Here is a 56,920-nt window from a genome sequence, read left to right as displayed (position 1 = left end):
CGTAGGGCAGAAGGTTGCGGCGGTTCTTGGAAATGGCGGCGTAGGCCGGATCCTTGGTGTCCTTGGTGGTGACGACGTAGGTGAGAAAGTCCATCGCCTGGTCGTAGGAAATCTCGTAGCCCTGCATCATGTGCAGGGGGTAATTGTTCAGTTCCATGTGCAGCTTGGCGAGCGAGCGCCAGGTGCCGCCGACGGCATAGAAGGTGCGCCCCTGACCGCGCTTGAGCAGGCCCGCCGTCTTCAGATAACGGCGGGCGATGACACGCGCCTGCGCCACCGAACCGCCCGAGCTTTCCGACAGGCGAATACCGCCGAGCGGCAGGGTCATCCCGGTGCCGATCGCGTCCCCTGAAACATCGACCAGTTCCAGCGAGCCGCCGCCGAGATCGCCGACGATGCCATCCGGATCGTGGAAGCCGCTGATGATGCCGAGCGCGGAGAAATAGGCTTCCTCGGTGCCGGAGAGCACGCGCACCTTGTGTTCGAGGATTTCTTCCGCGCGCTCGATGAAGGCCGGGCCGTTTTCCGCCTCGCGGGCGGCGGCGGTGGCAAGCGCATACATTCGCGTCGCCCGCGCCTGCTGCGACAACGCCTTGAAGCGGTGCAGCGCGGCCAGCGCCCGCTCGACGCTGGCATCGTCCATGCGGCCGGTCTTCGCCAGCCCCTTGCCAAGGCCGCACATCACCTTTTCGTTGAAGAGAATGGCCGGCGCGCGACTCATCCCCTCGTAGATCACGAGGCGGACGGAGTTGGACCCGATATCCACCACAGACACCGGGGCGATCCCTGGCAGGCGCCCCTGCGCTTCAGATTCAACCATGCAAATCCAGTTTTACCGTTTGCGCTGGCTCTTCCAGCCGGCGATCGCCTTCGGCGCGCTGGACTTCAGAGCCTCCCCCCGGCCCGACAGGCTGGGGTTCGTCATGAAATATTGCTGCGCATTGAACGGTTCGGTTCCCTGCGGCACCTGCATGCGCCGCGACGTCCCGTCCGACAGGATCTCGTAGCTCTGCTGGTTGTCGATCAGATTGCCAAGCATGATCTGCGATAGAACCTGTTCGTGCACAGTGTGGTTGGTCAGGGGAACCAGCGTCTCGACACGCCGATCCAGGTTGCGCGGCATCAAATCCGCCGAGCCTATATAGACGAGCGCCTTGTCGGAGGGAAGCCCACGGCCGTTGCCGAAGCAGAAGATGCGGGAATGTTCGAGGAAGCGGCCGACGATGGACTTGACGCGGATATTATCCGACAGGCCCGGGACCTGGGGACGCAGGCAGCAGATGCCGCGCACCACGAGATCGACCTCCACGCCCGCCTGGCTGGCGCGGTAGAGCGCATCGATGATCTCCGGGTCCACCAGCGAGTTCATCTTCATCCAGATCGCGGCGGGCAGGCCGTTCTCGGCGTGCACGATCTCCTCCTCGATGTGCTGGAGGATGCGCGGGCGCAGCGTATGCGGGGAGACGGCGATCTCCATGTCGCGCTCGGGCTCGCCGTAGCCGGTGATGAAGTTGAAGATATTCGCCATGTTGTGGGCGATCGACGGGCTGCAGGTGAAGAAGGACAGGTCGGTGTAGATCTTCGCCGTGACCGGATGGTAGTTGCCGGTGCCGAGGTGGCAGTAGCTGCGCAGCCGGCCCTCCTCGCGACGGACGACGAGCGACATCTTGGCGTGCGTCTTGAGCTCGATGAAGCCGAAGACCACCTGGACGCCGGCGCGCTCGAGGTCGCGGGCCCAGCGGATGTTGGCCTCCTCGTCGAAGCGGGCCTTGAGCTCGACCAGGGCCGTCACTGACTTGCCGGCCTCGGCGGCGTCAATCAGCGCGCGCACGATCGGGCTGTCGTTGGAGGTGCGGTACAGCGTCTGCTTTATCGCCACGACCTCAGGATCGCGCGCAGCCTGGAGCAGGAACTGGACCACCACGTCGAAGGATTCGTAAGGATGGTGGACCACCATGTCCTTCTCGCGGATGGCGGCGAAGCAGTCGCCGGCATGCTCGCGGACGCGTTCGGGAAATCGGGCATTGTAGGGCTCGAACCGAAGATCGGCGCGCGGGGCCTTGGTGATTTCCGACAGCGTGTTGAGCGCCAGAAGGCCCGGCAGCACCGCCACGCGGTTTTCCGGCACGCCGAGCTCGTTGACGACGAACTGGCGCAGCGACGCCGGCATCTCCGAATCGGTCTCGATGCGGATCACCGAGCCGCGGCGGCGGCGCTTCAGCGCCGTCTCGAAGAAGCGCACGAGATCTTCCGCTTCTTCCTCGACCTCGATGTCGCTGTCGCGGATGATGCGGAAGGTGCCCGAGCCCTGCACTTCATAGCCCGGGAACAGCCGGTCGATGAACAGGCTGACGGCGTCCTCCAGGGTGATGTAGCGGATCGTCGCGCCGTCGTCGGGCAGGCGGATGAAGCGATCGAGCGCCGGCGGCAAGCGCAGGAGCGCCGTCATCGGCTCGCGCTCCTTCTTGCTGACGAGCTGCAGCCCCATCGAGAAGCCGAGATTGGGGATGAACGGGAACGGGTGGGCCGGATCGATCGACAGCGGCGTCAGGACGGGAAAGATCGACTGCTCGAACTCCTGGGCGAGCCAGTTGCGGTCGTCGCCCTTCAGCGCCGAGGGGCGGACGATGACGATGTCTTCCTTGGCGAGATACTGCTGCAGGACGGCGAGCGAGGCCTGCTGCTCCATCTGCAGGTTGTCGATTTCCTTGAGGATGTCGTCCAGCTGCTCGGCGGACGTCTTGCCGTCCGGGCTGCGGATGGCGATGCCCTGGCGGACCTGGCCCTCCAGCCCGGCGACGCGGACCATGAAGAACTCATCGAGGTTGGCTGCCGAGATCGACAGGAAGCGCACGCGCTCGAGCAGCGGGTGCGCCGTGTTCAGCGTTTCCTCGAGCACGCGCCGATTGAACTGGAGCCAGGAGAACTCGCGATTGACGAAGCGCTCGGGGCTCTGCATCAGCTCCCGGGTGGCGTCGGAAAGATCGTCCGCCTTCCGCTCCGCGTTTTCTGCTTCAGACGTAACAGCATCCATTTCGACCACCGCCCTGTTGTTTTTGTTCGAGGCTCGTAAAGCAGTTTGACGACGCTTCTGTGACAGTCAATCCCCGGGACCGGGCGCATCGGCGCCGGTCATCTCGCCCAGGACCTCCTGCGCCAGCGCGCGGGTGATGCGGCTGCCGCGCGCGAGCGCCAGCCGGTCGAGCCGTTCCACCGCCTTCTGGGCAGCGTCGAGCGAGCGCTCCATCCGGGCGACCATGTAGGCGACGAGGCGGTCGTCGACGAAGAGCTGGCGGTCGGCGAAGAGCTTGACGATCACCTGCGAGAGCAGTTCGTCGTCGGGCTCGCCGATCTCGACGACGGTCGCCGCCTTCAGTCGTGAGCGCAGATCGGGCAGCGTCACCGGCCAGGACATCGGCCAGAGCCTGGACGTCATTAGGAGCGCATGGCCGTTCTGGCGGACATTGTTGATGATGTGGAAGAGCGTGCGGTCGTCGAAGCCGACGCGGTCGACGTCCTCGAACAGCACCGGGCCGGCCTCGGCGGCCTGCTCCGCACCCAGGCCTTCGAGCGCGTGGATCTGCGAAGCCCCCGAGCGTTCCCGCCAGATGGCGGCAAGGTGCGTCTTGCCCGAGCCGATGGGGCCGGCGAGGATCACCACCGGAGAAGGCCAGTTCGGCCAGGAATCGACCACCGATATCGCCGCGCTCAGCGGATCCGATACCAGAAGGTCGTCCCGCCCGGACGAGGGGACGTGCTGGAACTCCAGCGGCAGCTGTTCTGCGGGCTTCGACGGTTTCATGCGGCTACTCGTTACGGCTTGCGCCCGGTTGCCGCTTCCTTCTTGCGGACGGCTGGCTTGCGGACGACGGGCGGACTGCCCTGACCGTGATAGAGGTCGCTGTCAAGGTACCGCCGCAGGCCGAAGCGGACAAGCACGCCGATCGCGGCCGAGGCGGGGACGGCGACGAGCAGGCCGACGAAGCCGAACAGCGCACCGAAGGCGAACAGCGCGAACATCAGCCAGACCGGGTGCAGCCCCACCTGCGAGCCGACAAGCTTCGGCTGCAGGATGTTGCCCTCGATGAACTGGCCGGAGAAGAAGATCGCGAGCACCGCTCCGATCCACAGGTAATCGGGCCAGAACTGCACGATGGCGACGCCGACGGACAGCACCAGGCCGACCATGGACCCGACATAGGGGATGAAGCTGATGAGGCCGGCAAAGAGGCCGATCAGCAGGCCGAAATTCAGCCCCACCCCGGTCAGCCCGATGCCGTAGTAGAGGCCGAGGATGATGCAGATCGAGCCCTGGCCGCGGACGAAGCCGGCGATCGCCGTGTCCATCTCGGTCGCAAGCTCGCGCACGGTCGTGACGTGCTCGCGGGGGATCCAGCTGTCGACCTTGGCGATCATCCGGTCCCAGTCGAGAAGCAGGTAGAAGGCGACCACCGGGGTGACGACCAGCAGCGAGGCGATGTCCACCAGCGCCAGGCCGGAATTCCAGATCTGCTTGAACACCGTGCCGAGGAAGCCGGCGCCTTCGGCGAGCACGCTGCCGAAGCCCTCCTTGATCGTGCCCATCTGGCTCGAGACCCAGGGCGGCAGGATTTCGGGGTTGAAGCTCGTGACCAGCGACTGCAGCTGGGAGATATAGTCCGGCAGCTTGGAGAGAAGGTCGGACGCCTGCGTCGCCAGCAGCGGGATGACGATCATCAGCGACAGGGCGAAGATGATGACGAAGGCGATCAGGATGACGACGGTGGCCATGGTGCGGCTGAGGCCGAGGCGCTCCAGCCGGTCGGCGACGGGATCGAGGAAATAGGCGAGCGCCATGCCGGCCACGAAGGGCAGGAGGATGGAACTGAACACCATCAGGAAGACCACGACGGCGGCGAGCGCCAGCAGCCAGAAGATCACCTGCCGCTTCAGCCCGGCGCCGCTGACATGGCCCTTGCCGACGGCTCCGTCAGGCTCGGCAGGCCCGGCCTCGACGGGTGCGACCTTGCTCTTCTGCCGCGCGCTTTCGTAAGCCTTCACCATATCTTCCCTTGCCTGAAATCCGTTGCCGTACTGAGATAGGCCGTTGCGCAGAGCATGGTCAAGGTTGCGGGAGCCGGGAGCGGAGACAGGCCGGCCTCGCGCAGGGCCCGCAGCGTCCGGCAAAAGCATGAAAAAGACCGGCCGTGCGGGGCATTGCGCTTGCACTTGTCGCCTCGACGTGCCAATCGGGCGCCATTGCCAGAAAGCGGAGAGCGGACGATGAGCCAGTCTGACAGAAACGGCCTGACCTACAGCGATGCGGGCGTCGACATCGACGCGGGCAACCTGCTGGTCGAGAAGATCAAGCCGGCCGTCCGCTCCACCCGCCGTCCCGGCGCCGATGGCGAGATCGGCGGCTTCGGCGGCCTGTTCGACCTCAAGGCCGCAGGCTTCACCGATCCGGTGCTGGTCGCCGCCAATGACGGCGTCGGCACCAAGCTGAAGATCGCGATCGACGCCGACAGGCACGACACGGTCGGCATCGACCTCGTCGCCATGTGCGTCAACGACCTCGTCGTGCAGGGCGCGGAGCCCCTGTTCTTCCTCGACTACTTCGCCACCGGCAAACTCGACCCCGACCAGGGGGCTGCGATCGTCGGCGGCATCGCCGAGGGCTGCCGCCAGGCCGGCTGCGCGCTGATCGGCGGCGAGACGGCCGAGATGCCCGGCATGTATGCCGGCGGCGACTACGATCTCGCCGGCTTCGCCGTGGGTGCCGCCGAACGCGGCAAGCTGCTGCCGGCCGGTGACATTGCCGAAGGCGACGTGATCCTCGGGCTCGCCTCCTCCGGCGTCCACTCCAACGGTTATTCGCTGGTGCGCAAGATCGTGACGCTGTCCGGCCTCGGCTGGGACGCCCCTGCCCCGTTCGCGTCCGGCGAGAGCCTGGCGGAAGCGCTGATGACGCCGACGAAGATCTACGTGAAGCCGCTTTTGAAGGCGATCCGCGAGACCGGCGCGATCAAGGCGCTCGCCCATATCACCGGCGGCGGCTTTCCCGAAAACATTCCGCGCGTGCTGCCCAAGCACCTCGCAGCCGAGATCGACCTCGGCGCAGTGAAGGCGCCGGCCGTCTTCTCCTGGCTGTCGAAGACCGGCGGCGTGGCCGCGACCGAGATGCTGCGCACCTTCAACTGCGGCGTCGGCATGATCGCCGTGGTTGCCGCCGAAGACGTCGAACGCGTCGGCGCCGTGCTTGCCGCCGAGGGCGAGAGCGTCTTCACACTCGGCCGCATGGTCGCGCGGACGGAAGGCGAGGCCGGCACAAGCTACAAGGGCACCCTCGCCCTATGAGCGCAGGCCTTTCCCGCAAGCGCGTCGCAGCCTTCATCTCCGGCAGCGGCTCGAACATGGTGAGGCTCGCGGAAGCCTGCGCCGATCCGGCCTTCCCGGCCGAGATCGTCGCCGTCTTCTCCGACAAGGCCGACGCCGGCGGGCTCGCCAAGGCCGAAGCCCTCGGCATCCCCACCTTCGTCCTTGCGCGCAGGGATTTCGCCTCGAAAGAGGCGCACGAAGACGCGATCCTCGCCGAACTCGACCGGCAAAAGCCCGACATCGTCTGCCTCGCCGGCTACATGCGGCTGCTCTCCGGCCGCTTCATCTCGCGCCACGAGGGCAGGATCCTCAACATCCACCCCTCGCTGCTGCCGCTCTTCCCGGGTCTCGACACCCACCGCCGCGCCATCGAAGCCGGCATGAAGCTCGCCGGCTGCACCGTCCACTTCGTCACCGAAGGCATGGACGAGGGCCCGCAGATCGTTCAGGCGGCGGTGCCGGTGCTCGCAGGCGATACCCCGGCCGATCTGGCCGCGCGGGTGCTCACCGTCGAGCACAAGGCCTATCCGCTGGCGCTGAGGCTGTTCGCGGAGGGCAAGGTGCGGATGGAGGATGGCCGGGCTGTGGTGGCGGGTGCGGCGGCTTGGGAAGCTACGGGCTCGCTGATTTCGCCGGGCATTTGAGAGGCGGAAGCCCGAGGGGGCACCGACCGGCCGCAGGCTGGCGACGAGAAGCGGTGTCTCGACGACGCGTCTGGCCTACGAGGGTACCCTTGCTCCAGGGATGTTGGGGATCAGGCTCGTCGCCGTCCGTGACGCCGCCTCCGCAGCGCCTCCCTCCACCTCACCCGCCGGAAAATCACTACTTCAAGTTTTGCTATTGAAAAGGCGGCAATCCGATGCACATGATAGCGCGTTCATCGGTTCCCATCGGCGCAACAAAGCATGGGTCGGCTATCTAACGTCCCTTCAATGCGACACCGGGGGATTGCAGGAACCAGTTCGGCCATGGCGACATCCCACTACCAGCTTTGACACGACGGCAGTCTGAGAAACAGCATCGAGCGCCCAGGCGGACGGTCGATGCGCTGTAACGGCCGATGTCGTGTCCCCAAGTTTGAATTGTGCACCCACGCGGAGGATACAATGATCAGGCATTCCATAACCGCAAGCATGATGATCCTTGTCACACAGGCGGCGATTGCGTCGGCCCAGACGTCGCCGGCCATACCCGGGTCTATCTCAACGCCAGATGCCGTCGAAACTCCGATCGGTAAGCTGGAATTCAAGGATGGGGTGCCGACAAGGGAAAGCGCCGCCAAACTCTACGACAACCTTGACTTCACCTACGCCTACCGCGCCTTCATGGACAATATGCGCGGTGTCAGCATCCGTGCGCTGCGCAATGGGCTGCAAAGCATCGGAGTCAAGGAAAACGAGGTTCTCGTCTTCTCCGACCTGATGGATGCCAAGTCCCTGTTCCTGACGGCGAACGCCGACACGATTTATGTGATGGGTTACCTTGATCTTACGAAGGGGCCCGTGGTGCTCGAGACGCCGCCGGAATTCCTCGGAGCCGTACAGGACGCGTGGTTTCGCTGGGTGGTCGATGTCGGCGCGCCGGGACCTGATCGCGGCGAAGGCGGCAAGTATCTGATCGTACCGCCCGACTACAACGGACCGCTCCCGGAAGGCGGCTTTTACATCGCCCATGCCAAAACCAACACCGTGTTGTGGTTTGGCCGGTCTTTTCTCGACAACCACAGCGATCCCAAGCCGGTCGTCGAGATCATCCGCAAGTCCACCAAGGTCTATCCCTACGAGCCGGGTGGCGTGGGAACGTCGATCGCCGCCTTCCTTTCCGGCAAGGCCAAACTCGGGCAGATCAAACCGCCTCCGGCGACGGTCTTCCACGAGGGTAGCGGTATGGTGGTGAACACGATCCCGCCGAGCGACTGGAGCTACTTCGAACTGCTGAACGAAGTGGTCCAGAGCGAGCCCGCCACCGCGCTCGATGCCGAACTGATGGGGCCATTGGCGTCGATCGGGATTATCAAGGGAAAGCAATTTTCTCCGGACGAACGGATGAAGAAGATCATGACAGCGGCGCTCGCGGCTGCCAATGCGACCTCGCGCAGCTTGTTCATGAGTCCGCGCGATCCGAACTGGTTCTACTATCCCAATTCGTCCTGGTTCAATTTCCTGTTCGACACCGGCTACGAGTTCGAAACACCGATCCCGATGATCACCGCGGAAGGGGTAAAACCCTATCCACCGACCGGCTATCGGACCATGGATGCGCGCACAAATTTCTTCTACGGCATAACCGGCATTACGCCGGCCATGGCGATGCGTCTGCCTCGGATCGGCTCACAATACCTGCTCGCCACGACGGACGCGGACAAAAACCATTTCGACGGTGCCAGAACATACAAGGTCACGCTCCCCGAAGGCATTCCGGCGGAAAATTTCTGGTCGTTCACCGTCTACGACAACATGTCTCGATCGATGCTTGATACGCCACAGCGCTATCCGCGAGCCGGAAGCCAAAGCTATCCTTCGCCTGCAGCCGAAGCTGCCGCCGACGGCTCCACAACGATCTGGTTCAGTCCGAAGCAACCCGATGGCGTAGCCCGCGGCAACTGGATTCAAACCGATCCGCGAAAGGGCTGGTTTACGATCCTTCGCCTCTACAGCCCACTTGAGCCCTTCTTCGACAAGTCCTGGCGACCGGGCGAGATCGAAGTGGTGGAGTGAGGCGTTGCCGCCGGCTACCCCCGCCGCGCCAGCGCCCATTGCACCAGCATGATCGTCTTGCCGTCGCAGATCTCGCCGGTCTCGATCATCCGGGCCGCCTCGTCGAGGGTGAGTTCGACGACCTCGATGTCCTCGTGTTCGTGGTCGGCGCCGCCGCCCTTGCCTTCGCGGACGGAGGCGTCGATCTCGGCGGCGAAGAAATGCACGAGTTCGGTGACGGCGCCGGGGCTCATGAAGGCGCGGAAGAGCGACTTGACCTCGCCGATCCGGTAGCCGGTCTCCTCCATCACCTCGCGGCGGATGGCGTCGGCCGGATGGTCGCCGTCGAGCAGGCCGGCCGGCGTCTCGAGCAGCCAGCCGGAATGGCCGTTCTGGTAGGCCGGCATGCGGAACTGGCGGACGAGGATGATCGTGTCGCGCTTCGGGTCGTGCAGCAGGATCGTCGCACCATTGCCGCGATCATAGACCTCGCGGTCGAGGCGGACGGTGTGGCCGTCCGATCCGGTATAGTCGAAGGTGACCTTGCGCAGATGGTACCAGTTGTCGGAGAGCGTCTCGTCGGAGACGATCTCGACCTTCGCGTCGCGGAACTTCGTCATGCCGTCTCTTTCCTGAGCCAGACGCGGTTGTCGTGCACGGCAGCACCGCCATAGGGCGCGACCGGATCGGCGCCGGTCAGGACGTTGATGCCCTCGCCGTCGAGATGGGCGCCGTTCGGCCAGATGCCCTCGGCGATCAGCACGCCCGGCCTGCCCTCGCCCGTCACCCTCGCATGCAGGCGGATCTCGCCTCTGATATTGCCGAGCCGGACGACGTCGCCGTCCGCAACGCCGCCTGCGGCCGCGTCGTCCGGATGGATCATCACCTCCGGCCGGCCCTCGCGCTCACGCGACCACTTCATCTCGGTGAAGCTCGAATTCAGGTAGGTGCGCGCCGGCGGGGTGGCGAGGCGGAAGGGATGGTCGGCGTCGGCCGCCTCAATCACGGCGACATGGTCGGGGAACTCCGGCAAGGCCGCATGCGGGCCGAGCACGCCGATCGAGGCCGGCGGGCGGTTCGGCGCGGGCGTCGTCGTCCAGCCGGGGCGGAAACGGAAGCGGCCGTCGGGATGGCCGAAACCCTTGGAATAGTGCGCAGTCTCGAAGTCCGGCTGGCAATCGATCCACTTCGCCTCGGCAAGCCCGTCATAGTCGATCCCGTAATGCGGCAGCATGCGGGTGATGTGCTCGCGCTCCGAAAGCCCGAAGCCCGGCATGTCGGATACGCCGAGGCGCCGGGCGAGTTCGTCGATGACGAAGAGATTGGTGCGCACGGTGGCAGGCGGCTCGACGAGCCTGGGGCCGAGCAGGATGTGCTGGTGGCCGCCACCGCGATAGAGGTCGTCATGTTCGACGAACATGGTGGCCGGCAGGACGATGTCGGCGAGCCTGGCCGTATCGGTCATGAACTGCTCGTGCACGGCGACGAACAGGTCGTCGCGCAGGAAGCCCTGCTTCACCAGCCGCTGCTCGGGGGCGATGTTGGCCGGGTTGGTGTTCTGGATCAGCATGGCCGTCACCGGCCCGCGGTTGCGCAGCGCCACCGGATCGCCGGTCAGCACCCGGCCGATCTGCGACTGGTCGAGCGCGCGGATCTCGGGATCGACGAGGTCGAGGCCCATCAGTTCGCGCTTGTCGAGCCTGTAGATGCCGCCATTGTTGTGGAAGGCGCCGCCGCCCTCGTGCTGCCAGGAGCCGAGCACGGTCGCGACCGAGCAGGCGGCATGCATGGCGACCGAACCGTTGCGGCTGCGGGTGAAACCGTAGCCGAGGCGGAAGAATGTGCGCTTCGTCTCGCCGACAAGACGGGCGAAGGCCTCGATCTCGTCTGTCGAAAGCCCGGTGATGGCGGCCGCCCATTCCGGGCCGCGGGTCGAAAGATGCGCCTCGAGGCCCGCCGGGTCGTCGGCGAACTTCTCCATGTAGGCGCGGTCGGCATGGCCGTCTCGGAAGGCGATGTGCATGACGGCGCAGGCAAGGGCCGCATCCGTGCCGGGGCGCAGCTTCAGCGCCATGTCGGCCTGCTTCATCGTCGGGTTGTCGTAGATGTCGATGACGACGAGCTTGGCGCCGCGCTCCTTGCGCGCCCGGATCGCGTGGGTCATCACGTTGACCTGGGTGGCGACCGCGTTGGTGCCCCAGATGACGACGCAATCGGCTTTCGCCATCTCGCGCGGGTCGGGACCCGTCAGGCTGCCGGTGCCCATGACGTAGCCGGTCCAGGCGGTGTTGGTGCAGATCGAATCGAAGAAGCCGGAATAGCGCTTGGCATGGCGCAGCCGGTCGATGCTGTCGCGCTGCACCTGCCCCATGGTACCGGCATAGTAATAGGGCCAGACGGCTTCCGTACCGTGCGCCTGCTCGGCCTTGACGAAGGCCTCGGCGATCGCGTCGAGCGCGTCCTCCCAGGAAATGTCCTGCCATTCGCCGCCGCCCTTCTCTCCCGTGCGGCGGAGCGGCTTCAGCAGCCGGTCGGGATGGTAGAGCCTATCGGCATAGCGGGCGACCTTGGCGCAGACGACGCCGGCCGTATAGCTGTTGTCGGCGCTGCCGCGCACCTTGCCGATGCGGCCGTCGGCGCCGATCTCGATGTCGAGCGCGCAGGCGGAGGGACAGTCGTGCGGACAGACCGAATGGCCGATCCGGGATTTTCCGAGATGGGGGGTCGCAACGTTCATGGCACTTGTATATTGCAGGGCGAAAGCGCCAAGAAGGGATAATATTCTCCCATCGCAACAATTGATGGGCGCATCACCAAAAACGCGAGCTTCGGTGTCGGGATGAACTACCGCCATATCTACCATGCAGGCAATTTCGCCGACGTGCTCAAGCATGCGGTGCTGGCGCGGCTCGTCACCTACATGCAGGCCAAGGACAAGGCCTTTCGCGTGCTCGATACCCATGCCGGCCTCGGGCTCTACGACCTTTCCAGCGAGGAGGCGCAGAAGACCGGCGAATGGCGCGACGGCATCGGCCGTCTGCTGGACGGCGAGATGCCGGCGGACATGGCCGAATTGCTGGCGCCCTATCTCGAGGCCGTGAGGGCGCTGAACCCGGATGGCGGCATCCGTCTTTATCCCGGCTCGCCGAAGCTCGCGCGCATGCTGTTCCGCCCGCAGGACCGGCTTTCGGCGATGGAGCTGCACCCGGACGACTACGAGAGCCTGCACCGGCTGTTTGACGGCGACTTCCAGAGCCGCGTCACCCATCTCGACGGCTGGTTGTCGCTCGGCGCGCACCTGCCGCCGAAGGAGAAGCGCGGCATCGTGCTCGTCGATCCGCCCTTCGAGATCGAGGGCGAATACGAGCGGCTTGCGGACGGGCTCGCGAGAGCCTGGCGGCGGTTCCCCGGCGGCGTATACTGCCTGTGGTATCCGCTGAAAAAGGGGGCGCCGATCGCCGAGTTCCACAAGGCGTTGAAGGATCTCGGCATTCCCAAGATGCTCTGCGCGGAGCTTGCCGTGAAGAGCGACCGCGAGACGACGGGGCTTTCGGGCTCCGGCCTGATCGTCGTCAATCCGCCCTATACGCTCAAGGAGGAGCTCGGCCGGCTGCTGCCCTTCCTGAAGGAAAGGCTGCGGCAGGACCGCTTCGCCTCCTCGCGTTGCTTCTGGATCGCCGGCGAGACACAACTCGCCTCTTGACCGCGGGCCCCTGCGGGACGCAATCTCGGCCCTACGGCGCGACCCGCAGAGCTTGCGGATTCGCGACCAGATGGGATGCGCCCGGGGTCGCCTGTCGGACCGGGTCCCGCCGCCGGAGGGGATCATGACCGTCGCCAGTGTCACCAGTGTCACACAGTGGGCCAGGAGGGCCGCAAGCACGGCTTTCTGCCTTCTCGCCGCCGCGCTGTGCGCCACACCGGCGCCGGCCGCCGACTACGAGGGCTATGCCGCCCCCGGGCCGGCCCATGCGGGCGGCGTGCCCGCCGGGGCCTGCGCCGATCCGGGCGTGCTGCGCTTCATCACCAACCGCTTCGAATACAAGGCCGCCAACTATATCCGCCGCGACCTGTCGATCTACGAGATCGGCCGGATGCAGCTCAGCCGCTACGAGCCCTTCAACGAATACATGTCCTCCGTCCAGCGGGAATACTGCCTCGCCGATGCGACGCTCACAGACGGCAGCCGCCGCCCGCTCGTCTACCTCATCGAGACGCCCTTCGGCTTTGCCGGCGTCGGCCGCAGCATCGAGTTCTGCATTCCGGGCCTCGATCCCTGGCATGTCTACGGGGCTGCCTGCGCCTCGCTGCGCTAGGGTCCGGACCTGACGTGATCGCCCCCCGAACCGCCCCTGTCCGGCGCCGCGCCGTCCGCCTTGCCGCGCTCGCCCTTGCCGCCTGCCTGCCGCTTGCTGTGTCCGGCTGCGGCGAGGAACAGGCGGGCGCGGGCGGCGGAAAAGCCGAGCAACCGAGAACGGCTGCCAACACTGCGACCGGCAAGGCCGCGGGCAACGGCGCCGGGCGCGCAGGCGGACCGGCGGCGGTGCCGATCGGGCGCGGCTTCGATTTCTACGTCCTCTCGCTCTCCTGGTCGCCGACCTGGTGCATGGACAACGACGCCTCCGGCCGCAGCGAGCAATGCCGCACCGGGCGGAACGCCGGCTTCATCGTGCACGGCCTCTGGCCGCAGAACGAGCGCGGCCATCCGGAATTCTGCCGCACGCGCGAGCCCGACCGGGTGCCGTCCTCGCTTGGCCGCGCCTATCTCGACATCATCCCCTCCATGGGCCTGATCGGCCACCAGTGGCGCAAGCACGGCAGTTGCTCCGGGCTGTCGCAGGCCGACTATCTCGCCGTCGCGCGCGCAGCCTTCGAGCGCATCGACCTGCCGGAGGCGATCGAGGACGGCGGCAGCAGACGCCTCGACCCGGCCGACATCGAGGCCTCGCTGGTTGCGGCCAATCCCGGCCTGGGCAAGCGCGGCATCGCGGTGACCTGCGACGACGGACGGCTCGACGAGATCCGCATCTGCCTGACGCCCGGGCTCGACTTTCGCGATTGCCCGGAGGTGGACCGCGCCGCCTGCCGGGCGAGGACCATCACCCAGCCGCCGGTCCGATGAACCGGACGGCGCCAGACAGGAGAACATGCGTGAAGATCTTCTATTCCTCGGCCTCGCCCTATTCCACCAAGGTGCGCATGGCCGCGCATTATGCCGGCCTCGACGCCGAGCACGTCGTGACCGACACCAATGCCGATCCGGCCGAACTGATCGGCGCCAATCCGCTCGGCAAGATCCCGACGCTGCTGACCGATGCGGGGCTGGCGGTCTATGACAGCCGCGCCATCATGCATTTCATCGACCGCGAGACCGGCCGCAAGCTCTATCCGCGCAACGCCGCCAAGCGCACCGAGGCGGACGTGCTGGAAGCGACGGCCGACGGCGTCTGCGACTGCCTGCTCGCCATCGTCTACGAGCGCCGCTTCCGGCCGGAGGAAAAGGTCCACCAGGCCTGGATCGACCGCCAGTGGTCGAAGGTAGAGCGCAGCCTCGACCATCTGGAAAAGACCCTGCCCCGCCTCGGCAAGAAGCCGCACGGCGGCCACTTTGCCCTCGCCGCCATGCTGCGCTACATCGAACTGCGCTTTGCCGGAAAATGGCAGAAGGGCCGCCCGAAGCTGAAGCGCTACCTCTCACGCTTCGAAGCGGGTGTTCCCGGACTACACGCAGTTCAAGGACTGAGGCTACGGGCTCGGCACTCACCTGCGGCGTCATGCTCGGGCCCGTCCCGAGCATCCGACCACGCCCGCCAAACCGGCAACGATCGTGATCGCGTGTGAAAGCGGGGCCGGCCCGGATCCTCGGGACAAGCCCGAGGATGACGTCTGCGGAAGCGGGACAGCTTGCCCCGATGACAAAAGGCCGGGCGCTTTCGCACCCGGCCTTTTGTTCGTGCTGCTGATCGGGAGGATCAGAACTTCACGCCCATGCCGACGCGGACGCTCTGTTCGTCCTGGCCGGCAGAGACCTTGCCGCTATCGAGGTTGAAGTCCTTGCTGCCGTAGTCGGTGTAGCGGTATTCGACGCGGGCGGTGACGTTGTTGGTGACGAAGGTTTCGGCACCGACGCCGGCGGTCCAGCCGAGCATCGTCTTCTTGTCGGACGAGCTGTTGTCTTCCATCTTGGCGCGCGAAGCGGCGACACCGCCGGTGCCGTAGAGCAGGACCGGGTTCAGGTCGACACCGACGCGGGCGCGCAGCGAACCGTTGACGCCCTGCTTGGCTTCGCGGAAGCGGTTCTCCGAATCGATGCCCGAGTAGTTGACGTCGGCTTCGCCACCGTAGACGAGCTGGCCGCTCTGCATGTTGTAGCCGCCGTAGACGCCGCCGCCGAAGCCGTTGGCGCCGTTGCCGCTCTGCTTTTCAAAGTTGCCGTGCTGCCAGGTCACGGTACCACCGGCATAGCCGCCGGCCCAGTTGCCGCTTGCGACCGGCTCGGCGTAGTCGGCCGCCGGGGCCTGGGGGATCTGATCGACGGCGTCGGCCGCATGGGCGGACTGGAAGGCTGCGATCGACATGGCGGAGGCCATCAGGGTGAGGATCAGAGTACGCATATGAATTCTCCTTTGCACTTCATGCCGCCGGCAAATGTACGCACCAACACGGCATCACTAAATCACGGATCTGGTCGCCCGGTTGCGTTGAAATTGAATAAAGATTGAGGATTTGGAAGAGCCGAAATGTGAAATCTTTGTGGCCCATACGTGACTAGATTAAGATGTTGCTTTTGCACAACACGGTATTTGTTAACCATATCTTCAAGTAATGCAAATATACTTTGATTTCACCCGGAAATCTCGCGGGCGGCACGGATCTGTTAATTATTTCGAAAACTTTTACGGGACCCAGTTTAAGGCCCGGCGTTAATCTCTATATCTGTGGGAGGTTAAGCAAAAGCAACGCGACGCGGGCATATCATTGAGAATTCTTCATCGGACAGCGCTGGTGACGGGGGCCGCCCAGAGGATCGGCCGCGCGATCGCGGAGGACCTGGCCGCGCATGGTTTTTCCGTCGCCATCCATGCCAATTCCTCGATCAAGGCCGCCCGGCAGATCGCAGCCGCGATCACCGGGAACGGCGGCAAGGCGACGGCGCTGGACTGCGACCTTGCCGACGCGGCGGCCACGGAGCGGCTCGTCGGGCGCGCGGTCGAGGCCCTCGGCCCGCTCGGCGTGCTCGTCAACAACGCCTCGCTGTTCAAGCCGGACAATCTGCGGCACTTCGACAGCGCGCTCTGGGACCGGCATTTCGACGTCCATGTCCGGGCACCATCGATCCTGGCGCGCGACTTCGACCGGCAGTTGCCGGCGGACTCGGGCGGGCTGATCGTCAACATCATCGACCAGCGCGTCTGGAACCCGACGCCGCGCTACTATTCCTACACGCTGTCGAAATCGGCGCTGTGGATGGCGACGCGCACCATGGCGCAGGCCTTGGCGCCGCGCATCCGCGTCAACGCCATCGGCCCCGGGCCGACGCTGCCGAACGAGCGGCAGAGCGAAGAGGATTTCCGCGCCCAGACCGAGGCGCTGCTGCTGCAGTCCGGGCCAGGGCTCGACGAATTCGGGCGGACGATCCGTTTTCTGGTCGACACGCCTTCGATTACGGGGCAGATGATCGCGCTTGACGGCGGCCAGCATCTCGCCTGGGAAACGCCCGATGTCGCGGAGATCACGGAATGACCACCGGCCGGCCGGTGCAGGATGGCGGCATCCTGTATGACGAAACCGAACGGGACGACGAGGACGAGGTTGCCGAGGCTTCCCCCGCCCCCGCCTCCCTGCCCGCGATCGAATGGTCGGAGACGATCGAGCGCAACGAGGGCCTGCGCGGCACCGAACTGATCCAGGCCTTCGTCAAGCGTCTGCCGAACAGCCCCGGCGTCTACCGCATGTTCAACGAGGCCGGCGACGTGCTCTATGTCGGCAAGGCCCGCAGCCTGAAGAAGCGCGTCAACAATTATGCGCTCGGGCGCGGCCATTCCAACCGCATCGGCCGGATGATCCGCGAGACGGCGAACATGGAGTTCGTCACGACCCGCACCGAGACCGAGGCGCTGCTGCTGGAAGCCAACCTGATCAAGCGGTTGCGCCCACGCTTCAACGTCCAGCTTCGCGACGACAAGTCGTTTCCCTATATCCTGGTGACCGCCGATACCCGCGCGCCGGCGATCTTCAAGCATCGCGGCGCGCGCAGCCGCAAGGGCGCCTATTTCGGTCCCTTCGCCTCGGCCGGCGCCGTCGGGCGGACGATCAACTCGCTGCAGCGCGCCTTCCTGTTGCGCACCTGCACCGACAGCGTGTTCGAGAGCCGCACACGGCCGTGCCTGCTCTACCAGATCAAGCGCTGTTCGGCGCCCTGCACGCATGAGATCAGCGACGAGGGCTACGGCGAACTGGTGGCCGAGGCGAAGGACTTCCTTTCCGGCAAGAGCCAGAACGTGAAGGGCCAGATCGCCGCCGCGATGAACGAGGCGGCAGAGGACCTCGACTTCGAGCGCGCCGCCGTCTACCGCGACCGGCTGGCAGCACTTTCCCACGTCCAGAGCCATCAGGGCATCAACCCGGCCGGCGTGGAGGAGGCGGACGTCTTTGCGGTCCACCACGAGGGCGGCATCTCCTGCATCCAGGTGTTCTTCTTCCGCACCGGGCAGAACTGGGGCAACCGCGCCTATTTCCCCAAGGCCGATCCGCAGCTTTCGGGGGCCGAGGTGCTGAACGCCTTCCTCGCCCAGTTCTACGACGACAAGCCCTGTCCCCGGCAGATCCTGCTGTCGGAGAAGATCGACGAACTGGAGCTCCTGTCGGAAGCGCTGAGCGAGAAATCGGGGCACCGGGTGGCGATCCTCGTGCCGCAGCGAGGCGAGAAGAAGGACCTCACCGACCAGGTGCTGCAGAACGCCCGCGAGGCGCACGGGCGCAAGCTCGCCGAGACGGCCTCGCAGTCGCGGCTGCTGGAAGGCTTCGCCGAGACCTTCAAGCTCGCCACCGTGCCGCGCCGCATCGAGATCTACGACAACTCGCACATCATGGGCACCAATGCGGTGGGCGGCATGGTGGTGGCGGGGCCGGAAGGCTTCGTGAAGGGGCAATACCGGAAGTTCAACATCAAGTCGACCGAGATCACCCCGGGTGACGACTTCGGCATGATGCGGGAAGTGATGACGCGCCGGTTCTCGCGGCTGATCAAGGAGGAAGGACTGCCCGACCGCAGCGCCGAGGCCGCCCAGGCGGGCGTCGACGCGGCCGACCTGCCCTTCCCCGCCTGGCCGGACGTGATCCTGATCGACGGCGGCCAGGGGCAGATGACGGCGGTGCGGGCGATCCTGGCAGAACTCGGCATCACCGACCATGTCGTCGCCATCGGCGTCGCCAAGGGTGCCGACCGCGAGGCCGGGCGCGAGCGCTTCTTTACATCAGGCACGCCGGATTTCTCGCTGCCGCCGCGCGATCCGGTGCTCTACTTCATCCAGCGCCTGCGCGACGAGGCGCACAGGTTTGCCATCGGCTCGCACCGGGCCCGGCGCAAGAAGGAGATGGTGAAGAACCCGCTGGACGAGATCGCCGGCATCGGGCCGACGCGCAAGCGCGCGCTGCTGCAGCACTTCGGCACCGCCAAGGCGGTCTCGCGCGCCGGCATCTCCGACCTGATGGCGGTGGAGGGCATTTCGGAAAGCGTCGCCCGGCTGGTCTACAACCACTTCCACGAGGACGCGCGATAGGAAGGCAAACGCCGGCGCTGCGGCGCCCACCGTCCTTGCGCTCAGAGCAGGAAGTCACCCTTCGCAAAGGCGATGTGGCCGGAAAACAGGATGGCGAAGTCCGCCTTGCCGTCGCCGTCGGTGTCGCCGGAGAGCAGCGTGTTGGAGCCGGACTTCGTGTAGCGCAGTTCGCCGGCCTGCTTGCCGAAACCCGCCTTGCCGATGAAGCTGAAGGCGTTGTCGGCGCTGCTCGCCTCGCGCGCGTCGATGCCGCGCAGGTCGATCACGTCGCCTGCGACGCGGGAGAAGTCGAGGACGGTGTCACGACCGGCGCTCGAGACCGTGCTGTCCGAGAGGTCGCGGAAGACGAAGACGTCGCGGCCGGAGCCGCCCTTCAGCCTGTCCGACCCGGCGCCGCCGTCCAGCACATCGTTGCCCCGGCCGCCGGCAAGGGTGTCGTTGCCCCTCCCGCCCTCGAGTGCGTCGTTGCCATCGTTGCCACGCAGGGTGTTGTTGCCGGTGTTCCCGGTCAGGCGGTTCGCGGACGCGTTTCCCGTACCCCAGGCGTTCGCCGAACCGGTCAGGATCAGCCGCTCGACATGGTTGGACAGGGTGTGGCTGTGGGCGGAATAGACGGTGTCGGTGCCGCCGCCGGCATATTCGATCACCCTGTCCGACCTGCTGCCGACTATGTAGGCGTCGTTGCCGGCGCCGCCGTAGAGCCGGTTGGTGCCGGTGCCGCCATCCAGCGTGTCATTGCCGGCGCCGCCATCGAGCCTGTCGTTGCCGGTCCCGCCCTCCAGCCGGTCGTTGCCGGCGCCACCAGTAAGCGTATCGTTGCCGGTCCCGCCTTCCAGCCGGTCGTTGCCGGCGCCGCCGGAAAGCGTGTCGTTGCCGCTACCGCCATCCAGCGTGTCGTTGCCGGTGCCGCCATGGAGCCTGTCGTTTCCGGTGCCGCCCTCCAGCCTGTCATTGCCGTCGCCGCCGGACAGTGAATCGTTCCCCGCGCCGCCATAGAGCCTGTCGCTGCCGGCCATGCCCTTCAGCGAATTGGCGCCGGCGTTGCCGGTGATGATGTTGGCGAGTTCATTGCCGGTGCCGCGGTAGCCGGCCGAGCCCAGGAGGGTCAGCTTCTCGACATTGGCCGTCAGGGTATAGCTGCAGCCGGCCTGCACGATATCCGTCCCGCCGTTGGCGGCCTCGACCACCCTGTCGCTGGAGCAGTCGACCACATAGGTGTCGTTTCCGCCCTCGCCCTTCATCGTGTCGGTGCCGGTGCCGCCGTCGAGCAGGTCGTCGCCGCCGCTGCCGGCCAGCGTATCGTTGCCGGCCCGGCCGTACATCAGGTCGCCATGGACGCTGCCGGAGAGGCGATCGTCGCCGTTGGTCCCCGAGAAGACGTCGGCCGACACGCCCTTGACGGTCAGGGTGATCGTCGCCGTCGTCGTGCCGCCTCTGCCGTCGGACACGGTGTAGCTGATCACGACCGTGCGGCTTTCGCCGTCGGCGATGTTCGGGTTCGGGCCGCCCATCGGGTTGTAGATCAGCATCTTCTTCGCATCGATCATGACCGAGCCGAAGCCGGAGACGATCTTGGCGTTGATCATCGCCAGCTTGTCGTCGTCGACGTCGATGGCGGCGTCCTTCAGCTCGATCCGGTAGATCGCGTTCTCATAGGTCGTGCCGCGAATTTCCCGGACATCGGGCCGGTCGTTGACGGCGTCGACGTTCAACGTGATCTTGCGGGTGACGGGGTCGGTGTTCTTGCCACCGAAGTCGGTGCCGCCGTCATCGATGACGTTGAAGGACAGGGCGGCGATCGCCGTGCCGTTCAGGTTGGCGGCCGCCTTCCAGACGAGCTTGCCGTCGGCGATCTGCGACGCCTTGATCTCCTGGCCGGGCACCACCGGCACGCCGCCGAGGGTGAGCGTGCCGTTTACCGGGACCGCGCTGACGCGGATCGCCTGCATCTGGTCGCCGTTGACGTCGGAGAAGCCGAAGTCCTCGACCTTGAAGGTGTAGCTGCCGTCTTCCTTCAGGTAGCGCGCGCTGCTCTGCCCGGTCGGCGCGTCGTTGACCGTGCGGAAGACCTTTTCATAGAGGTGGACGCCGTCCTCCTCCTCGACCTGCCAGGTCAGCGCCAGCCCGCCGTTTTCGAGTGCGGCGATCTTCGGCGCGCCCTGCGGCAGGGCGGTGAGGCCGGTGACATATTCCTCGGCCACCATCCGGGGCGTGCCGTCGGCATGGAAGAGACGGAGCGCGATGGCGTAACCGGCCGAACTCTTCGTGGTCCAGGCGACCGCAAAACCGCCGCCGGCAAGGGCGGCCACATGCGGATCGCCCTGAATGCCGTCGACGGCGAGGTTGACCGGGATATCGCCGGGGATGCGGCTCTTGCCGTCCGGATTATAGACCTGCATGGCGAGACCGGCGTCGTCATGCCAGGCGCTACCGCTCCACAGGACGACGAAGCCGCCGTCCTTCAGCGCCGTCACGATCGGGGCGCGCTGCTCGCCGCCGGTGTGGATGTTGACGGCGAAATCGGTGCCGGCGCGGGCCCTGCCGTCGGCATCGTAGACCTGCATCGCGACATCGGCCTTGTCGCCCTGCCGCTCCCCGACCCAGGCGACGACGAAGCCGCCGTCGGCGAGCGCGGTGACCGCCGGATGGTGCTGGACGTCGTCCTCGTCCGCTGCCAGCGAGACGATCGCCTCCCGTTCGAGCGATCCCCCGGCGTCGTAGATGCGCATGCGCACGGGCCCCTCGGCCCCCTCGCCTTCGGCGACGCCGTCATGGACGACGACGAAGTCGCCGCCGGCGAGCGCCGTGATCTCGAAGTGACCGGTCGAGACGTCGATGCGGATATCGGCGGCGCCGGAACGGATGGTTCCGTCCTTCTCGAAGACCCGCAGCGAAAGCGCGGTCCTGTCGCCGTCGCCGACACGCCAGGCGACGACGAGACCGCCATCGGCCAGCGTCGTGATCATGGCGGCGGACTGGATACCGGCCGTCTCCGCATTGGCCGGCAGGTCGAAGGCGTCGCGCGCCGTGCCGTCCGCGTCGAACAGCCGGAAGGCGACCCCCCGATCGTCGGCGGCGGTCGCGCCGCTCCAGACGACCGCAAAGCCGCCTTCGGCAAGCGCGGTCACCTGCGGCGTCGCCTGGTCACCGCCGGCATCTGCGGCCACCGGGATCTCGACCGTCGAGCGGAGGCTGCCGTCCGCATTGAACACCCGCATGGTGACGTCGGTCGTGCCGTCGGCCGCCCCGCCGCTCCAGACGAGTACGAAGCCGCCGTCCGCCAGCGTCACGATGTCCGAATGTACCGGCCCCTTCGCCCGGTCGCCGTTCAACGGCAACAAATCTCCACCGATGATCCCCATCCGGAGGACCCACCTTTCCCAACTACAGATTTGAATTTTGCACACGCAGCAAAGGCGGCCTGCAACTACAGGTCGCCGTAACGCGGCTGGCGGTACGCGATTTCTGTTTCAATACGAACAAAAAACGAATTCTATTCGCCAAGACTGAAAATATTTGTTCAGCCTGTGTCGGCCGGGTTACAGGCCCGATACCGGACTGCGCGGTAGCGCACGCAACCTTCTTTTAACGAGGGCGATCCGAATATTGCCTTGTTCGCGTAGAAAAGCTCTCGCAAATGGTTGACGGAACTGTCACAAAGACCGCAACTACCCGCAAATACAGTAGAGACTGCAATCCATGGCCCGCCGCGCTTACAGCATCCCGAACCTCCTCACCTATGGCCGCATCCTCGCCGTTCCGGTCATCGTCCTCTGCTTCTTCGTCGAAGGCCGGTTGCAGTCTTCGGATTTCGCCCGCTGGACCGCGCTCGGCCTGTTCGTCGTCGCCTCGATCACCGATTTCCTGGACGGCTATCTCGCCCGCATCTGGAAGCAGACCTCCAATATCGGTCGCATGCTCGACCCGATCGCCGACAAGCTGCTGGTCGCCTCGGTGCTGCTTCTGATGGCGGCCGACGGCACGATCGCCGGCTGGACCATCTGGGCTGCGATCATCATCCTGTGCCGCGAGATCCTGGTCTCGGGCCTGCGCGAGTATCTCGCCGAACTGAAGGTCAGCGTGCCGGTGACGCGCATCGCCAAGTGGAAGACGACGATCCAGATGTTCGCGATCGCCTTCCTGCTCGCCGGCCCGGCCGGCGACAAGGTGCTGCCCTACACGACGGAATTCGGCATCGGCCTTTTGTGGATCGCCGCCGCGATCACCATGTATACGGGGTATGACTACTTCCGGGCCGGCCTGAAGCATATCGTGGACGAATGATGACGACCAAGCTTGTCTACTTCGCGTGGGTGCGCGAGCGGATCGGACGGGACGAGGAGGAGATCGAGCTTCCCGGCCACGTCAGGACCGCGGGCGACCTTTTGCGCCATCTGAAGACGCTCGGCGAGGAATACGAGATCGCGCTCGAGCACGAGAACGTCATCCGGGTCGCCGTCAACCAGGAGCATGTGGAACACGACGAGCCGATCGCGGGTGCGCGCGAGATCGCGCTGTTCCCGCCGATGACCGGAGGCTGAGCCATGGCCGCCACCTCTCCCCCTGCTCCTGTCGTCGTGCGCATCCAGCGCGACGATTTCGACGTGGCGGCGGAGACTGCGGCGCTCGTCGCCGGGCGCACGTCCATCGGCGCGATCGTCACCTTCACCGGGCTTTGCCGCGACGAGGACGGCGCGCTTTCGGCGCTGGAGCTCGAGCACTATCCCGGCATGGCAGAGGCCGAGATCCGGCGGATCTGCGAGGACGCCGTCACCCGGTTCTCGCTGCAGGGGATTGCGGCGATCCACCGGTTCGGCCGGATGGCGCCGGGCGAAAACATCGTGCTCGTCATCGCCGCCGCCCCGCATCGCCAGGCCGCCTTCGACGGCGCCTCCTTCGTGATGGACTACCTGAAGACTTCCGCCCCCTTCTGGAAGAAGGAGCACCTGGCCGACGGGACCGACGGCGGCTGGGTGGAAGCGAAGGATGCCGACGACCGGGCGCGCGCGAAGTGGAAGCCGTAGACCGGCCCCTCATTTTCAGGGGATTCCCCGCTCGCGGCGGAAGACGACGAGCAGCAGCACCAGCGCCGAATAGATGACGAGGTCGCGCCAGAGGAAATCGCCATAGGCGTTCCAGAGCGTCTCCGCCACGCCGAGGGCGGCGCCGCCGAGCGCGGAGAGGAGCGGGCTGGCATAGCCGCCGATAGCAGCGATGAAGAGCACCTTCACGCCGAAGCTGAGGCCGGCGCCGAAATCCATGTTGCCGTAGTAGCCGGAAGCCAGGATGCCTGCGACGCAGGCGATGAAGGCTGCGAGCGCGAAGGCCGTCAGGAAGACGCGGGCGCCGTCGATGCCGCAGAGTTCGGCCGCCTGCCTGTCGTCGCAGACCGCCCGCCAGCGCCGCCCCCATGGCGAGCGGGCCAGGTAGACATGGCCCACGGCGACGATTGCGACCATCAGGGCTGAATTGACCATCTGCAGGACGGTCAGCGTCACCGGAAACGACGGATCCCCCCAGAGTTCGACCGGCTGGCTGAGCAGCGGCGGCAGCCAGAGGCTGCGCGTGTCCGAGGCGAGGCGCGCCGTCTCCATCAACACCAGCACGACGCCGAGAGCGGCGACGACCACGGTATTGTCGGCGGAAAAGGCGAGCGGGCGCATGACATGGCGGCCGACGACCAGGCCCACGCCCATGCCGTAGACCAGCGCCATGGCCGCGCCGAAGCCGAGGGCGGCCGGCAGGACGAGCCAGAGCCGGTTCCAGCCGATATCGGAAAACAGGATGAACATCTGCCCGGCAAAGGCGAAGAGCGCGCCATAGCTGATATCGGCCCGCCGCGTCACCGAGAATGCGATCGCATAGCCGAAGGCGAGCACGGCATAGAGGGCCGCGACCGGGACGGCATTGGCGATCTGCTGCAGGAAATAGGCCATCGGGCTACTCGCGGGTGACAAAGCCAGTATAACTGGTAAAATGGCTTTTACCAGTTAGGACGAGAGCATGACCTTCTCCTGGACGCCCCATCGCTTTTCCGGCGGCGCGCTTGCGCTGGACGTCGCCAATTCCGTCGTGCTCCGGGCGGACCCGGCGCGCCGGATCGACCGCTATGCCGACCCGGCAACGATGGACGCATTTGCGGCCGCCGCGAGCCTGCATTGCACCGAGCGTGACAGCGCCGCCCCGCTCGTCCCCGTCCCGCCTGTGCGGCGCGACGCCTTCATCGGGCTGCGCGAGGCGATCGACGGCCACTTCCGGGCGGAAGCGTCGGGGCGCGGTTCGCCGGTGCTGCTGGCGCAACTGCTCGACGCCATCGCCGGTACGCTGCGCCGGTCCGGACGGGAGCCGGGCGCCCTCGACACGGCGACGGCCCATTCGGCGCTGCGGCTTGCGGCCCATGCCGAGCCCGACCGGCTCAAGATCTGCCCCAATTGCGGCTGGCTGTTCCTGGACCGCAGCCGCAACCGCTCGCGCGCCTGGTGCGACATGGCGGTCTGCGGCAACCGCGCCAAGGCGAGCCGGCACTATCGCCGCCGCAGGGAGGGCTGACGATGGGGCATTTTCGACCGTTCGCCATGGCAATTGCGCTTGCGCTGTCGATGGCGCTTGCCGGATGCCAGCGCGAGAGCGGCGCCGATCCGCTGCAACTGACCGGCAAGATGTTCGTGTTCAACTACCGCCTCGCCTACGCCACCTATGTCATCACGCTGAACCGGACCGAGCCGCTGCCGGACGGGGCGACGGTGACCGCCGAATTCGAGAACCCGGCCGGCGGGACGCCGCTGGTGACGACGCGCAGGCTGTCTCCGAAGCTGGAGAAGGTGGTGCTGGAAAGCCCGGAGATCGCCTGCGTGAAGAAGGCAAGGCCCTATCGCGTGGCGATCCGGGTCAACGGGCCGGACGGCGCGCAGTTGCAGGCGCTGGAGACGACCGTCGTCTCCGACCTCGACCAGAGCGTGCTGCCGGCACAGGCGCTGGTGGTCGGCCCGGCCTACGACAAGAACCCGCAAATGTTCAAGGACGGCAAGGCGCCTGTGCATTTCGAGACGGCGAAGTGCCCGGTGTGATCCGACCCCGGGCAAGGCGCTCCAGCGACGCGCGGAATGCGCTCGCCGCATTGTAGAGCACATCCGGCGCAAAACCGGAGAAGCCGATCACCAGACCCTGCCGCGGCGGTTCGGACACGGCCATCGAGGACAGCGCACGCACGCCGAGGCCGGCCGCGGCTGCGGGCTCGACCAGTTCGGTGTCGCGCATCCCCGGCGCCAATCCGGCCAGCAGGTGCAGGCCCTGCTCGGGAATGTCGACGCCAAGCCCCTGCCCGCCCTCGAGGCCGGCGGCCAGTGCATCGCGGGCAGCCGCCAGCCGGCGGCGGGCGCGGCGCAGGTGGGCTGCGAGATGGCCCTCGCGGATGAACTCGGCCAGGGCCGCCTCCGCCAGCGTGGCGGGAAAACGGTCGGTGCGGGCGCGCAGCGCGACCACCTTCTCCATCACCGCCTCCGGCAGCACCGCATAGCCGATGCGCAGGCCCGGCAGCAGAACTTTGGAGAAGGTGCCGAGATAGACGACGCGGCCGGCAGCATCCAGGCCCTGCATGGCCGTCAGCGGCGGGCCGGCATAGCGGAACTCGCTGTCGTAGTCGTCCTCGACGATCCAGGCATCGTTGCGGCGCGCCCAGTCGATCAGCGCCAGCCGCCGGCGCATGCTCATCGCCACGCCGAGCGGGAACTGGTGCGACGGCGTGACGTAGACGGCGCGGGCATCGGGCATCAGCGCCGCGCCGCGCTCCACATCCAGCCCCTCGGCATCCACCGGCACGCCCTTGAGGCGGATGCCGTTGCCGTCGAAGGCGGCGCGGGCGCTCGGATAGCAGGGGTCCTCGATCCAGGCGCCGTCGCCGGGGTTCAGCATGGCCCGGACGAAGAGATCGAGGCCCTGCTGGGTGCCGGCGGTGACGATGATCTGCCCGGCATCGCAGCGCACCCCGCGGGCGGTGCGCAGGTAGGCGGCGATCGCCGCGCGCAACCCCTCGCCGCCGCGCGGGTCGCCATAGTGGAAATGCTCCGGACCCGGGCGGGCGAGATGCCGGGACAAGAGCGCCCGGAAGATCTTCAGCGAGCGGCCGTCGGCGGTCGCGACCCCGAGCGTGCCCGGCAGCGGCATTTCCGGCTTCCGGCCGCGGCCCTCGAGAACGGGTCGGGCGTCGATCAGCGGCACCGCATCGCTGACGAAGGTGCCGGCGCCGACGCGGGCCACGGTGAAGCCGTCCGATGCGAGGCGCTCGAAGGCTGCGACCACGGCGATGCGCGACATGCGCAGCCGTGTCGCCAGGTCGCGCGTCGGCGGCAGCTTGGCGCCCGGCGGCACTGCCCCGGTCTCGATCAGCCGGCGGATCGCCGCGTAGAGCGCCTGCGTGCGCGGGCCCTCACCCGGCAGGACCGGGACGAGCGCCGACCAGTCGGGCAGATTGGCCTTCTTTTTTATCTCTGGATTGGAGCTGTTTCGAACCAATGACATGGCGTCATGTAAGCGCCGTACCAGACGAAAGGCAAGACCGTGACCGTCCATCCGCAGCAACCAGACCCCGCCCCCAGCTATCCGGTGTCGGACCGCAACAGGCTGAAACGCCGGCACGACCGGGCACGCTACGACCATGCCTCGGTGCATGCGGTCCTCGACGCGGCCATGCTCTGTCACGTCAGCTATGTCATCGACGGCCAGCCCTATTGCACGCCGACGCTGTTCTGGCGGGAAGGCACCCGGCTCTACTGGCACGGTTCCTCGGCAAGCCGCATGCTCCGGCACCTGCGGGCGGGGACGCCGGCCTGCCTGACCGTGGCCCATCTCGACGGGCTGGTGCTGGCCCGCGCCGGCTTCAACCATTCGGCCAATTACCGCTCGGCCATGTGCTTCGGCACTGCGCGGATCGTCGACGATCCGGAGGAGAAGGCGGCCGCCCTTCTCGCCGTCGTCGACCGTCTCTATCCCGGCCGCTCCGCAAGCTTGCGGCCGATCACGGCGCGGGAGATCAAGGCCACCAGCGTGATCGGCATGGAGATCGAGCAGGCCTCGGCCAAGGTGCGGGCCAAGGGCGTCGCCGACGACGAGGCGGATTACGGGCTGCCGATCTGGGCCGGCGTCGTCCCGGTCACGACCGTTCTCGGCGCCGCCGAGCCCTGTCCGCGGCTGGTGGAGGGAGTGGAGCCGCCTGCGGAACTCCTCCGCTTTGCGCCCGGCCAGGCGCTGGACAAGAGCCTGGCCGACGCCCAGCGGGCCTTCGAGGAGGCCTGACCGCCCGCCGAAGCCCTTGCCGAAAAAGAAAAGCCCGGGACGCAAGCCCCGGGCGATTTTTCATGCCGGCATCGTTTGCGGTTCCGCTTTACCGAATCCCGTCAGGGGCTTGGCTGCGGATCCTCAGAGGCTGAATCAGCCGACGATTTCGGTGTCGGAGAACCAGTAGCGGATTTCCTGGGCGGCGGTTTCCGGGGCGTCGGAGCCGTGGACGGAGTTTTCGCCGATCGAAAGCGCATGGGTCTTGCGGATCGTGCCTTCGTCGGCGTTGGCCGGATTGGTCGCGCCCATGATCTCGCGGTTCTTCAGGATGGCGTTCTCGCCTTCCAGCACCTGGACGATGGTCGGGCCGGAGGTCATGCCTTCGACGAGTTCGCCGAAGAACGGGCGCTCCTTGTGGACGGCGTAGAAGCCTTCAGCTTCGCGGCGGCTCATCCAGACGCGCTTGGAGGCGACGACGCGCAGGCCGGCATCCTCGAGCATCTTGGTGATAGCGCCGGTCAGGTTGCGCTTCGTCGCATCCGGCTTGATCATCGAAAAGGTGCGTTCAATCGCCATAGTCTCGTTTCCCTTGGTGTACGGTGTGGCGGTTCCTTACCCGCCAACGCGCCGCAAAACAAGGGGGCCCCAGCTCGAGGCGATCGATGCCGGCGAGCGTTCAGGCGGCGCGCACGCCGCGACCCAGTCCCTCGTACAGATCGAGGCAGCGCTCGAACCATGCGGCGACGGGGTCGTCGTCCTGCAGCACCTTCGCCGGCGAGGCAACGCGCAGCCACTGCAGCGCGCCGAAGACGATGTAATCGGCAAAGAGCGGACCCTGCCCGCCGATGAAGGGCTGGACTTTCAGCATGGCGCGCAGCGGTTCGAGCTTGCCGGCAAAGGCTGCGACCTCGTCGGCGCGGGCGGCCACGACCTCCTCCAGCGGGCGGCCGAGGCGACGTTCGCGGCTCTGGCGGAAATAGGCCCGGTCCTCGGGGCCGAGCATGTCGTGAATGTCGACCAGCGCAATGCGCATCACCGCCGGGTGCAGTGTCGTCATCGACCAACTCTCGACGAAACGCGCCATCGCCCTGCCGCCCTCGCCGGAAAACAGCGCCGGCCGATCGGGATAGGCGTCATCCAGATAGAGCGCGATGTCGAAGCTGTCGCGCACGAGCCTGTCACCGTCCCGCAGGACCGGCACCGTGGGCGAAAAGCCTTCCTCCAGCTTCGGGATCTGCGTGAAGCCGACCGTCTCGACCTCGTGCGCAAGCCCCTTGTGGGCGAGCGACAGCATGGTCTTCCACACATGCGGGGAAAAGGGACGGGTGCGGTCGGCACCGCAGAGCGCGTAGAGCTTCAGGGGCATGGCTTGTTCCTTGCGAGTCGGGACGTCTGGGGCGGCCATTGCAGACGAGGCAGCCTGCGGGATCAAATCAGAAAAATTCATGCGACCCATCACCGCGCCTCCGCTAAGGGAGTGCTAGACTTCCCCCTTTGCAACAGCATCCGGAAACCGACATGCTCGATCACTACAGGAACCTGGCCGCCTACAATGCCTGGGCGAACCGCGTCGTCTATGCCGAGGCCGCCTCGCTCTCGCCGCAGGCCTACCGCGAGAATCGCGGCGCCTATTTCGGCTCGCTGCACGGAACGCTCAACCACCTGCTGGTCGCCGACCGCATCTGGATGAGCCGTTTCACCGGTTCCGGCGATGCGCCGACCCGGCTCGATGCCATCCTGCACGAGGATATCGACAGCCTGCGCCAGGCGCGGGTGGCCGAGGACCAGCGGATCATCGACTGGCTCGGCTCACTCGACGAGGACAGGCTCGGCCAGGAGGTCACCTACAGCCCGATCACGCATCCGACCCCGGTGAAACATCCGCTCAGCATGGGGCTTGCGCATTTCTTCAACCACCAGACCCACCATCGCGGCCAGTGCCATACGATCCTGACCTCGATGGGCAGGCCGAGCCTCTCGCTGGATCTCATCTTCTTCATGCGCAACGAGGGCGCGAACCTGCCGCGGATCTGACATCCCTCGCGCGGGTCGGTTCCCTCCCTGTTACCCAAGTGACAGTGTTGCTCCGGTTGCAGTGCCATAGTCGTTTCGCCGGAAAGCCGAAAGGCGATTCCCCCCACCCCGGCGACGAGGACGTGACATGGCGAGAAAAAGCGATGAGTGGAGCGCGCTGCTGGGCAGCACGTTGTCGAAGATGGCGCTGGTGCGGGGCACGGACAGCCCGGACGCCTACCTGCCGGACGAGTGCTTCGACGTGATCGAGAAACTGTTTGCGGTGGCGATGGAAGAGGCGCGCGCGGAAGGCTATGCCTCAGCGATCCGCGACACGCAGCAGGCGCGGGCGCGCGCCAAGGAAGGGACCCTTCGGCAGATGATCCGCGTGATCCGCGCCCTGCCGAGTGTGCGGCTGTTCGCCTGACCCATCCGCGGCACCGGTGCGGCAGGCGACCGGTGCCTGTGTTTCCTGCCGACCGCGCGGGCGCCTTCGTCGTCGCCCGTGAGCGGCCGGCTTCGCGCGCCGCCTTCCCGCGGACCGGCCTGCAAGCAACGGGTTCTTAAGGCTTATCAGCTAGTGATTGTAGACGCCGGCACCGGTTAAGGACCGGCGCGCCCCGCACGCTGTCCAACCACTGGTGAGCCATGACCGCAAAGGCGAATGCACCGGATACGCTTGCCCGATCGGCCGCCGTGCTGGCGAAGATCGCGCAACTGATGACGCGGCTGGAGATCCCGGCCATCCCGCGCAATTTTTCGCTGCTGCACGAGGCGCTGACGGGAAGCAACACCGCGCTCGGCCGCGAGATCACCGCCCTCGGCAAGGCGCCGGCGCAGGAGGCGCTGGACGCCATCGGCCTGCGCAACGGCCTGCCGGACCACAATGCGCTCGTGCTCGGCCACAGCGCCACCGACCTGATGCGCACCATCGCGGCCCTTGCAAGCGAGGCGGAGGGCGAGCGCCAGAAGCGCGCCAATGCGGTGACGCAGATCAACCAGCTTCTCGGACGCCTCAGGGCCGATCCGGTGATGGCCATGACGGATTTCGCCAGCCAGGCCGGCCTGCTCGTCGCTGCCGTCGAGGCGCTGATCGGCAGCGAGAGCGCCCACTGCCAGCGGCTCGACGCCCTGGTCGCCCGGCTGGAGAACGTTGCGGCGGGGGCTGTGGCCAGCGAGACCGCGCTGCTGCACGACCCGATCACCGGCCTTGCCAACCGCACCGCGCTGATGAACCGGCTGGTGGCGACCTATGACGCCGAGGACAGTTCCGGCAGCGCCCTGCTGCTGATGCGGGTCGAGCGGCTGAAGAGCCTGTCCGACAGCCATGCAACCGGCGCCAGCGAAGAGGCGCTGAAGCAGATCGCCACCATCTTCCGCAAGTCGATCAAGAAGCTCGACTATGTCGCCCGCGTCGGCGGCGACGGGTTCGCCTTCCTGTTCGACAAGGTCGACCACGACAGCGCGGTCCTGATCGCCGAGCGCATCCGCCACCGGCTGGAGACGGAAGTGTTCCGCATCTCGGGCCGGGACTACCTGCCCGGCACGCTCTCGCTCACCGTCGGCGCCGCGTTCACCGACGATGCGCAGAACGGCAACGAGCTCTTCCGGCAGGCGATGCTGGCGCTCGAGGCCGCCAACGAGAGCGGAACCTGCGTCTACTCGGTGGAACTGACCGAGCTCGCCGGGCGCAACTACCGCAGGGAGAGCGCCTGAGGTCACGCGGACGTCAGGCCCGAACCGGGCCGGTGCCTCTTGCGCAGGTGCGGCTCGCCACCCTATAGACGCCGGTCATGATCACCATCTCCGGCCTCTCCGCCCGCATCGCCGGGCGCCTGCTCCTCGACAACGCCTCCGTCTCGCTGCCCTCGGGCACGAAGGCGGGCCTCGTCGGCCGCAACGGCGCCGGCAAGTCGACGTTGTTTCGCATCATCACCGGCGATCTCGTCTCCGAGGCCGGCTCGGTCTCGCTGCCGAAGAACGCCCGCATCGGCCAGGTGGCGCAGGAGGCGCCGGGAACGGACGAGCCGCTGATCGAGATCGTGCTGGCCGCCGACAAGGAGCGGGCAGCGCTCCTGCAGGAAGCGGAGACCGCCACCGACCCGCACCGGATTGCGGAAATCCAGACGCGGCTTGCCGATATCGGCGCCCATTCGGCCGAGGCGCGCGCCGCCAGCATCCTCGCCGGCCTCGGCTTCGACCACGAGGCGCAGAAGCGGCCCGCCAAGAGCTTCTCCGGCGGCTGGCGGATGCGCGTGGCGCTCGCCGCCGTGCTCTTCTCCGAGCCGGACCTGCTGCTGCTGGACGAGCCGACCAACTATCTCGACCTCGAGGGCACGCTGTGGCTGGAGGACTATGTCCGCCGCTATCCGCACACCGTGCTCATCATCAGCCACGACCGCGACCTGCTCAACACCGCCGTCAACGCGATCGTCCATCTCGACCAGAAGAAGCTGACCTTCTATCGCGGCGGCTACGACCAGTTCGAGCGACAGAAGGCGGAAGCCGACGAATTGCAGATGAAGGCGAAGGCCAAGAACGAGGCCGCGCGCAAGCACCTGCAGAGCTTCATCGACCGCTTCAAGGCCAAGGCGACCAAGGCGCGGCAGGCGCAGAGCCGCGTCAAGGCGCTGGAGCGGATGGGAACGGTGGCGGCCGTGATCGAGGACCACGTGCAGGGCTTCACCTTCCCCGAGCCCGAGAAGCAGCCGGCATCGCCGATCGTCTCCATCAGCGGCGGGGCCGTCGGCTACGCACCGGGGCAGCCGATCCTGAAGCGGATGAACCTGCGCATCGACAATGACGACCGCATCGCGCTGCTCGGCTCCAACGGCAACGGCAAGTCGACCTTCGCCAAGTTCATCTCCGGCAGGCTCAAGGCCGACAGCGGCGAGGTGAAGACGGCGCCGGGGCTGAAGATCGGCTTTTTCGCCCAGCACCAGCTGGACGACCTGGTGCCGACCCAGAGTGCGGTCGAGCACGTGCGCCGGCTGATGGCGGACGCGCCGGAAGCCAAGGTGCGCGCCCGCGTCGCACAGATGGGCCTTGCGACCGAAAAGATGGATACGCCGGCGAAGGACCTCTCCGGCGGCGAGAAGGCGCGGCTGCTGATGGGCCTCGCCGCCTTCGACGCGCCGAACCTCCTGATCCTCGACGAGCCGACCAACCACCTCGACATCGACAGCCGCCGGGCACTGATCGAGGCGCTGAACGACTACCAAGGCGCGGTCATCCTGATCTCGCACGACCGCCACCTGATCGAGGCGACCGTCGACCGGCTGTGGCTGGTCAAGGACGGCACTGTCACGAATTTCGACGGCGACCTGGACGAATACCGCACGCTGATCGTCGGCGGGCCGAAGCCGAAGGAAGACAAGGCGCGCCCCGTCCTGAGCGATGACGGCCTGTCCAAGGCCGACCAGCGCAAGGCCAATGCCGACCGCCGCGCCTCGCTGGCGCCGCTGAAGAAGAAGATCAACGAAGTCGAAGCCTTGACCGGAAAGCTTGAGAAACAGATTCAGGCGCTGGACACGGAACTGGCCGACCCGCAGCTCTACGAGAAGAACCCTGGCAGGGCGGCGCAGAAGGCCAAGGAGCGCTCCGACGCGGCCGACAGGCTTGCGGCGGCAGAAGAGCACTGGCTGGAGCTCTCGTCGGAATATGAGGAGGCGATGGCCGGATAGGCTTTGCCGCCGTGCCCTCCCGCGGGAGCCGCGGCGCGGCCCCTGTTTCCGGCGCCGGAAACGCCCAAAAAGCAGGCAGATGCGCACGCCCGTGCCTGTTAGACCAAAGTCGTACAGTCCAGCATCCGGGTAAATCGCGCCGTGCGCTTGAAACCGGTGATCCACCATGATTAGGTTCCCGGCGAACATAAAGGGGCTCGGGAGGCCCCGGCAATCGGGAGGAAGAGAATGGATCGTCGCTCATTCATGAGAAAGGCCGGCGCTGCCGGTGTGGGCGCTGCCGCGGCAACCGCGCTGGCCGCGCCCGCGCTGGCGCAGGCAGACCCCAAGATCAACTGGCGCCTCGCCTCGTCGTTCCCCAAATCGCTCGACACGATCTACGGCGGCGCTGAAGTCATCTCGAAATACGTCTCCGAAGCAACCGACGGCAATTTCCAGATCCAGGTCTTCGCCGCCGGCGAGATCGTTCCCGGCCTGCAGGCGGCGGACGCAGCTTCCGCCGGCACGGTGGAAGCCGCCCATACCGTCTCCTACTACTACTGGGGCAAGGACCCGGTCTGGGCGCTGGGTGCTGCGGTGCCCTTCGCGCTCAACGCGCGCGGCATGAACGCCTGGCAGTACCACGGCGGCGGCATCGACCTGTTCAACGAGTTCCTGGCGACGCAGGGCCTGATCGGCTATCCCGGCGGCAACACCGGCGTGCAGATGGGCGGCTGGTTCCGCAAGGAGATCAAGACCGTCGCCGACCTGCAGGGCCTGAAGATGCGCATCGGCGGCTTCGCCGGCAAGGTCGTCGAGCGGCTCGGTGTCGTGCCGCAGCAGATCGCCGGCGGCGACATCTATCCGTCGCTGGAGAAGGGCACGATCGACGCCGCCGAGTGGACGACCCCCTATGACGACGAGAAGCTCGGCTTCTACAAGGTCGCCCCCTATTACTACTATCCCGGTTGGTGGGAAGGCGGCCCGACGGTCCACGCCCTGTTCAACAAGGCGGCCTTCGAGGGCCTGCCGAAGAACTACCAGTCGCTGCTGCGGACCGCCTGCCAGGCGGCCGACGCCAACATGCTGCAGAAATACGACTGGCTGAACCCGCCGGCGATCAAGCGTCTCGTCGCTGCCGGCGCCAAGCTGGCCCCGTTCTCGCCCGAGATCCTCGCGGCCTGCTTCGAAAAGGCCAACGAGGTCTATGCGGAGATCGAGGACACCAACCCGACCTTCAAGAAGATCTGGGACTCGATCAAGGCCTTCCGCGGCGAGTACTACCTCAACGCCCAGATCGCCGAATACAACTACGACACCTTCATGATGATCCAGCAGCGCGGCGGAAAGCTCTGAAACTGGATCAGATGCGGCACGAGGGAACCCCGGGGCGCTCCGTCGCCCCGGGGTTTTTCGTTGACGATCAGGTCCCTGCAAGCACGCGGACCTGGACCGGTTGCTCGAAGCCCTTGAGGGCAAGCAAGCGTTCCCCGGCCCCGTCCATAAGGTGCGGCACCCTGGCGGCCGTCTCGGCCGACACCAGTATCTCGCCAGCGGCGGCCCGGGATTCGAGCCTCGCAGCCAGATTGACAGCACCGCCGATCGCCGTGAAATCGCTGCGGAAACTGGAGAATTCGCCGATTTCGACGTCACCGGTGTGAATGCCGACGCCGACGCCCGGTGCCTGCCCCTGCGGTCCGCCGGTCATCGAACGCAAGTCATCGAGCGCGGCCTTGCACAGTCGCTGCAGATCGAGCGCGGCCTCGACCGCTGCCGCTGCGTGATCCTTCGAGACGATCGGAAAGTTGAAGATCGCCATCAGGCCGTCGCCCATCTGCTTGTTGACGATGCCGTCATGCGCCCAGATCGCCTGCGCGCACCGATCCTGGAACACGCTGACGATCTCGCTCAGGCTCACGGGGTCAATCCGCTCCGACAGGGCCGTGAAGCCTCTTATGTCGGCGAACAGGATGGTTGCGTCGACGGTTACATGGCGCTGTTTCTTGACGGTGCGGAAGGAGCGCTCGCAAATCGTGCAGATGTTCGGGTTCATCTTGCTGCGGGTGATGCCGAATGCGCGGAACGGAAGCGCAAGCACACCGCGAATCGGGATCGGCACATGCATCTGGTCCCAGCACCCCCGGCAGATGCCGGCGTTGCCATGGCGGGTAGGCCTGATGAGATTGGCTGTCGTCATGTCCCGCAAACTTCCCGGCTGGCTGGCCGGTTGGCCGTCCCACGCAACGAGCTTCGGATATTCGTCTGCGATTGGCAACCGGTGGCCGGCATCGTCCCGAGCCGGCCGGACGGCCGCGCCCGTCGTTCGTCGACCAAACGGGAACGGGCCGGCTTGCGCCGGCCCGTCCTGCCATGTCCGTTCGCTGCCGTCAGTTGAACGACGGCGGCTGGCTGAGGTCGTTCGCCGGCGGGGTTTGCGGCTGGCCTTGCGGCTGGCCGCCATCGGGTGCTGCCGGCGGCTGTTCGAGCGGGTTTCCGCCCGGAAGCTGCAGGCCGCCGGGAAGGCCGAGGCCGCCGCCATTGTCGGGCAGGCCGAGCCCCCCGCCCTGCCCGCCGAAGCCCGGCACCTCGATCTTGATCGTCGAGGGATCGACCGCGGCAGCGGAGCCCTTGTAGTGCATGACCATCTGCGGGAACATGATCGTCAGCGCCACCATGATGATCTGGATGCCGACGAAGGGCACCGCGCCCCAGTAGATTTGCCCCGTCGTCACGGGTGCAGTCATCTTGCCCGTCACCTTGTCGAGATAGGGCACGCGGGCGGCCACCGAACGCAGGTAGAAGAGCGCGAAGCCGAAGGGCGGATGCATGAAGCTCGTCTGCATGTTGATGCCGAGCAGCACGCCGAACCAGATCAGGTCGATGCCGAGCTTGTCGGCGGCAGGCGCGAGCAGCGGCACGATGATGAAGGCGAGCTCGAAGAAATCGAGGAAGAACGCCAGGAAGAAGACCAGCAGGTTCACCGCGATCAGGAAGCCCACCTCGCCGCCCGGCATGGAGACGAGCAGGTGCTCCACCCACAGGTGGCCGTTCACGCCGTAGAAGGTGAGCGAGAACACGCGGGCGCCGATCAGGATGAACAGCACGAAGGCCGACAGCCGGGTGGTGGACGCCAGCGCCGAACGGACGACGTCGAGATTGAGCCGTCCCTTCGCCGCCGCCATGATGAGCGCGCCGACGGCTCCCATGGCGCCGCCTTCCGTCGGCGTCGCGATGCCGAGGAAGATCGTGCCGAGGACGAGGAAGATCAGCGCCAGCGGCGGGATCAGCACGATGATGACCTGCTGGGCCAGCCGGGACATCATGTTGATGTTCAAGTTCTTGTCGATGAGCGCCACGACATAGATGAAGACGATACCGACGGTGGCGCCGAGGATGTCGGCGTTCTCGCCCTGGGTCGGGGAGAGATAGACATGGGCGGCGTAGGCGAACGCGGCGGCGACGGCGAGCGCGATCAGAAGCGAGGTCACCCCCGCGCCCAGCGAGCGGGCTTCGGGCGGCAGCGCCGGCATCGAGTCCCGCCGGATGAAGGTCATCAGCAGGATATAGCCCATGTAGAGGCCGGTCAGGACCAGGCCCGGGATCAGCGCGCCGGCATACATGTCGCCGACCGAGCGGCCGAGCTGGTCGGCCAGGACGATGAGGACGAGCGAGGGCGGAATGATCTGGGCGAGCGTGCCGGAGGCGGCGATGACGCCCGAGGCGATGGAGCGGTCGTAGCCGTAGCGCAGCATGATCGGCAGCGAGATCAGCCCCATGGCGATGACGGAGGCCGCCACCACGCCGGTCGTTGCCGCGAGCAGCGCGCCGACGAAGATGACCGCATAGGCGAGGCCGCCGCGGATCGGGCCGAACAGCTGGCCGATCGTATCGAGCAGGTCCTCGGCCATGCCCGAGCGTTCGAGCACGATCCCCATGAAGGTGAAGAAGGGGATGGCGAGCAGCGTGTCGTTCGACATCACCCCCCACAATCGCTCCGGCATGGCATTCAGGAGGGGCCAGGACAGGTTGATGCTATCGGACAGCGGCGCCAGTTCCACGCCGATGACGAAGAAGAGCAGGCCGTTTGCCGCAAGCGCGAAGGCGACCGGGTACCCCAGCAGCAGGAAGACGACCAGCGACACGAACATGATCGGCGCGAGGTTCTCCGCGATGAACTCGATCATGGACGGGTCTCCTGGGCGGGAACGTCGATATCGAGCGGGGCATGGGTGGGCACGAAGGGCGTCGGGTCATCCATGTCGCCGCGCATGATCGCGATCTTCTTGATGATCTCGGACACGCCCTGGGCCGCGAGCAGCACGAAGCCTGCGAGCAGGATGGCCTTGGCCGGCCAGACGATCAGGCCGCCGGCGCTGGACGACCCTTCGCCGGAGCGGAAGGACATCGTCACGTAGGGAACGAGGTAGTAGACCATCAGCAGGACGAAGGGCATCAGGAAGAAGCAATGGCCGAAGAGATCGATCCAGTGTTGCGTCCGGCGCGAGAACTTCCCGTAGACCACGTCGATGCGGATGTGCTCGTTCTGGCTCAGCGTATAGGCGGCCGCGAGCATGAAGGCGCCGCCGAAGAGATACCATTGGGCCTCGAGCCAGGCGTTCGACGAGACGTTGAAGACCTTGCGCACGACAGCGTTTCCGGCGCTGACGAGGACGGCGACGAGAATCAGCCAGGACACCGCCTTGCCGATCCTTTCCGTAACAATATCAATAATTCGGCTGAGGCCGAGCAGCGCTCCCATTGCATTCCTCCCCGCATGGCTTTGTTGCTTCTGTCGTTCGGCATGCACAGCCAGAGTGCTGATTTCAAGTCCGGTTTCAAGCGCAAAGGCCGGTTTTCCCGGCATGAGCGGCCGGATTAGACGAAAGGCGAATAGCTCGGTGGCGCCGTTGCACAATGCTTAGGCAGCCATGGGAAAAGACGCTCTTGCCGCTGTCGCCCATTCTGCTAAAACACGCTGCAATCATCATACAAATCGAGCAAAACACCATGTCCCCGATCCATCTCGCCATCGTCGGCGTCGGCAAGATCGCCCGCGACCAGCACCTGCCCTCGATCGCAAAGAACCCCGATTTCAAGCTCGTGGCCGCCGCCAGCCGGCACGGCACCGTCGACGGCATCGACAATTTCAAGTCGATCGACGAGATGCTGGACAAGGTCCCCGCCATCCAGGCCGTCTCGCTCTGCATGCCGCCGCAGAACCGTTACGAGGCGGCCCACACAGCACTTTCGGCCGGCAAGCACGTGTTCATGGAAAAGCCGCCGGGGGCGACGCTCAGCGAGGTCGCCGACCTGCAGGCGCTCGCCGACGCCAAGGGGCTGTCGCTGTTCGCAAGCTGGCATTCGCGCTATGCGCCGGCCGTCGAGGCGGCCAAGGCGTTTCTCGATTCTACCGTCATCCGCTCGATGAAGGTCGTCTGGAAGGAAGATGTCCGCCACTGGCATCCGAACCAGGATTGGATCTGGCAGGCGGGCGGCCTCGGCGTCTTCGATCCCGGCATCAATGCGCTGTCGATCGTCACCCACATCCTGCCGCGGCCGGTGTTCATCACCAAGGCAACGCTGGAATTCCCGGAAAACCGCGACGCGCCGATCGCGGCCGCCATCACCTTCACCGATGCCCACGGTCTCGACCTTTCCGCCGAGTTCGACTGGCGCCAGACCGGCAAGCAGAGCTGGGACATTGTCGCTGCGACCGACGACGGCGAGATGGTGCTCTCCGAGGGGGGCGCGAAGCTCTCGATCGACGGCGTGCTGAAGCACGAGGAGCCCGAGCAGGAATATCCGATGCTCTACAAGCGCTTCGCCGAGATCGTGCACGCCGGCAGGTCCGACGTCGACCTCGCGCCGCTCCGCCACGTCGCCGACGCCTTCATGCTGGGCCGGCGCAAGTTCGTGGATGCGTTCTACGACTGAGGCGCCTGGTCCTCATGCGACGGCGCCAGGGACCTCTGGCGCCGGCCTATGCAGCCGTCGCAGCCAGATGTTCGAGCAGCCGGCGGGCCGGGTTGGTCAATCCGTCCGCACGGTGGCAGATGACGAGCCTGCGGATCGCCCAGGGTTCGCCAAGGACAGCGACCGAAAGGTGCAGCGATCGGCGCAGGCGCCGGGCAGCCGTCTGCGGGACGATGCCGATGCCGACCCCGTTTGCCACCAGCTGGCCGATGCCCTCGAACGTCCGCACCCGGATGCGCACGTTCAGCCTTTTGCCAAGGCGCTCGGCCTGCCCTTCGACATGGCCCTGCAGCGCCCCGTCGACCAGACCGACGAAATCCTCGCCGATGAGATCCGTGAACCGGACCGGCGCCGCCAGCCGGCGCTGCGGTGCGGCGATGACCACCAGCGTATCGGTGGCGAACCGGTGCAGCCGCAGATTTCCCGTGTCCACCGCCTCCGACAGGATGCCGAGGTCGGCAAGGCCACCAGTGACCGTCCGGGCGATGTCGACGCTCTGACGCTCTTCCAGATCGACGTCGACGGACGGATTGGCGGCCAGCCACGGTCCGATCCGGGCCGGCAGGACCTCGGTCATGGCGGCGGTGTTGGCCAGCACGCGCACGGTCGCCCGCACGCCGATGGCATGTTCGCTCAGCGCGCCGCGCATCTGCGCCATCTGCTGCCCGATCAGGCGGGCGTGATGGACCAGCGCCTCGCCGGCCGCGGTCAGCGCCACGCCGTGGCGACGACGTTCCAGCAGGCTGACCCGCCCCTCTTCCTCCATCGCGCGCAGCCGTTCGCTCGCGGCAGCCAGCGACAGGCCGATCTTCGCCGCGCCATGGGTGATGCTGCCGGTGTCGGCCACGGCGAGAAAGAGGCGGAGATCGATCAGGTCAAATCGCATGCGACGATGCTACCGCGAATTCAGCCTTCGTTCCAGCCGAAGCCTGGCCACGGATCTTCCGCATTGTCGCCCGCGGCTGATTTGCTATCAGGCAGGCATGGACGCATCGCTACAGCTTGCCCTGATCGTGGGCACGATCTTTTTCCTGGCGGGGACCGTGAAGGGCGTGACGGGGATGGGGCTGCCGACGGTGGCGATGGGGCTGCTCGGCACGCTGCTCTCGCCGGTCGCCGCGGCCGCGCTGCTGATCGTGCCGTCCTTCGTCACCAATGTCTGGCAATTGTTCGCAGGCCCCAGCCTGCGCACCGTCGTCCTTCGGCTCTGGCCGATGATGGCAGCCGTTGCGCTCGGCACGATCGGCGGGTCGTCGCTGATCGCCGGGAGCCGTCTTCCGGGTTCCGCCGCCACCTCCGCCCTCGGCGGGATACTGGCCCTCTACGCGCTGACCACACTGCTGCTGCGCGCGCCTCCGGTGCCGCGGGCGGTGGAATGGTGGCTGTCGCCGCTCACGGGCCTGGTGACAGGGATCGTCACCGGTGCCACCGGCATCTTCGTCATCCCCGCCGTTCCCTATCTACAATCGCTCGCCCTCGATCGCGACGACCTCGTGCAGGCGCTCGGGCTGTCGTTTACCGTCTCGACGGTGGCGCTGGCGGCGGGGCTCGCATGGCACGGCGCCCTCGATGCCGGCAACCTCGGCACCTCGGCGCTCGCCGTGGCGCCGGCGCTGGCCGGCATGTGGGCCGGGCAGGCCATCCGCGCGCGAATAGAGCCGGCCGCGTTTCGCCGTTGGTTCCTGATCTGCCTCCTGGCGCTCGGCGCGGAGATGCTTCTCCGCCCGCTCTTCTGACTGACTACCGGCGTCCGTTCCGACCGTGCCCTGCCCCTCAGGCGTTCTTCACCCAGCGACCGTCGTTGTTCTGCTGCCAGTAGGTCAGCTGGTGGCCCTCGCCTCTCAGCCGTTTCCACTGGCTGCGGGCAGCGTCGAGCTCGGGCTGGTCGTGGCCGTCGAACATGAAGATGACGCGGTCGTAGGCGTCGAGCGGCGGCGGTTCGGCGTTGTCGACGAGGAAGCGGACGGTCGCGGCGTTGGCGTTGTCGGGGCCTGTCGTCAGCAGCACCGGCTGGTCGGCGGGGTTCGGTTGCTCGTCGGTGCCGTGCGGCAGGAAGCTGTCCTCGCGCCAGGTCCAAAGATGCGTGTCAAGCGCGTCGCGCCGCTCGGCCGTGCCGGTCTGGACGACGACCCGCCAGCCGCGCTCGAGGCTCTTGTCGAGCAGCGGTGGCAGGGCGTCTTCCAGTTTCGATTCGGTCAGGTGGTAGAACAGGATCTCGCTCAACGCGGGTCAGCTCTCGTATTGCGCCCGCACCAGTTCGTCGAGCAGCCGCACGCCGAAGCCCGAGCCCCAGGACTGGTTGATCTCGTCAGCCGGCGAGCCCATGGCGGTCCCGGCGATATCGATGTGCGCCCAGGGCGTGTCCTTGACGAAGCGGTGCAGGAACTGGGCGGCGGTGATCGAGCCGGCAGAGCGGCCGCCGGTGTTCTTCATGTCGGCGAACTTGCTGTCGATCATCTTGTCGTATTCCCGGCCGAGCGGCAGGCGCCAGACCCGCTCGTTGGTGGCAAGGCCGGCCGCCGTCAGCCGGGCGGAAAGCGTGTCGTCGTTGGAGAACAGGCCCGCATGGTGGCTGCCGAGCGCGACCATGACCGCGCCGGTCAGCGTCGCGAGGTCGATCATGAACTGCGGCTTGAAGCGTTCGTTGCAATACCAGAGCGCGTCGCAGAGCACGAGCCGGCCCTCGGCATCGGTGTTGATGACCTCGATCGTCTGGCCGGACATGGAGGTGACGATGTCGCCGGGGCGCTGGGCGTTACCATCAGGCATGTTCTCCACCAGGCCGAGAATGCCGACGGCGTTGACCTTGGCCTTGCGGGCGGCGAGCGTGTGCATCAGGCCGATGACGGCTGCGGCGCCGCCCATGTCGCCCTTCATGTCCTCCATGCCGGCGGCCGGCTTGATCGAGATGCCGCCGGTGTCGAAGACGACGCCCTTGCCGACGAAGGCTATCGGCTTGTCCTTGGGCTTGCCGCCGTTCCACTGCATGACCGCAAGCCGCGGCGGGCGGGCGGAGCCCTGGGCCACGCCCAATAGCGCCGCCATGCCGAGCCGCTTCATCTCGCGCTCCGTCAGGATCTCCACCTCGACGCCGAGCTTTTCCAGCGCCTTGGCCTTGGCGGCGAACTCGACGGGGCCGAGCACGTTGGCCGGCTCGTTGACGAGATCGCGCGCAAGCAGGACGCCGCCGGCGATCGCCTCGCTCTCGTCAAAGGCCTTCTTCGCGGCAGCGGCTGCAGCCGTGACGATCGTGACCTTGACGGGCTTCTTGCCGTTGGCCTTCTGCTCGTCCTCGTCCTTCTTGGTCTTGTAGGTATCGAACCGGTAGGCGCCGAGCAGCAGGCCGAGGGCGAAATCGGCAGCGGCCTGACCGCCGACCTCGACGCCGGCCGCGTCGAGATAGATCGACACCGATTCGGCGTCGCGGGCCTTTGCGGCCGCGACGCCGCCGGCCTTCAGCCAGTCGTGCGCGACGATCTTGGCCGGATCGCCGAGGCCGACCAGGATGATTCGGTCGAACGGCGAGCCGTGCGGCGCGACGATATCGAGGCTCTTCAGCGCCTTGCCCCTGAAGCGCCCGACGTCCGCCGCCCGGGCGACGACGCCTGCGGGGTCGGCGTCGGCCGGTGCGCCGATGGAATCCTGCGCCTGCAGGACGATTGCCGTCCCGCCCGCGGGCTTCGCCGCCTTCACAAAATTGACATCGAACTTCTGGGACATGGTCTGCTCCAAGGGTATGCGATCGAGGAATCCGGTCGCTGGCGACCCGGAATCCCGGGTTGCGACGATGACTGTCGGCAATTCCTTGTCGCTTTTGCGGCGCTTGGCAAGATGCAGCGCCCGGTTTAAAACCGGACACGCGGGTTTGTTCGCGGCAAATTTCCATGGCATAGGGGCCGCGCCGGTCTGGTGCCGGCCGAATGACAGCCTATATGGGCTCGAGCGTTTCCGTCGACCGGCGGGACCGATCGGCTTCCACCGGGTGACCGGACGACCAACAGACAACAGGAACGGGACCCCGGTTCGGAACACATATGAAGCTGATTGAACGCTACATCCTGCGTCGCACGTCGCTGATGTTCCTCGGCACGCTCCTGCCGCTGCTCGGCATCGTCTGGACGACGCAGGCGCTGACGAACGTCAATCTCGTGACCGACAGCGGCCAGTCGATGCTGGCGTTCCTGACGCTCGCCACGCTGATCCTGCCCTCGGTCATTCCGATCATCCTGCCGTTCGCCTATGTCATCGGCGTGGCGCAGACGCTGACGGCGATGAATGCCGATTCGGAGCTGACCGTGCTGAACGCGGCGGGCAGCTCGCGGATGATGATCATCCGCCCGGTCATGTATCTCGGCATCGCGCTCAGCATCATCTCCTTTGCGGTCGACAATTTCGTCGAACCCTATTCGCGCATGGCCGTGCGCCAGATGGTGGCGACGGCGCATGCGGACATGCTCTCCTCGGTGATCCAGGAGAACGCCTTCCGCAAGGTGACGGACGGGCTCTACGTCCAGGTCAGCCGCCGCAAGGGCGGCGGCGTGCTCGAGGGCCTGTTCGTGGCCGATACCCGCGATCCGAAGGTGGAATACGTCTATTATGCCCGCGAAGGCGCCATCGACGAGAAGACCTCGGCGCTGGTGATGAACGACGGCGAGGTGCAGCGGAAGCTGCCGAACGGCGACGTCTCCATCATCAAGTTCGATTCCTACGCCTTCGACCTCGCCGACCTGACCCAGCGCGCCGGCGAGGCGACCATCCGCGCCAAGGACCGCGACCTGCCGTTCCTGCTGAACCCCGACCCGGAAGACGAGCAGGTCAAGCGCAATCCCGGCGCGTTCACGGCCGAGCTGCATCGCCGCTTCACCGAGTGGACGCTGCCGATCCTGTTCGGCCTGGTGGCGCTCGTCGCGAGCGTCGACGCCCGCTCCCACCGCGAGGCACGCGTCCATCCGATGATCTCGGCGCTGCTCGTCGCGCTCGCCATCCGCTGGGCGATCTTCTATGCCGGAAGTGCGGCCGAATCGTCGCGGCTGGCGATCCCCTTCATGTACCTGATCCCGATCGCCGTGGCCGCACTGGCCATCCGCCAGCTGTCGCGCCACAAGAGCCTCGAATTGCCCGCCTCCTTGCGGACACGGCTGGTCGAGTTGCGCGACAGGCTTGCCGCGCGCCTGCCCGGCCGATCCGGCGCGGCGTCCACGAGCAACGGACCGCAGCCATGATCCCTACCCTCGCCCTCTATTTCTTCCGCCGCTACATCGTGACGACGATCTGGTTTTTGATCGGGATCTTCGCGCTCGTCTTCATCATCGATTTCAGCGAGACCGCCAGCCGCATGGGCGGCCTGCCGAAATATACCGCCTTCAGCGGGCTGGTGATGACGGTTCTGCGCATTCCGATGATCCTGATGCAGACCATCCCCTTCGTCGCGCTCTTTGCCGGCATGGCGGCGCTGATCTCGCTGAACCGGCGCTATGAACTGGTGGTGACGCGCGCCGCCGGCGTCTCGGTCTGGCAGTTCCTGCGCCCCTTCGCCATCGGCGCCTTCCTGTTCGGCGTGCTGGCGGTGACCGTGCTGAACCCGATCGCCGCCTGGGGCACGCGCCAGGCGCAGGTGCTGGAGGCGGAGTGGGGCTCGAACCGGAAGTCGGCCGGATCCGGCATCCCGTGGATCCGCCAGCGCCACGGCGACGACGACGCGATCATCGGCGCCAAGGCCGTCGAGGACAACGGAACGCGGCTCTTGAACGTCTCGATCATCCATTTCGACAAGGACGGCCGCATCAGCTTTCGGCAGGACGCCGATTCGGCAATCCTGAAAGATGGTTACTGGGAGCTTAACAACGTGCTGGAGACACGCAACGGCGAGTTGCCCAGGCGTTCCCCTTCGGCACAACTCGAAACCAATTTGAGACAGGAGTTCGTGCAGGAAAGCCTCGAAAAACCTGATTCCGTTTCGTTTTTCAGCCTGCCGAGGAAGATCGAAGCGGCGAAGTCGTTCGGGTTCGCCACCGAGCCGCTCGAAACGCAGCTCCATTCGATGCTTTCGCTGCCACTTCTCCTGGTTGCAATGACCCTGATCGCGGCTAGCGTATCGTTAAAATTTAGCAGGTTTAATCAATCACGTGCGGTGATTCTGGGTGGCATCCTCTCCGGCTTCATGCTTTATGTCGTCACCGTGCTTGTGAAAGCATTCGGAAGCAGTGGAATAGTCCCACCGTTTGTTGCGGCCTGGCTCCCAGTTGTCGTAGCAATGTCGCTGGGTGCAACGATCCTGCTGCACCAGGAGGACGGCTAGTGGCGGCAGGCAACCGCGAACGTAAGACTTGGATCGCGACCGCGCTGCTTGCCGGTGTCGCCCTGTGCGCGCTTGCGCCCATGGCTGCGCTGCCGGCGCGCGCCCAGTCGTCCAATGTCGATCAGCTCGCACCGAACATTTCGCCCGATGCCAAGCTCATCCTGGCGGCCAACGAACTCGTCTATAACAGGGACGCCGACACGGTGACTGCGCGCGGCGCCGTGCAGATCAACTATGGCGGCTACCAGCTCGTCGCCAAGCAGGTGATCTACGACCAGACGACCGGCCAGTTGCGCGCCGTGGGCGACATCGAGTTCATCGAGCCGACCGGCAACAAGGTCTATGCGCAGGAACTGACCCTTTCCGACGATTTCGCCAACGGCTTCGCCAATTCGCTGCGGATCGAGACGACCGACCTGACGAAGATCGCGGCGACGAGCGGCGAACGCGTCAACGGCGAGGAAATGATCCTCAACCACGGCGTCTACACCGCCTGTACGCCGTGCGCGACCGACCCGACGCACCGCTCGCTCTGGCAGATCAAGGCCGAGCGCGTCGTGCAGAACGGGCGCACGCACACCGTCCGGCTCGAGCATGCGCGTTTCGAGATGTTCGGCAAGCCGATCGCCTATTTCCCCTGGCTCGAGGTTCCGGACCACACCGTCAAGCGCAAGACCGGCGTGCTTTTCCCGAAGTTCAGCTTCACGCAGAAGCTGGGGCTCGGCGTCGGCGTTCCCTATTACATCGCCATCGCCCCCGACATGGATGCGACGATCACGCCCAACGTCTATACGAGCCAGGGCTTCCTGCTCGAGGGCGAATTCCGCAAGCAGTTCCATAGCGGGCTGGTGACGCTGCGGGCGGCCGGCATCAGCCAGATGCAGCCGGAGCGCTTCACCGCCGGGACGAGCGACCGCGAGGTCGACGGTCGCGCGATGATCGCGTCCGAAGGCGTGTTCCAGATCAACCCGCGCTGGGCGTTCGGCTGGGACGTGATGTCCCAGACCGACAACAACTTCGCCCGCACCTACGACCTGACGGGCTACGACGACCGCATCATCCGCAACCAGGTCTACCTCACGGGACTCGGCAAGCGGAACTTCCTCGACCTGCGCGCCTTCTACTTCGACGTCCAGGACGCGGATCCGGACGACGTCGCCGAGCGGCAGCAGGCGGTCCCGCAGTCGTTCGACTACGAATACATCGCGCCCAATCCGGTCTTCGGCGGCCAGCTCAGCGCGACCGTGAACCTGACCAATGTCGAGCGCGACCGTCTCGACCGCTACCATGCGGGCTCGTCCTGGCGCTTCCCCGGCCTCGAGGGCGGCACCTCGCGGCTGACGACGGAGATGGAGTGGAAGCGCCAGTACGTGGTGCCCGGCGGCCTCGTCGTGACCCCGCTTCTCGCCGCGCGCGGCGACGCGCTTCGCCTCGACATGACCGATCCCGGCTCCCGCTACGACGGCAATTTCGACACCGACGACAGCGCCACGCGCGGCATGGTGACGGCCGGCCTCGAGGCGCGCTATCCGATCCTCCTGACGACGGCGGGCAGCAGCCACGTGTTCGAGCCGATCGCGCAGGTCTATGTCCGTCCCGACGAGCAGCATGCCGGCGGGCTGCCGAACGAGGACGCGCAGAGCTTCGTCTTCGACGCGACCAACCTGTTCGAGCGCGACAAGTTCTCCGGCTACGACCGGATCGAGGGCGGCACCCGCGCCAATGTCGGCTTCCGCTATACAGGAAGCTTCGACAACGGCTACACGATGCGCAGCCTCTTCGGCCAGTCCTACCAGCTTTCCGGGCAGAACTCGTTTGCGACCGACGACCTCGTCAATGCCGGCGCCAATTCCGGCCTCGAGACCGACAGTTCCGACTATGTCGGCATGGCCGGCCTCGACACGCCGCTCGGCTGGGCCCTCTCCTACAGCGCCCGCATGGACCGCAAGGACCTGTCGGTGCGCCGCACCGACACGCGCGTCGGTTTCGAGAACTACCGCCTGCAGGCCGCGCTGACCTACACCCGCATCGCAGCCCAGCCGGACTACGGCTTCCCGGAAGACAACGACGAAGTGCAGACCATCGGCGCGCTCAAGTTCCGCGACTACTGGTCGGTGTTCGGCTCGCTGACCTACGACATCAACAACAGCAACCTGGCGCGCAGCGGTGTCGGCCTGACCTATGACGACCGCGACACGATCTTCTCGATCGTCTACGAGAACACGCGCGACACCGGCTCCACGATTGCGAACGACTGGTCGATCGGCGCCCGCCTGAGCTTCCGCACGCTGGGAGACATCAACGTCGGCGATACGACCCTCGACGGGTTTGACGATTACTGAGCAGGCAAGCCCGCTCGGACCGCACTTGTCATCGTTTGGCCGCATGTATTATGCAAATGGCCGCGAGAAGGACGCGACGCGCGGGAAAGTTGATTTGCGCAATCTCGCGTAGAGGAAACGGCGGGAGCGCGCGCAGCGGCACACTGCAACGCTCTCCGGACCGGCACGCGGGCATCCCGACGGGATGCGGACGGCGCGCCGAGCCACGGAAAGGGATGGGCATGAGGAACATGATGTCAATGATGCGGGCGATGGCTCTCGGCACGGTCATCCTTGCGGCCACGGCAACCGTCGCGCCGCCTTTCGCAGGCCCGGCCGTCGCGGCAACCGGGGTCGAGGCCGTCGTGAACGGTTCGGCCATCACCTCGGGCGACGTCAGCCGCCGGGCGGCCTTCCTGAAACTCCAGCGGACCAAGAGCACGCGCGAGATCGCGCGCCAGCAACTGATCGACGAGACGCTCAAGCGCAGCGAGATCGCGCGTCTGAGGATGTCGGTCAGCACGGCGGACGTCGACGCGTCCTATGCCCGCTTCGCCTCCGGCAACAAGCTGTCGACGGACCAGCTCAACAAGATCCTCGACCAGGCCGGCGTCGGCTCGGATCACTTCAAGCAGTACATCGCCGTGCAGATGAGCTGGCCGCGGGTGGTCAACGCCCGCTACGGCAACGGTCCCGGCGGCAAGTCGCTGGTGGAGCGCATGCAGGAAAGCGGCGGGCAGAAGCCGTCCACCACCGAATATTTCCTGCAGCAGGTGATCTTCGTCGTTCCGGAGAAGCGCCGCAGCGCCATTCTCGGCAAGCGCCAGGCCGAGGCGGAAGCCTCGCGCTCGAAATATCCGGGCTGCGACGACGCCAAGATCTTCGCGGCGACCATGCACGACGTATCGATCAAGGAACTCGGCCGCGTGCTCGCCCCGCAGCTGCCGGAAGACTGGAAGCCGCTGATCGAGAAGGCCCAGGGCAACACGACCGGCACGCGCGTGACGCCGCGCGGCGTCGAGTATCTCGGCATCTGCAAGAAGCGCGAGGTCAATGACGACATGGCGGCCGAGATGGTCTTCCGCGCCGAGGAACTCGGTAAGGGCGGCGGCGAGAAGGAAGACAGCAACAGCCAGAAATATCTCGATGAGCTGCGCAGCAAGGCGCAGATCGTCAACCGCTGATCCCTTTAGAGCGCCGGTGCGCCCCTGTCGCGCCGGTGCCTCCTTGACAGAAACCGCATCCATGACCGCTGTGACCGCTCCCCCGCTGGCCCTTACGATGGGCGACCCGTCCGGGATCGGTCTCGACATCACGCTCGCGCTCTGGGCCGCGCGCCGGACCCTCGGCCTGCCGGCCTTTCTCTTCATCGGCGACCCGGAGGCGCTTGCGGACCGTGCGAAGGCGCTCGGAACCGAGGCGGCGATCGCGGAGGCGACCCCCGAGACCGCCGCATCCGTATTCGACGACGCCATTCCCGTCCTGCCGGTCCGTCTTGCCGAACCCGCCCTTGCCGGCGCACCGTCGTCGCGCAATGCCGGTGCGATCATCGGCGCGATCGAGACGGCGGTGACGCTGACGATGGCGGGACGATGCGCGGCGGTGGTGACGAACCCGATCGCCAAGGCGGTGCTCTACGACGCCGGCTTCCCCTTCCCCGGCCATACCGAATATCTCGCCGCCCTCGCCACGCGCGCGACCGGCCGGCCGGTCCTGCCGGTCATGCTGCTTGCCGGGCCGAAGCTGCGCAGCGTTCCTGTCACGATCCACATTCCGCTGAAGGACGTTCCGGCGGCACTGACCGAAGACCTCGTCTTCGAGACGGCGCTTGTGACGGCGAACGATCTGCGCCAGCGCTTCGGCATCGCCGCGCCGCGGCTGGCCGTCGCCGGCCTGAACCCGCATGCCGGCGAAGGCGGGGCGCTGGGGGTGGAGGACGACGCCGTGGTGGCGCCGGCGATCGCGCGGCTGAAGGCTGCGGGCATCGACGCCTTCGGGCCGCTGCCGGCCGATACCATGTTCCACGAGGCTGCGCGTGCCACCTATGACGTGGCGATCTGCATGTATCACGACCAGGCGCTGATCCCGGCCAAGGCGCTCGGCTTCGACGATTCGGTGAACGCCACCCTCGGCCTGCCCTTCATCCGCACCTCGCCCGACCACGGCACCGCGTTCGCGCTGGCCGGCACGGGCAAGGCGAAGCCGGACAGCCTGCTGGCGGCGCTGCGGCTCGCCCGGGAACTCGCGCTGCACGAAGGTGCGGCGGCGCTGCGGGGCGAAGGCTGATGGCGGCAATCGACGGACTGCCGCCGCTGCGCGAGGTGATCCAGCGCCACGGGCTGGACGCGAAGAAGTCACTCGGCCAGAACTTCCTGCTCGACCTCAACCTGACCCAGAAGATCGCCCGCACCGCCGGGCCGCTGGAGGACTGCACCGTCATCGAGGTCGGCCCCGGTCCGGGCGGGCTGACGCGCGCGATCCTGTCGCTCGGGGCGAAGCATGTGATCGCCATCGAACGCGACGCCCGCGCGATGCCGGCGCTGCAGGAGATCTCCGACCACTATCCGGGCCGGCTGAGCGTGATCGAGGGCGACGCGCTGAAGGTCGATTTCGAGGCGCTGGTGCCTGCGGGCGAGCCGGTCCGCATCATCGCCAACCTGCCCTATAATGTCGGCACGCAATTGCTGGTGAACTGGCTGCTGCCGAAGGCGTGGCCGCCGTTCTACCGGTCGCTGACGCTGATGTTCCAGCGCGAGGTGGGCCTGCGCATCGTTGCCCGGGAGGACGACGACCACTATGGCCGCCTCGGGGTGCTGGCCGGCTGGCGGACGCAGGCGCGGCTCGCCTTCGACGTGCCGCCGCAGGCCTTCGTGCCGCCGCCGAAGGTCACCTCCTCGGTCGTCCATCTCGAGCCGGTCGCAGATCCCCTGCCCTGCCCGGCCGCAGCACTCGAGCGCGTCACCCAGGCGGCCTTCGGCCAGCGCCGCAAGATGCTGCGCCAGAGCCTGAAAGCGCTCGGCGGCGAGGCGCTGCTGGCAAAAGCAGGGATCGACCCGCAACGGCGGGCGGAAACGCTGTCGGTCGAGGAATTCGTGACGCTGGCGAACAGCCTCTGAGCAGCCGACGATCCGATCGCCAAAGCGTCAAGCGCAACACCATTCGAATTATTCATCGGAGCATTCGGGTCGCGGGATGGATTCCCTCGCTCCCAAGGGGCTAGCCTCGGTCTTCCGACTGCCAGCCTTGCTCTGAACGGTGATTTTGATGCCTCTTCTCGATGCGAATGCAACGCACCCAATCACCCTGCCGGACGAAACGCTCTATCGCGACACTGTCCACCTCAAGAACGTTATCAGCCATCCGCGCATGGAGATCGGCGAATACAGCTATTTCACCCACTCCGGCGAGCCGGAGGACACTGCCGAAATACTCGCGCCCTATCTCGGTCACAGCGTCCGCGAGCGGTTGATCATCGGCAGTTTTGTCCAGATCGCCAGGGGAAGCTATTTCATCACAAGTTCCGCCAATCATCCGATGACGGGCTTTACCACCTATCCATTCCGCATCTTCAGGCCCGAGACCTTCGGCTACAAGGACCTGCCGGTCAAAGATACGGTGGTCGGGCACGACGTCTGGATTGGCCATAACGCAGCGATCATGCCGGGCGTGCAGATCGGTTCAGGCGCGATCATCGCTGCCGGGTCCGTCGTCGCCCGCGACGTTCCACCTTACGCAGTTGTCGGAGGGAATCCGGCTACGGTCATTCGGATGCGCTATCCCGCCGAGACCGTCAGCGCGCTTCTCGATATTGCCTGGTGGCATTGGCCCCTCGAGAAAATCGACGCGAACCTGGCCATCCTTGAAGAGGGCGACCTCGCGGCACTCAGGATCGTTTGAAAACCAGGCAATGCGGCCGACAATCGCCCCTGAAGCGTCATTTCGCTGCCGATCTCACCCTCAAAGTGCCGGCTTCTCGGTCAAGAGTTTCGAGACGAAGTCGAACATGCCGTGGCGGCGGTCGCGGCGCAGGCGCTCGGCCTTGACGATGCTCTGCACGGCGTCGAAGGCGGCCGTCAGGTCGTCGTTGAGGATGACGTAGTCGTATTCATGCCAGTGCTCGATCTCGGCGCGGGAATTGGCGAGCCGCGTCGCGATCACCTCTTCGGTGTCCTCGGCGCGGCGGTGCAGGCGCGACTGCAGCTCGGTCATCGACGGCGGCAGGATGAAGATCGAGACCACGTCCGCCGCCATCTTCTCCTGCAACTGCTGCGCGCCCTGCCAGTCGATGTCGAACAGCATGTCGCGACCGGCGGCCATCGCCTCCTCGACCGGCTTGCGCGGGGTGCCGTAGAAATTGCCGTGCACCTCGGCCCATTCCAGAAGCGCGTCGGAATCGCGCAGCATGTCGAATTCGCCCCGGTCGATGAAATGATAGTGATGGCCGGCGATCTCGCTCGGGCGGCGCTGCCGGGTGGTGACGCTGACCGACAGGCTGATCCCCGCATCGCGTTCCAGAAGGTTGCGGGCGATCGTCGACTTGCCGGCGCCCGAGGGCGAGGAAATCACCAGCATCAGCCCGCGCCGGGCAATCTGGATCGGTTGGGACTTCTGCGGCGCGGTCATGGCCTACTCCAAATTCTGTATCTGTTCGCGGAACTGGTCGATCACGACCTTGAGTTCGATGCCGGCGGCCGTGACGGCGGCGGCGTTGGACTTGGAGCAGATGGTATTCGCTTCCCGGTTAAATTCCTGTGCAAGGAAGTCCAGCTTTCTTCCGACCGGGTGGTCGGCCGCCAGCAGCTCGCCCGCGGCGCGGACATGGGCGCCCAGCCGGTCGATCTCCTCGCGCAGGTCCGCCTTGGTGGCGAGCAGAACGGCCTCCTGGTAGAGCCGGTCGCGGTCGAGGCCGCCATTGCCCTGCATCAGCATCTGGACCTGCTGGGCAAGCCGCCCGGCGATCGCCTCGACGCCACGGCTGTCGTCGGCCTCGATGAGGGCGGCCAGCTCGGCGATCCGGCCGACCTGCGCAAAAAGCACCTGCTGCAGCGCACCGCCCTCGCCCTGCCGCATGGCAAGCAGGCGCTCGACGGCGGCATCGAGGCCCGCGGCGATGTCGGCATCGCGGCGCGCACGCTCGTCCTCACTCTCCTCGGCCTCGCGGAAATCGACCACGCCGCGCACCGAAAGCAGCGTGTCCAGCCGCAGCGGGGCGGGGTCGACGATGCCGGCAAGCTGCTCGCGCAGCGACAGGATCGCCGAGAGCGCCCCCTGGTTGACCACCGGCTGCACCTGCGGCTCGGCGATCGAGACGGAAAGGCCGATCTGCATGTTGCCGCGGGTGAAGACGGCCGCCGCCTTCTGCCGCACGGCCGGCTCGAAGTGCTCGAAACCCTGCGGCAGGCGGATGCGCAGGTCGAGCCCCTTGCCGTTGACCGAGCGCAGCTCCCAGGCCCAGCGGCAACGGCCGCTCGTCCCCTCGCTTCGCGCGAACCCGGTCATGGATTGCAAAGGCATGGCGATCTCCGCTCGAGCTGGATGCGGCGCCTGCGGAATCAGCCGCAGCGCGCTCCCTTTTCTTATAGCTCTTTCCGGGAGGAAAAGCGTGGGGTCCGTCGACAACACACAGCCGATGCGGCGGGCGGAGGCGGACGCGCCGCCCCCGGCATCGTCACTGGCTGGTCGCCTGTCCGGCGTCCTGCGCCTCCTTGGCGGCCTCGGCGGCCTTCTCGGCCTCCAGCTTGCGCCACCGGCGGACATTGGCGTTGTGGTCGTCGAGCGTTTCGGCGAAGGCGTGGCCGCCGGTGCCGTCGGCGACGAAGTAGAGGTCGTCGGTCCTGGACGGATTGGCCACCGCCTCGAGTGCGGCGCGCCCCGGATTTGCGATCGGCGTCGGCGGCAGGCCCCTGATCACGTAGGTGTTGTAGGGCGTCTGCTTTTCGATGTCGGACTGCAGGATCGGCCGGTCGGCCGGTTTGCCGTCGCCGCCGAAGATCCCGTAGATGATCGTCGGGTCGGACTGCAGGCGCATGTTCTTTTCGAGGCGGTTGATGAACACCGAGGCGACGCGGGGGCGCTCGTCCGCCCTGCCCGTCTCCTTCTCGACGATCGAGGCGAGCGTCACCAGTTCGGCCTCGGTCGCGATCGGCAGGCCGTCGTCGCGCCGATCCCAGATCTGCGCCACCAGCGCCTTCTGGGCGCCCAGCATCTGCTGGAGGATGTCGGCGCGCTTGGTGCCGCGGGAGAACTTGTAGGTGTCGGGCATCAGCGAGCCCTCGGCCGGAAGCTCTGCGGGAAGGTCGCCCTCCAGAACCGGATCGTCCGACAGGCGCTGGAACACCTGCTTGACCGTCAGGCCCTCGGGTACCGAGACGCTGTAGAGGATGGACTTGCCGGACTTCAGCAGTTCCAGCACGTCGTGCATCGAGGCATTGGCGCGGATCTCGTATTCGCCGGCCTTCAGCACCTCGTCCTGCAGGTAGATGCGGCTCATGCCGCGGAAGACGCGGCTGTCGGTGATGACGTTGTTGCGCTCGAGGCTGGCGGCGATCTCGTTGAGGCCGGCGCCGTTGCGGACGATGAAGTTGGTGTTGGTCTCCAGCGGACCGGGCCTCTCGTAGGTGTCGAGCGCGTAATAGAAGATCCCGGCCGCGGCCACCGTGACCAGCACGATGACGGTCATGACGAAATTCAGGAAGATGACCAGCTGGCTGCGCGCCTTGCGCGAGCGGCGCGGCGGGTGCGGGACCTGCTCGGGACGCAGCACCTCGTTTGCCGACTTCGGGATGATCGGCCCCTTGCTGGCATTGTCGCCGCGACCGAAGGTCATGTCGCTGGAATCGTTATTGTCGCTCACGGACACTCCTCGAATGATCTGGCCATGTTGGTCCGCTCCTCCCTGCCCGCGCGCACCCCGCGACAGTCGGGCGGAGAAGAATCATGCGCAGATGTTTATTGTAGCTGCGCCCCGATGACCCCACACGAACGCGTGATCCACTAGGGCAGACCAATACGGCAAAAACAGGAACGGAACCCGCCCCGGGCGGGATCCGCAGTCGTCGTCGGTGTTGCCTCGGGCGCGGCGAGCGCGTCGCCGTCACCGGAATTCGCCCGGCATCCCCTGACCGAACGGCCCAACGCCGCGGCCTATTCGCCGCGGCGCGGAGACGGATCAGGCATAGCGGCGCAGGACCAGCGAAGCGTTGGTGCCGCCGAAGCCGAAGGAATTGGAGAGCGCCACGTTGATCTCGCGCTTGCGCGCCTTGTGCGGCACGAGGTCGATGGCCGTCTCGACCTCCGGATTGTCGAGGTTGAGCGTCGGCGGCGCGACGTTGTCGCGGATCGCGAGCGCCGAGAAGATCGCCTCCACCGCGCCGGCCGCGCCGAGCAGGTGGCCGATCGCCGACTTCGTCGACGACATCGACAGCCTGGCGGCATGGTTTCCGACCAGCCGCTCGACCGCGCCGAGCTCGATCGTGTCGGCCATCGTCGAGGTGCCGTGGGCATTGACGTAGTCGAGGTCGGCGGGGGTCAGGCCGGCGCGCTTCAGCGCCATCTGCATGCAGCGATAGGCGCCGTCGCCGTCCTCGGAGGGCGCGGTGATGTGGTAGGCGTCGCCGGAGAGGCCGTAGCCGACCACCTCGGCATAGATCTTGGCGCCGCGGGCCTTGGCGTGCTCGAGCTCCTCGAGGACGACGATGCCTGCGCCCTCGCCCATGACGAAACCGTCGCGGTCGCGGTCATAGGGGCGCGAGGCCATGGTCGGCTCGTCGTTGTACTGCGTCGACAGCGCCTTGCAGGCGGAGAAGCCGGCGAGCGCCATGCGCGATATCGGCGATTCGGTGCCGCCGGCGACCATGACGTCGGCATCGCCGAGCGCGATCAGGCGCGAAGCATCGCCGATCGCATGCGCGCCGGTCGAACAGGCCGTGACGACGGAATGATTGGGGCCGCGCAGCTTGTGGCGGATCGAAACCTGGCCGGAGGCGAGGTTGATCAGGCGGCCGGGAATGAAGAAGGGAGAGACGCGGCGGGGGCCCTTGTCGCGCAGGATGTAGCCTGCCTCGACGATGCCCTCGAGGCCACCGATGCCCGAACCGATCAGGACGCCGGTGGCGACCTGCTCCTCGTCGGTCTTCGGATGCCAGCCGGCATCCTCGAGCGCCATGTCGGCGGCAGCGACCGCATAGACGATGAAGGGATCGACCTTGCGCTGCTCCTTCGGCTCCAACCACTGGTCGGCGCTGTAGGTGCCGTCCGTGCCGTCGCCGGTCGGAATGTAGCAGGCAATTCTTGCGGGAAGATCCTCGAACTCGAAGCCGCTCACCTGACGGGCGCCGCTCTCGCCGGCGAGAAGGCGGGACCAGGTCACTTCGGTACCACAGCCCAAAGGAGATACCATGCCGGTACCTGTGATAACGACACGTCTCATCGTCGGTGATCCACCCTATGTCTTTTCCTGGACCGAGGCGGCGCACACAGGTGCTGGCCGCAAGCGGGGTCGCGGCGGGCCGTTTACACGGCCCGCCGGAAAAACATGATCAGGCCT

General features: G+C 66.5%; 50 protein-coding genes and 2 pseudogenes (2 of these 52 running past the window's edge). 29 read left to right on the top strand and 23 right to left on the bottom strand.

What is annotated here, in order from left to right:
* From ppx to LQK81_RS04020, 4 genes are all read right to left on the bottom strand, one after another.
* Positions 1 to 820, bottom strand: the 5' portion of a protein-coding gene (gene ppx / locus LQK81_RS04035) for an exopolyphosphatase (RefSeq protein ID WP_230803595.1). 701 nt of this gene lie to the left of the window's left edge; only the first 820 of its 1,521 coding nucleotides appear in the window; the start codon lies at positions 818 to 820; its stop codon lies beyond the left edge, outside the window.
* A 12-nt stretch (positions 821 to 832) separates the two neighbouring features.
* Positions 833 to 3,034 (bottom strand): RNA degradosome polyphosphate kinase, encoded by a 2,202-nt coding sequence (locus LQK81_RS04030; RefSeq protein WP_230803593.1) that lies wholly within the window; start codon positions 3,032 to 3,034, stop codon positions 833 to 835.
* Between the two features lie 66 nt (positions 3,035 to 3,100).
* Entirely contained in the window at positions 3,101 to 3,802 is a 702-nt protein-coding gene (gene hdaA, locus LQK81_RS04025; RefSeq protein ID WP_230803592.1) for a DnaA regulatory inactivator HdaA, read from the bottom strand.
* An 11-nt stretch (positions 3,803 to 3,813) separates the two neighbouring features.
* Complete coding sequence (locus LQK81_RS04020; RefSeq protein WP_230804420.1) at positions 3,814 to 4,932, bottom strand: AI-2E family transporter; 1,119 nt, start codon at positions 4,930 to 4,932, stop codon at positions 3,814 to 3,816.
* Between the two features lie 330 nt (positions 4,933 to 5,262).
* On the opposite strand from LQK81_RS04020, the gene purM reads away from it, so the two are divergent.
* The 3 genes from purM (at position 5,263) to LQK81_RS04005 (ending at position 9,074) form a co-directional block, all read left to right on the top strand.
* Positions 5,263 to 6,336, top strand: coding sequence for a phosphoribosylformylglycinamidine cyclo-ligase (gene purM / locus LQK81_RS04015; RefSeq protein WP_230803590.1), 1,074 nt, complete (start codon positions 5,263 to 5,265; stop codon positions 6,334 to 6,336).
* Positions 6,333 to 7,001 carry a phosphoribosylglycinamide formyltransferase gene (gene purN, locus LQK81_RS04010; protein ID WP_230803588.1) on the top strand — a complete coding sequence of 223 codons (669 nt, stop codon included), beginning with the start codon at positions 6,333 to 6,335 and terminating at the stop codon, positions 6,999 to 7,001. Before purM ends, purN begins: the two co-directional genes overlap by 4 nt.
* 462 nt (positions 7,002 to 7,463) lie before the next feature.
* On the top strand, positions 7,464 to 9,074 hold the full coding sequence (locus LQK81_RS04005; RefSeq protein ID WP_230803587.1) for a DUF1254 domain-containing protein: 1,611 nt from the start codon (positions 7,464 to 7,466) through the stop codon (positions 9,072 to 9,074).
* Positions 9,075 to 9,088: 14 nt separating this feature from the next.
* On the opposite strand, the gene LQK81_RS04000 is transcribed toward LQK81_RS04005, so the two are convergent.
* Both LQK81_RS04000 and LQK81_RS03995 read right to left on the bottom strand, forming a co-directional pair.
* Entirely contained in the window at positions 9,089 to 9,673 is a 585-nt protein-coding gene (locus tag LQK81_RS04000) for an NUDIX domain-containing protein (RefSeq protein ID WP_230803586.1), read from the bottom strand.
* The gene (locus LQK81_RS03995; RefSeq protein ID WP_230803585.1) at positions 9,670 to 11,790 is read right to left on the bottom strand and encodes a molybdopterin-containing oxidoreductase family protein; all 2,121 of its coding nucleotides are present in this window, start codon (positions 11,788 to 11,790) and stop codon (positions 9,670 to 9,672) included. Before LQK81_RS03995 ends, LQK81_RS04000 begins: the two co-directional genes overlap by 4 nt.
* A 102-nt stretch (positions 11,791 to 11,892) precedes the next feature.
* On the opposite strand from LQK81_RS03995, the gene LQK81_RS03990 reads away from it, so the two are divergent.
* The 4 genes and pseudogenes from LQK81_RS03990 to LQK81_RS03975 form a co-directional block, all read left to right on the top strand.
* Positions 11,893 to 12,756: a 23S rRNA (adenine(2030)-N(6))-methyltransferase RlmJ gene (locus tag LQK81_RS03990; protein WP_230803584.1), complete on the top strand. Its 864-nt coding sequence runs from the start codon at positions 11,893 to 11,895 to the stop codon at positions 12,754 to 12,756.
* A gap of 124 nt (positions 12,757 to 12,880) precedes the next feature.
* Entirely contained in the window at positions 12,881 to 13,369 is a 489-nt protein-coding gene (locus tag LQK81_RS03985; RefSeq protein ID WP_230803583.1) for a hypothetical protein, read from the top strand.
* Between the two features lie 14 nt (positions 13,370 to 13,383).
* Positions 13,384 to 14,175: a ribonuclease T2 family protein gene (locus tag LQK81_RS03980; protein ID WP_230803582.1), complete on the top strand. Its 792-nt coding sequence runs from the start codon at positions 13,384 to 13,386 to the stop codon at positions 14,173 to 14,175.
* Positions 14,172 to 14,777, top strand: a pseudogene (locus tag LQK81_RS03975) (glutathione S-transferase); the annotation flags it as partial. The gene LQK81_RS03980 and the pseudogene LQK81_RS03975, both read left to right, overlap by 4 nt.
* Positions 14,778 to 15,025: 248 nt before the next feature.
* Here the strand turns inward: LQK81_RS03975 and LQK81_RS03970 are convergent.
* Positions 15,026 to 15,667 carry an outer membrane protein gene (locus tag LQK81_RS03970; protein WP_230803581.1) on the bottom strand — a complete coding sequence of 214 codons (642 nt, stop codon included), beginning with the start codon at positions 15,665 to 15,667 and terminating at the stop codon, positions 15,026 to 15,028.
* 364 nt (positions 15,668 to 16,031) lie between these two features.
* On the opposite strand from LQK81_RS03970, the gene LQK81_RS03965 reads away from it, so the two are divergent.
* Both LQK81_RS03965 and uvrC read left to right on the top strand, forming a co-directional pair.
* Positions 16,032 to 16,796: an SDR family oxidoreductase gene (locus tag LQK81_RS03965; protein ID WP_230803579.1), complete on the top strand. Its 765-nt coding sequence runs from the start codon at positions 16,032 to 16,034 to the stop codon at positions 16,794 to 16,796.
* A 140-nt stretch (positions 16,797 to 16,936) separates the two neighbouring features.
* A pseudogene (gene uvrC, locus LQK81_RS03960) lies at positions 16,937 to 18,835 on the top strand (excinuclease ABC subunit UvrC); the annotation flags it as partial.
* Between the two features lie 41 nt (positions 18,836 to 18,876).
* Here the strand turns inward: uvrC and LQK81_RS03955 are convergent.
* Positions 18,877 to 22,173, bottom strand: a complete 3,297-nt coding sequence (locus LQK81_RS03955) for a cadherin-like domain-containing protein (RefSeq protein ID WP_330166531.1) — start codon at positions 22,171 to 22,173, stop codon at positions 18,877 to 18,879.
* 361 nt (positions 22,174 to 22,534) lie between these two features.
* Here LQK81_RS03955 and pgsA point away from each other — a divergent pair, with 361 nt between their 5' ends.
* Genes pgsA through LQK81_RS03940 form a run of 3 tightly spaced genes read left to right on the top strand, consistent with a single transcriptional unit; the run spans position 22,535 to position 23,859 of the window.
* A complete protein-coding gene (gene pgsA, locus LQK81_RS03950; RefSeq protein ID WP_230803575.1) occupies positions 22,535 to 23,119 on the top strand; it encodes a CDP-diacylglycerol--glycerol-3-phosphate 3-phosphatidyltransferase in 585 nt (194 codons plus the stop codon).
* Positions 23,116 to 23,376 (top strand): molybdopterin converting factor subunit 1, encoded by a 261-nt coding sequence (gene moaD, locus LQK81_RS03945; protein ID WP_230803573.1) that lies wholly within the window; start codon positions 23,116 to 23,118, stop codon positions 23,374 to 23,376. Before pgsA ends, moaD begins: the two co-directional genes overlap by 4 nt.
* A 3-nt stretch (positions 23,377 to 23,379) precedes the next feature.
* A complete protein-coding gene (locus LQK81_RS03940; RefSeq protein ID WP_230803571.1) occupies positions 23,380 to 23,859 on the top strand; it encodes a molybdenum cofactor biosynthesis protein MoaE in 480 nt (159 codons plus the stop codon).
* Between the two features lie 15 nt (positions 23,860 to 23,874).
* Here the strand turns inward: LQK81_RS03940 and LQK81_RS03935 are convergent, their stop codons facing one another.
* A complete protein-coding gene (locus LQK81_RS03935) occupies positions 23,875 to 24,771 on the bottom strand; it encodes a branched-chain amino acid ABC transporter permease (protein ID WP_230803569.1) in 897 nt (298 codons plus the stop codon).
* Positions 24,772 to 24,838: 67 nt separating this feature from the next.
* Here LQK81_RS03935 and LQK81_RS03930 point away from each other — a divergent pair, with 67 nt between their 5' ends.
* Positions 24,839 to 25,384, top strand: a complete 546-nt coding sequence (locus LQK81_RS03930) for a CGNR zinc finger domain-containing protein (RefSeq protein WP_230803567.1) — start codon at positions 24,839 to 24,841, stop codon at positions 25,382 to 25,384.
* 2 nt (positions 25,385 to 25,386) lie between these two features.
* Positions 25,387 to 25,902 (top strand): hypothetical protein, encoded by a 516-nt coding sequence (locus LQK81_RS03925; protein WP_230803565.1) that lies wholly within the window; start codon positions 25,387 to 25,389, stop codon positions 25,900 to 25,902.
* Here the strand turns inward: LQK81_RS03925 and pdxR are convergent.
* A complete protein-coding gene (pdxR, locus tag LQK81_RS03920; RefSeq protein ID WP_230803563.1) occupies positions 25,850 to 27,352 on the bottom strand; it encodes a MocR-like pyridoxine biosynthesis transcription factor PdxR in 1,503 nt (500 codons plus the stop codon). The two genes, LQK81_RS03925 and pdxR, sit on opposite strands and share 53 nt — an antisense overlap.
* Before the next feature lie 39 nt (positions 27,353 to 27,391).
* Between pdxR and LQK81_RS03915 the strand changes: the two genes are divergently transcribed.
* Positions 27,392 to 28,126, top strand: a complete 735-nt coding sequence (locus LQK81_RS03915; protein ID WP_230803561.1) for a pyridoxamine 5'-phosphate oxidase family protein — start codon at positions 27,392 to 27,394, stop codon at positions 28,124 to 28,126.
* A 135-nt stretch (positions 28,127 to 28,261) separates the two neighbouring features.
* Here the strand turns inward: LQK81_RS03915 and ndk are convergent, their stop codons facing one another.
* Both ndk and LQK81_RS03905 read right to left on the bottom strand, forming a co-directional pair.
* The gene (ndk, locus tag LQK81_RS03910) at positions 28,262 to 28,684 is read right to left on the bottom strand and encodes a nucleoside-diphosphate kinase (RefSeq protein WP_230803559.1); all 423 of its coding nucleotides are present in this window, start codon (positions 28,682 to 28,684) and stop codon (positions 28,262 to 28,264) included.
* A gap of 100 nt (positions 28,685 to 28,784) precedes the next feature.
* Positions 28,785 to 29,474: a glutathione S-transferase family protein gene (locus LQK81_RS03905; protein ID WP_230803557.1), complete on the bottom strand. Its 690-nt coding sequence runs from the start codon at positions 29,472 to 29,474 to the stop codon at positions 28,785 to 28,787.
* Between the two features lie 152 nt (positions 29,475 to 29,626).
* On the opposite strand from LQK81_RS03905, the gene LQK81_RS03900 reads away from it, so the two are divergent.
* From LQK81_RS03900 to LQK81_RS03880, 5 genes are all read left to right on the top strand, one after another.
* Entirely contained in the window at positions 29,627 to 30,142 is a 516-nt protein-coding gene (locus tag LQK81_RS03900; protein ID WP_230803555.1) for a DinB family protein, read from the top strand.
* A gap of 127 nt (positions 30,143 to 30,269) precedes the next feature.
* Complete coding sequence (locus LQK81_RS03895; protein WP_230803553.1) at positions 30,270 to 30,548, top strand: hypothetical protein; 279 nt, start codon at positions 30,270 to 30,272, stop codon at positions 30,546 to 30,548.
* A 221-nt stretch (positions 30,549 to 30,769) separates the two neighbouring features.
* Positions 30,770 to 31,837: a GGDEF domain-containing protein gene (locus LQK81_RS03890; RefSeq protein ID WP_230803551.1), complete on the top strand. Its 1,068-nt coding sequence runs from the start codon at positions 30,770 to 30,772 to the stop codon at positions 31,835 to 31,837.
* Between the two features lie 77 nt (positions 31,838 to 31,914).
* Positions 31,915 to 33,804, top strand: a complete 1,890-nt coding sequence (locus LQK81_RS03885; protein WP_230803549.1) for an ABC-F family ATP-binding cassette domain-containing protein — start codon at positions 31,915 to 31,917, stop codon at positions 33,802 to 33,804.
* Positions 33,805 to 34,032: 228 nt separating this feature from the next.
* Positions 34,033 to 35,139: a TRAP transporter substrate-binding protein gene (locus LQK81_RS03880; protein WP_230803547.1), complete on the top strand. Its 1,107-nt coding sequence runs from the start codon at positions 34,033 to 34,035 to the stop codon at positions 35,137 to 35,139.
* 67 nt (positions 35,140 to 35,206) lie between these two features.
* Here LQK81_RS03880 and LQK81_RS03875 read toward each other — a convergent pair whose 3' ends face one another.
* From LQK81_RS03875 to LQK81_RS03865, 3 genes are all read right to left on the bottom strand, one after another.
* On the bottom strand, positions 35,207 to 35,980 hold the full coding sequence (locus LQK81_RS03875; RefSeq protein ID WP_230804418.1) for an adenylate/guanylate cyclase domain-containing protein: 774 nt from the start codon (positions 35,978 to 35,980) through the stop codon (positions 35,207 to 35,209).
* A gap of 190 nt (positions 35,981 to 36,170) precedes the next feature.
* Entirely contained in the window at positions 36,171 to 37,967 is a 1,797-nt protein-coding gene (locus LQK81_RS03870) for a TRAP transporter large permease (protein WP_230803545.1), read from the bottom strand.
* Positions 37,964 to 38,542 (bottom strand): TRAP transporter small permease subunit, encoded by a 579-nt coding sequence (locus tag LQK81_RS03865; RefSeq protein ID WP_230803544.1) that lies wholly within the window; start codon positions 38,540 to 38,542, stop codon positions 37,964 to 37,966. The genes LQK81_RS03870 and LQK81_RS03865 overlap by 4 nt, the downstream gene beginning before the upstream one ends.
* A gap of 248 nt (positions 38,543 to 38,790) precedes the next feature.
* Here LQK81_RS03865 and LQK81_RS03860 point away from each other — a divergent pair, with 248 nt between their 5' ends.
* Entirely contained in the window at positions 38,791 to 39,717 is a 927-nt protein-coding gene (locus tag LQK81_RS03860; protein ID WP_230803543.1) for a Gfo/Idh/MocA family protein, read from the top strand.
* A 46-nt stretch (positions 39,718 to 39,763) separates the two neighbouring features.
* On the opposite strand, the gene LQK81_RS03855 is transcribed toward LQK81_RS03860, so the two are convergent.
* Complete coding sequence (locus tag LQK81_RS03855) at positions 39,764 to 40,642, bottom strand: LysR family transcriptional regulator (protein WP_230803542.1); 879 nt, start codon at positions 40,640 to 40,642, stop codon at positions 39,764 to 39,766.
* 97 nt (positions 40,643 to 40,739) lie between these two features.
* Between LQK81_RS03855 and LQK81_RS03850 the strand changes: the two genes are divergently transcribed.
* Entirely contained in the window at positions 40,740 to 41,492 is a 753-nt protein-coding gene (locus tag LQK81_RS03850) for a sulfite exporter TauE/SafE family protein (RefSeq protein ID WP_230803541.1), read from the top strand.
* A 37-nt stretch (positions 41,493 to 41,529) separates the two neighbouring features.
* Here LQK81_RS03850 and LQK81_RS03845 read toward each other — a convergent pair whose 3' ends face one another.
* Both LQK81_RS03845 and LQK81_RS03840 read right to left on the bottom strand, forming a co-directional pair.
* Positions 41,530 to 41,979, bottom strand: coding sequence for a DNA polymerase III subunit chi (locus LQK81_RS03845; protein ID WP_230803539.1), 450 nt, complete (start codon positions 41,977 to 41,979; stop codon positions 41,530 to 41,532).
* A gap of 6 nt (positions 41,980 to 41,985) precedes the next feature.
* Entirely contained in the window at positions 41,986 to 43,476 is a 1,491-nt protein-coding gene (locus tag LQK81_RS03840; protein WP_230803537.1) for a leucyl aminopeptidase, read from the bottom strand.
* Positions 43,477 to 43,790: 314 nt separating this feature from the next.
* Between LQK81_RS03840 and lptF the strand changes: the two genes are divergently transcribed.
* From lptF to LQK81_RS03805, 7 genes are all read left to right on the top strand, one after another.
* Positions 43,791 to 44,978, top strand: a complete 1,188-nt coding sequence (gene lptF / locus LQK81_RS03835) for an LPS export ABC transporter permease LptF (protein ID WP_230803535.1) — start codon at positions 43,791 to 43,793, stop codon at positions 44,976 to 44,978.
* Complete coding sequence (lptG, locus tag LQK81_RS03830; protein ID WP_230803533.1) at positions 44,975 to 46,054, top strand: LPS export ABC transporter permease LptG; 1,080 nt, start codon at positions 44,975 to 44,977, stop codon at positions 46,052 to 46,054. The genes lptF and lptG overlap by 4 nt, the downstream gene beginning before the upstream one ends.
* Positions 46,054 to 48,396 carry an LPS-assembly protein LptD gene (locus tag LQK81_RS03825; protein ID WP_230803532.1) on the top strand — a complete coding sequence of 781 codons (2,343 nt, stop codon included), beginning with the start codon at positions 46,054 to 46,056 and terminating at the stop codon, positions 48,394 to 48,396. Before lptG ends, LQK81_RS03825 begins: the two co-directional genes overlap by 1 nt.
* Before the next feature lie 221 nt (positions 48,397 to 48,617).
* Positions 48,618 to 49,559, top strand: coding sequence for a SurA N-terminal domain-containing protein (locus LQK81_RS03820; RefSeq protein ID WP_412178866.1), 942 nt, complete (start codon positions 48,618 to 48,620; stop codon positions 49,557 to 49,559).
* A gap of 61 nt (positions 49,560 to 49,620) precedes the next feature.
* Complete coding sequence (gene pdxA / locus LQK81_RS03815; protein ID WP_230803531.1) at positions 49,621 to 50,661, top strand: 4-hydroxythreonine-4-phosphate dehydrogenase PdxA; 1,041 nt, start codon at positions 49,621 to 49,623, stop codon at positions 50,659 to 50,661.
* Positions 50,661 to 51,491, top strand: coding sequence for a 16S rRNA (adenine(1518)-N(6)/adenine(1519)-N(6))-dimethyltransferase RsmA (gene rsmA / locus LQK81_RS03810; protein ID WP_230803530.1), 831 nt, complete (start codon positions 50,661 to 50,663; stop codon positions 51,489 to 51,491). Before pdxA ends, rsmA begins: the two co-directional genes overlap by 1 nt.
* 148 nt (positions 51,492 to 51,639) lie before the next feature.
* Positions 51,640 to 52,272, top strand: a complete 633-nt coding sequence (locus tag LQK81_RS03805; RefSeq protein ID WP_230803529.1) for a CatB-related O-acetyltransferase — start codon at positions 51,640 to 51,642, stop codon at positions 52,270 to 52,272.
* A 60-nt stretch (positions 52,273 to 52,332) separates the two neighbouring features.
* Here LQK81_RS03805 and gmk read toward each other — a convergent pair whose 3' ends face one another.
* From gmk to LQK81_RS03780, 5 genes are all read right to left on the bottom strand, one after another.
* Entirely contained in the window at positions 52,333 to 52,998 is a 666-nt protein-coding gene (gene gmk, locus LQK81_RS03800; protein ID WP_230803528.1) for a guanylate kinase, read from the bottom strand.
* Between the two features lie 3 nt (positions 52,999 to 53,001).
* Complete coding sequence (locus tag LQK81_RS03795; protein ID WP_230803527.1) at positions 53,002 to 53,889, bottom strand: YicC/YloC family endoribonuclease; 888 nt, start codon at positions 53,887 to 53,889, stop codon at positions 53,002 to 53,004.
* Between the two features lie 154 nt (positions 53,890 to 54,043).
* Entirely contained in the window at positions 54,044 to 55,228 is a 1,185-nt protein-coding gene (gene mltG, locus LQK81_RS03790; protein ID WP_230803526.1) for an endolytic transglycosylase MltG, read from the bottom strand.
* Between the two features lie 315 nt (positions 55,229 to 55,543).
* Positions 55,544 to 56,803, bottom strand: coding sequence for a beta-ketoacyl-ACP synthase II (fabF, locus tag LQK81_RS03785; protein ID WP_230803525.1), 1,260 nt, complete (start codon positions 56,801 to 56,803; stop codon positions 55,544 to 55,546).
* 109 nt (positions 56,804 to 56,912) lie between these two features.
* Positions 56,913 to 56,920, bottom strand: partial view of an acyl carrier protein gene (locus LQK81_RS03780; RefSeq protein ID WP_097139127.1) — the 3' portion only. It continues 229 nt past the right edge of the window; 8 of the gene's 237 nt are visible here — the last part of the coding sequence; its start codon lies off the right edge, out of view; its stop codon occupies positions 56,913 to 56,915.

It is taken from the genome of Rhizobium sp. GN54 (assembly GCF_021026345.1).
GTDB lineage: Bacteria > Pseudomonadota > Alphaproteobacteria > Rhizobiales > Rhizobiaceae > Mycoplana.
This window is presented reverse-complemented; position numbering and strand designations above follow the sequence as displayed.

Coding starts and splice junctions, on each gene's coding strand:
- LQK81_RS04030 (WP_230803593.1), bottom strand. CDS start 3,034: ATGGATGCTGTTACGTCTGAAGCAGAAAACGCGGAGCGGAAGGCGGAC.
- hdaA (WP_230803592.1), bottom strand. CDS start 3,802: ATGAAACCGTCGAAGCCCGCAGAACAGCTGCCGCTGGAGTTCCAGCAC.
- purM (WP_230803590.1), top strand. CDS start 5,263: ATGAGCCAGTCTGACAGAAACGGCCTGACCTACAGCGATGCGGGCGTC.
- purN (WP_230803588.1), top strand. CDS start 6,333: ATGAGCGCAGGCCTTTCCCGCAAGCGCGTCGCAGCCTTCATCTCCGGC.
- LQK81_RS04005 (WP_230803587.1), top strand. CDS start 7,464: ATGATCAGGCATTCCATAACCGCAAGCATGATGATCCTTGTCACACAG.
- LQK81_RS04000 (WP_230803586.1), bottom strand. CDS start 9,673: ATGACGAAGTTCCGCGACGCGAAGGTCGAGATCGTCTCCGACGAGACG.
- LQK81_RS03995 (WP_230803585.1), bottom strand. CDS start 11,790: ATGAACGTTGCGACCCCCCATCTCGGAAAATCCCGGATCGGCCATTCG.
- LQK81_RS03990 (WP_230803584.1), top strand. CDS start 11,893: ATGAACTACCGCCATATCTACCATGCAGGCAATTTCGCCGACGTGCTC.
- LQK81_RS03985 (WP_230803583.1), top strand. CDS start 12,881: ATGACCGTCGCCAGTGTCACCAGTGTCACACAGTGGGCCAGGAGGGCC.
- LQK81_RS03970 (WP_230803581.1), bottom strand. CDS start 15,667: ATGCGTACTCTGATCCTCACCCTGATGGCCTCCGCCATGTCGATCGCA.
- pgsA (WP_230803575.1), top strand. CDS start 22,535: ATGGCCCGCCGCGCTTACAGCATCCCGAACCTCCTCACCTATGGCCGC.
- moaD (WP_230803573.1), top strand. CDS start 23,116: ATGATGACGACCAAGCTTGTCTACTTCGCGTGGGTGCGCGAGCGGATC.
- LQK81_RS03940 (WP_230803571.1), top strand. CDS start 23,380: ATGGCCGCCACCTCTCCCCCTGCTCCTGTCGTCGTGCGCATCCAGCGC.
- LQK81_RS03935 (WP_230803569.1), bottom strand. CDS start 24,771: ATGGCCTATTTCCTGCAGCAGATCGCCAATGCCGTCCCGGTCGCGGCC.
- LQK81_RS03930 (WP_230803567.1), top strand. CDS start 24,839: ATGACCTTCTCCTGGACGCCCCATCGCTTTTCCGGCGGCGCGCTTGCG.
- LQK81_RS03925 (WP_230803565.1), top strand. CDS start 25,387: ATGGGGCATTTTCGACCGTTCGCCATGGCAATTGCGCTTGCGCTGTCG.
- pdxR (WP_230803563.1), bottom strand. CDS start 27,352: ATGTCATTGGTTCGAAACAGCTCCAATCCAGAGATAAAAAAGAAGGCC.
- ndk (WP_230803559.1), bottom strand. CDS start 28,684: ATGGCGATTGAACGCACCTTTTCGATGATCAAGCCGGATGCGACGAAG.
- LQK81_RS03905 (WP_230803557.1), bottom strand. CDS start 29,474: ATGCCCCTGAAGCTCTACGCGCTCTGCGGTGCCGACCGCACCCGTCCC.
- LQK81_RS03900 (WP_230803555.1), top strand. CDS start 29,627: ATGCTCGATCACTACAGGAACCTGGCCGCCTACAATGCCTGGGCGAAC.
- LQK81_RS03895 (WP_230803553.1), top strand. CDS start 30,270: ATGGCGAGAAAAAGCGATGAGTGGAGCGCGCTGCTGGGCAGCACGTTG.
- LQK81_RS03890 (WP_230803551.1), top strand. CDS start 30,770: ATGACCGCAAAGGCGAATGCACCGGATACGCTTGCCCGATCGGCCGCC.
- LQK81_RS03885 (WP_230803549.1), top strand. CDS start 31,915: ATGATCACCATCTCCGGCCTCTCCGCCCGCATCGCCGGGCGCCTGCTC.
- LQK81_RS03880 (WP_230803547.1), top strand. CDS start 34,033: ATGGATCGTCGCTCATTCATGAGAAAGGCCGGCGCTGCCGGTGTGGGC.
- LQK81_RS03875 (WP_230804418.1), bottom strand. CDS start 35,980: ATGACGACAGCCAATCTCATCAGGCCTACCCGCCATGGCAACGCCGGC.
- LQK81_RS03870 (WP_230803545.1), bottom strand. CDS start 37,967: ATGATCGAGTTCATCGCGGAGAACCTCGCGCCGATCATGTTCGTGTCG.
- LQK81_RS03865 (WP_230803544.1), bottom strand. CDS start 38,542: ATGGGAGCGCTGCTCGGCCTCAGCCGAATTATTGATATTGTTACGGAA.
- LQK81_RS03860 (WP_230803543.1), top strand. CDS start 38,791: ATGTCCCCGATCCATCTCGCCATCGTCGGCGTCGGCAAGATCGCCCGC.
- LQK81_RS03855 (WP_230803542.1), bottom strand. CDS start 40,642: ATGCGATTTGACCTGATCGATCTCCGCCTCTTTCTCGCCGTGGCCGAC.
- LQK81_RS03850 (WP_230803541.1), top strand. CDS start 40,740: ATGGACGCATCGCTACAGCTTGCCCTGATCGTGGGCACGATCTTTTTC.
- LQK81_RS03840 (WP_230803537.1), bottom strand. CDS start 43,476: ATGTCCCAGAAGTTCGATGTCAATTTTGTGAAGGCGGCGAAGCCCGCG.
- lptF (WP_230803535.1), top strand. CDS start 43,791: ATGAAGCTGATTGAACGCTACATCCTGCGTCGCACGTCGCTGATGTTC.
- lptG (WP_230803533.1), top strand. CDS start 44,975: ATGATCCCTACCCTCGCCCTCTATTTCTTCCGCCGCTACATCGTGACG.
- LQK81_RS03820 (WP_412178866.1), top strand. CDS start 48,618: ATGAGGAACATGATGTCAATGATGCGGGCGATGGCTCTCGGCACGGTC.
- pdxA (WP_230803531.1), top strand. CDS start 49,621: ATGACCGCTGTGACCGCTCCCCCGCTGGCCCTTACGATGGGCGACCCG.
- rsmA (WP_230803530.1), top strand. CDS start 50,661: ATGGCGGCAATCGACGGACTGCCGCCGCTGCGCGAGGTGATCCAGCGC.
- LQK81_RS03805 (WP_230803529.1), top strand. CDS start 51,640: ATGCCTCTTCTCGATGCGAATGCAACGCACCCAATCACCCTGCCGGAC.
- gmk (WP_230803528.1), bottom strand. CDS start 52,998: ATGACCGCGCCGCAGAAGTCCCAACCGATCCAGATTGCCCGGCGCGGG.
- LQK81_RS03795 (WP_230803527.1), bottom strand. CDS start 53,889: ATGCCTTTGCAATCCATGACCGGGTTCGCGCGAAGCGAGGGGACGAGC.
- fabF (WP_230803525.1), bottom strand. CDS start 56,803: ATGAGACGTGTCGTTATCACAGGTACCGGCATGGTATCTCCTTTGGGC.